This window comes from Cupriavidus sp. GW823-FHT06D04, assembly GCF_058795055.1.
Map to the genome: position 1 here is coordinate 1 of NZ_JBXAHL010000031.1, position 56666 is coordinate 56666.

The window sequence follows — 56666 nt, forward strand, 5'->3', positions numbered from 1 at the left end:
ACGTAGAGCATCACGTAGCGCCGTAGGAATCCTCGTCCTTTCCGCCGTAAGGCGGCAGCCGAAGGCTGAGGACGGGGGGATGTCAATACGCCTATTGGCTGCTGGCGCAAGGCTATGGCGCCACCGGCTATGTGCGCAGTGCGCAGGGCCCGCTCCAGGATGTGTCAGGAGAGCGGCTGGCGTGGCAAATAGAAGCCTGGCGCGCCGCCGTGCGCGATCACCTGCGCGCGGCACTGCCGGCCGATGCGCGCTTCGGTCCGGTGCTGATCGCACTGGTCATTGGCGACCAGCGTGGCATCGACGCGGACGACTGGCAACTGTTCCAGCGCACCGGCGTCAGCCACCTGGTTGCGATCTCCGGGCTGCATATCACCATGATCGCCGGCATGGCGGCGTCGCTTGCCGGGCTGCTGTGGCGGCATTCGTTCTGACTCGGCCGCTGGCTGCGCCGGCCGTTGCCGCTGTGGCTGCCGGCCCGGCAGGCCGCGCTGGTGGCGGCCGTGGCCAGTGCGCTGGCTTACGGATTGCTGGCCGGCATGCAGATCCCGGCGCTGCGCACCGTGGCCATGCTCTGCGTGGCGGCCATTGCGGTGTGGGGTGCGCGTGCGCCGCCCGCCTCGGTGGCGCTGGCCTGGGCGGCGCTGGTGGCATTGCTGCTGGATCCGTGGGCGGTGATGTTGCCCGGCTTCTGGCTGTCCTTCGGCGCGGTGGTGGTGATCTTCTTCGCGGCCCGGCCCGGGCGGGATGCTTCGACGCAAGGGCGTTGGCAACGCATGCGTTCCACGCTCGCCGCCGGGGCGCGCACGCAGTGGGCCGTGACCATCGGGCTGGTGCCGCTGACGTTGGTGCTGTTCGGCCAGGTATCGGTGGTGTCGCCGTTGGTCAATGCGGTGGCGATTCCGCTCGTCAGCCTGGTGGTGACGCCGCTGGCATTGCTCGGCGCGGCCTTGCCGATGGCACTGGCCGGGCCGGTGCTGGCGGTGGCCCACCTGGCCATGGTGGCGCTGGCCGCGGTGCTGGGCTGGCTTTCCGCGCTGCCATGGGCGATGTGGGAAGCGGCCAGCGCGGGGCCGTTGGCGCTGGTGCTGGCCGCGCTCGGGGTCGGGCTGCTGGTCGCGCCGGTCGCCACCGCGCGCGTGCGCCTGCACGGCGGGCTAGCGGTTGGCATAACCCAGCTGGAACACCGCCGCCGACGGGCGCACCGCCTCCAGCCAGGCTGCGCCGGACGAGGTGCCGCTGCCATGGTGGGCCACCACCAGCACGTCGGCACGCAGCGCCTCGGCCGGCAACCTGTCGATCAACGCACGCTTGCGCTTTACCGTGCTGCATCCGCTCGCGGAGCAGGCGCAGCAGGCCGCCATTGCCAGCAATGCGCGCAGCTGCGTTCGCCACCCGACTGGCGAAGTGTGGGAGCGCTGCGGCCGCGCGGGTGTCCTGCGCTACCGGACCGATGAAACCGGCGCGGTGACCATGGACACCGCGCCCGGGGGCTTTGCGTTGTCAATGTTCCGGCAGGCGCAGCCGCGCTACTGGCGGGCGCGACCGCCGGCGCCGCGTTAGCGAGTCAGCTGGCCTTGCGGCGGCGCGTGCGGGTGGCGGGCGTGGCTGGCTCGGCCGCAGCGGGCCTGGCGCGGCTTCGTGCCGGCGGTACTGGCCGGGCCGGCTCCGCACCGGCGATGCGCCGTTCGCGCAGATGCGCCTTGGCGCGCTGCAGGCGGGGGGCGACGGTGTCCGCGCGCGCCAGCGCCACGCCGGCGGCCAGGACGTCGCCCAGCACCAGGTGGCTGATGCGCGACGTCATCGGCGTGTAGACCTCGCTGTCTTCCTCGACGTCGGAAAACACACACACGTCGGCCAGCCGAGCCAGCGGCGAGCCGCTGTGCGTGATCGCCAGCACGCTGGCGCCGCTGCTGCGCGCCAGCGTGGCGGCGGTCAGCATGTCCCAGGTGCGGCCGCTGTTGGAGACCAGCACGGCCACGTCGCCACGGGCGAGCAGCGCGGCCGACATGCTGAACACATGCGGGTCGGAATACGCAACGGTCGGCATGCCCAGGCGGAAGAACTTGTGCTGGATATCCAGCGCGACGATGCCGGAGTTGCCGCAGCCGTAGAACTCGATGCGCCGCGCGCCGGCGAGCAGCTGGATGCCATGCTCGATCTGGTCGGCGGAGAGCGCATTGCGCACGCTCATCAGCGTGGCAATGGTGCGGTCGAAGACCTTGCCGGCGATGTCCGCGGGGCGGTCGTCGGCCGCTACGTCCTGGTGCACGAAGGGCGTGCCGCCACCGACGTTCTGCGCGAACTGCAGCTTGAATTCGCGGAAGCCGTCGTAGCCCAGCGCCGCGCAGAAGCGCGCGATGGTGGGCTGCGACACGCCGGCGCGCTCAGCCAGTTCGGGCATCGACAGCCGGATCACGGCGGCGCCATGCCGGGCGACATAGTCGGCCAGGCGGCGTTCAGAAGGGCGGAGCGTGTCGTAGACGGCTAGGATTCGGTCGCGCATGGCGGCGGGGTGGCAGTGTCGGGGGTTCGGATATGTAGAGATTCTACATCGGATGGCGCCGCATCTTGCCCGAAATGGTGCGTCGTCCGCCCTCGGGGTTTGCCCTGATTCCGGGAATTTCTGCGCAATTGTGATGCATGAGCAGGTCGACGGCGCGCTTGTGCTCGGTATAATGGCAGCGATCTGTAGAAAATCTACATGCGATGGCGCGGCATTGCCGCGCTGCCACCCAGCCCACAAGGAACGTCTCCGCCATGCCTTCTGCCGTCCATGCCGAGCTTCTTGCCGTCACCGAGCGCATCGTTGCGCGCAGCCGCGCCAGCCGTGCAGCCTACCTTGCCCGCTGCGAGCGCGCGCAGGCTGAACTGGGGCCGCTGCGCGGCATGTCCTGCGCCAACCTGGCGCACGGCTTTGCCGCACTGCCGGCCAACGACAAGCTGAAGCTGCGCGTCGACCATGCGCCCAACCTGGGCATCGTCACCGCGTACAACGACATGCTGTCGGCGCACCAGCCGTACGAGCGCTACCCCGCCGTGATCCGCGAGGCCGCGCGCGCGGTCGGTGCGGTGGCGCAGGTGGCTGGCGGCGTGCCGGCGATGTGCGACGGCATCACGCAGGGCAACCCGGGCATGGAGCTGTCGCTGTTCTCGCGCGATGCGATTGCCATGGGCACCGCGGTGGCGCTGTCGCACAACACCTTTGATGCGGCCCTGATGCTGGGCGTGTGCGACAAGATCGTGCCGGGACTGCTGATGGGCGCGCTGCAGTTCGGCCACCTGCCGATGGTGTTCGTGCCGGCGGGCCCGATGGCCAGCGGGCTGCCCAACAAGGAGAAGGCGCGCGTGCGCCAGCTATACGCCACCGGCCAGGTCGGGCGCGATGCGCTGCTCGAGGCCGAATGCCAGGCCTACCACGGCGCCGGCACCTGCACCTTCTACGGCACCGCCAACAGCAACCAGTTCCTGATGGAAATCATGGGCCTGCACCTGCCGGGCGCGGCCTTCGTGCACCCGGACAGCGGCCTGCGCGATGCGCTGACCGCGGCGGCCGCGCAACGCGCGATCGCCCTGCGCGCGCGCGGCGACGAATACCTGCCGCTGGCGCGCATCGTTGACGAACGCGCCATTGCCAACGCCATGGTCGGCCTGCTGGCGACCGGCGGCTCCACCAACCACACCATCCACCTGGTGGCGATGGCGCGCGCCGCGGGCATCGTCATCGACTGGAATGATTTCGACCTGCTGTCACGCATCACGCCGCTGCTGGCGCGCGTCTACCCGAATGGCTCGGCCGATGTGAACCACTTCCATGCCGCGGGCGGCGCCGGCTTCGTCATCCGCGAACTGCTGCAGGCCGGTCTGCTGCACGAGGACGTGCAGACCGTGGCCGGCCCCGGGCTGGCCCGCTATGCGCAGGAGCCGGTGATGACCGACGGCGTGCTGCGCTGGCGCGACGGCGCGGCGCACAGCGGCGACGCGCAGGTGCTGGCGACGGTCGCGGAGCCTTTCTCGGCCGAGGGCGGGTTGCGGCTGATGCAGGGCAACCTGGGCCGCGGCGTGATCAAGGTCTCGGCGGTGGCGCCGGAGCACCGCGTGGTCGAAGCCCCGGTGCGGGTGTTCGATGCGCAGGAGGCGCTGCAGGCGGCCTTCGATGCGGGCGAGCTGACCGGCGACCTGGTCGCGGTGGTGCGTTTCCAGGGGCCGAACGCCAACGGCATGCCCGAGCTGCACCGCCTGACTCCGGTGCTGGGCGCGCTGCAGGACGCCGGCCACAAGGTGGCGCTGGTGACCGACGGCCGCATGTCCGGCGCGTCGGGGAAGGTGCCGGCGGTGATCCACGTCGGCCCCGAGGCGCTGGCCGGCGGCGCGCTGGCGCGCGTGCGCGATGGCGACCGCATCCGTGTCGATGCCGTTGCCGGCACGCTGCAGTGGCTGGGCGACGAAGGCGAATTCGCGGCGCGCGAACTGGCCGCGGCGCCGGACGACGATTTCGCGCAATTCAGCCTGGGGCGCGGCCTGTTCGGCCTGTTCCGGCGCCACGCGCGCATCGCGGAAGAGGGCGGCAGCGCACTTGACCTGTCTGAGGCGGATGCCGAGGCCGGCGCAGGCCGGCGCCAACGTACCGCAGCGGCGCAATCCGTCGCACAATAGCCAGGCCTGAGGCCGATTTTCCCCTGAAGTTTCCTGCGGGGCGGCAGCGCCCCCGGGCGTCCTTGCGCCGCCGCAAGGACGCCCAGCTGGACCGACAAGGACAGACAAGGATGGCGACACCATCCGATACCAAGACCGACGGAGCAGACATGATCTATATCCTGATGGGCGTTTCCGGCAGCGGCAAGACCACGGTCGGCCAGTTGCTGGCGCAGCGCCTGGGCTGCGGCTTCCATGACGCCGATGCATTCCACAGCGACGCCAACAAGGCCAAGATGCACGCGGGCATCCCGCTGACCGACGAAGACCGCTGGCCGTGGCTGGCGGCCATGCGTGCCGCCATCGACGCGGCCCGGGCCGAAGGCCGCACCCATGTGTTCACCTGCTCGGCATTGCGCCAGGCCTACCGCGACCGGCTGACTCCGCCCGACGGCGGCGTGACCTTCGTCTTCATGAAGGGCGACGCATCGCTGATCGGCACGCGCCTGTCCGCGCGCACGGAACACTTCTTCAACCCCGACCTGCTGCAAAGCCAGTTCGATACGCTGGAAGAGCCCAGCGACGCGCTGGTGCTCGACATCCGCCAGTCCCCCGAGGCGCTGGTCGCCACCATCCTGCAGGCCACGGTGTCGCAGGGCGCCGGCGCGGCGCGCTGACCGCGCCGGCCGTTCCGGTCGGCTCGTTCCCGCGCAGCCCGCAAGCGGCCGCCAGCCTGGCTGGCGGCCGTTTTTGCGTGCGCTGGCAGACATCTTGCTAGTTCACTTTCCGTGCCGGCCGGCACCCGCCAGCTTGCGGGATTCGCCGGTACGGGTATGCTGAAAGGGCCAGTGACTCGACAGTATCGCCGTGGGCGCCCCGAACGGGCAGGCGCGGCGGGCTGGGGACAGGAAAGCCAGGGCAAAACCAGGGCAGCCGGTAGCGACCACGAAGTCGCAATGAAGCGGTAGCACCGGAAGCCCGCGACATGGAGGAACGGCCATCATGGCGGGGCGGTATTTCGACGAGATGCTGGACTGGCGCACGGACGGGGCGCAATTAGTCATCCAGGCGGGGCAGGCATTGCCTGAAGGCGCGGTGCGCCCGCATTACCGGCATTTCGCTGACTGGCTGGCGCGGCAGTCTGAAAGCACGATGGGCAACAAGCGCGCCGAGGCCGACCTGATCTTCCGGCGCGTGGGCATTACCTTTGCCGTCTACGGCGACAAGGATGAGGCCAACAGCGGCACTGAACGCACCATTCCGTTCGACGTGATCCCGCGCATCTTCCCGGCCAGCGAATGGGCGCTGCTGGAAAAGGGCCTGCGCCAGCGCGTGGCCGCGCTCAACCGCTTTGTCCACGATATCTACCACGGCCAGGACATCATCCGCGCCGGCGTGATCCCACCCGACCAGATCTACAACAACGCCCAGTACCGGCCCGAGATGCTCGGCGTCAACGTGCCGCACGACATCTATGCGCACGTGGCCGGCATCGATGTGGTGCGCGCCGGCGAGGGCGAGTTCTACGTGCTGGAAGACAACCTGCGCGTGCCCTCGGGCGTGTCGTACATGCTGGAAAACCGCAAGATGATGATGCGGTTGTTCCCGGATCTGTTCGCGCGCAACCGCGTGGCGCCGGTGGCCCACTATCCTGACCTGTTGCTCGACATGCTGCGCGGGGTGTCGCCGCAGGCCATTGCCGATCCTACCGTGGTGGTGCTGACACCGGGCATGTACAACTCGGCGTACTTCGAGCATGCCTTCCTGGCGCAGCAGATGGGCGTGGAGCTGGTCGAAGGCAGCGATCTCTTCGTCGAGGACGACCACCTGTTCATGCGCACCACGCAGGGCCCGCAGCGCATCGACGTGATCTACCGCCGCGTCGACGACGACTTCCTCGACCCGCTGGTGTTCCGCCACGATTCCTCGCTGGGCGCGGCCGGCCTGCTGTCGGTCTACCGCGCCGGCAACGTGACCATCTGCAATGCCATTGGCACGGGCGTGGCCGACGACAAGTCGATCTATCCGTACGTGCCCGACATGATCCGCTTCTACCTGGGCGAAGAGGCGATCCTCAGCAACGTGCCGACCTATATGTGCCGACGCCCGGACGACCTGCAGTACGTGCTGGACCATATGGAAGAACTGGTGGTCAAGGAGACCCACGGCGCCGGCGGCTACGGCATGCTGGTCGGCCCGGCCGCGACGCGGGCCGAGATCGATGCCTTCCGCGAAGTGGTGAGGGCGCGCCCGGAGCAGTACATCGCGCAGCCGACGCTGGCGCTGTCGACCTGCCCGACCTATGTGGAGTCGGGCATCGCGCCGCGCCATATCGACCTGCGCCCGTTCGTGCTGTCGGGCAAGGAGGTGCGCATGGTGCCCGGCGGCCTGACCCGCGTGGCGCTGCGCGAAGGCTCGCTGGTGGTGAATTCCTCGCAAGGGGGCGGCACCAAGGACACCTGGGTGCTGGAACGATGAACGCGAACCACGTGATGACCGCCGCAATGACCGCCATGGCGACCGCCGCCATGCCAGGAGAGCCCGCATGCTGAGCCGCACCGCCGACCACCTGTTCTGGATGGCCCGCTACACCGAGCGCGCGGAGAACACCGCGCGCATGCTCGACGTCAACTACCAGACCTCGCTCCTGCCGCAATCGGCCGAGGTGGCCGAGCAGGGCTGGTGGGCCATGCTCGATATCTCCGAGCTGACCGACGTCTTCGACCACAAGTACGGGCTGCTGTCGCGCGACGATGTGATCGACTTCATGGTGCGCGACATGACCAACGCCTCGTCCATCATGAGCTGCCTGCGCGCGGCGCGCGAGAACGCGCGCGCGGTGCGCGGGTCGCTGACCACCGAGGTCTGGGAGACCGTCAACACCACCTGGCTGGAGGTGCAGCGCCTGATCGCCGACGGCGTGCTGAAGGAAGACCCGTCGCGCTTCTTCGAATGGGTCAAGTTCCGCTCGCACCTGGCGCGCGGGGTGCAGTTCGGCACCATGCTCAAGGACGATGCCTTCCACTTCATGCGGCTGGGCACGTTCCTGGAGCGCGCCGACAACACCGCGCGGATCCTCGACGTCAAGTTCCAGGCATCGGGCAGCGACGAGAGCGATGCCAACCGCGACCAGAACGATTTCTATCACTGGGCCGCGGTGCTGCGCTCGGTATCGGGCTTCGAGGTCTACCGCAAGGTCTATCGCGCGGTCATTACGCCGCAGCGCGTGGCCGAGCTGCTGATCCTGCGGCCCGACATGCCGCGCTCGCTGGTGTCGAGCATGGACGAGGTGGTGGCCATCCTGCACACGGTGCGCAACCAGCAATCGGCGGAAACCGAGCGCCAGGCTGGTAAACTCCACGCCGACCTGAAGTACGCGCGCATCGACGACATTTTCGCTGTCGGCCTGCACGCGTACCTGACCAGCTTCCTGGAGCGCATCGGCGATCTCGGCAATGGCATCAGCCGGGACTTCCTCGTGCCGCTGCTGGCTGCCTGAGATGGGCCGCCGGCAGCCTCCATGTGCCGCCGCGCCCTGATACCGTGAAATACAAGATCCACCACCATACTGTTTACCGCTACGCCGAGCCGGTGCGCCGCAGCGTGCACGAAGTGCGGCTCGAGCCGCGTTCGGGCCCGCTGCAGACCGTGCACCGATGGCAACTGGTCGCGCCTGGCAATCCGTCAGCGGCGCATGACGGCTTCGGCAACATCGTGCACAACTTCACGGTGGCCGGACCGACCAGCACCATTTCGATCGAAGCCAGCGGGGAGGTGGAAGTGCTGCAGCCGCATGGCGACCTCGACCGGGACGGCCACCATGCGTTCTGCGACGCACCGCCCCCCGGCGAAGCGCGGGTGTCGCCGCTGTACTTCCTCGGCAGCACGCCACTGACCTCGGCTCCGCCGGAGATGCAGGCGTTTGCCGCACCGTTCCTGGCGGCCGGGCACGAGATTCCGGCGCTGCTGGCGCTGGCCCAGGGGATTGCGGAGCGGGTGCGCTACAAGCCCAACACCACTGACGTCGGCACCTCGGCGGCCGAGGCCTTCAGCCTGGGCAGCGGCGTGTGCCAGGACCAGGCGCAGGTGATGGTGGCGGCGTGCCGGGCGCTGGGTATCCCGGCACGCTATGTGAGCGGATACTTTTACGATCCGGCCGCGATCGAGATGGCCAGCCATGCCTGGGCCGACGTATGCCTGGACCCGGCGCGCGAGGTGTGGTGCAGCGTCGATATCACCCACGGCTGCCTGACCGACGAGCGTCATATACGCCTCGCGGTGGGGCGCGATTACGCGTCGGCTGCGCCGGTAAGGGGCATCCTGGAAGGGGGTTCCGGCGAGACGCTTGAAGTCGATGTGAGCATAACGCCGCTTTTTCCCTGATTAGGTGCCTGATTCCAGACAGGGCGCGGTGCCGCGGCACCGGCGCTAGAATCCGGGGTATGCAGGCCATCGGCTGGCCACTTCCGGCCGCCGCGAAGCACACCAAAACAAGACCATGACTTACTGTGTAGCCATGCGGCTGGATGCCGGCCTGGTATTCCTGTCCGATTCCCGCACCAATGCGGGGGTAGATGCCATCTCCACGTCGCGCAAGATGACGGTGTTCGAAGAACCCGGCGACCGCGTGATGGTGCTGATGACCGCCGGCAACCTGGCGATCAGCCAGTCGGTGCGCCAGATCCTGGCCGAGAACCATGACGAGAAGCGCTCGCTGTGGACCGCGCGCGACATGTTCGAGGCCGCTTCCATCGTCGGCGAGGCGGTGCGCCAGGTGCACAAGCGCGATGCGCATGCGCTGCGCGATGCCGGCATCGAATTCAATGTCAGCCTGATCTTCGGCGGCCAGGTGCGCGGCGAGCGGGTGCGCCTGTTCAACATCTACGCGGCGGGCAATTTTGTCGAGGCCACGCCCGAGAACTGCTATTTCCAGATCGGCGAGGCCAAGTACGGCAAGCCCATCGTTGACCGCGTGGTGCACCCGTCGCTGCCGCTGGCCGAGGGGGCCAAATGCGCGCTGATCTCGATGGATTCGACGCTCAAGTCGAACATCTCGGTCGGCCTGCCGCTGGACCTGCTGGTCTATGAGGCCGATACGCTGTGCGTGACGCGCTTCGTCAACATCGACGAGCGCAACGCCTACTTCCGCATGATCCGCGATACTTGGGGGCAGCGCCTGCGCCAGGTCTTCGGCGAGATCCACAACCCGGAGTGGGATCCGGCCGCGCCCGCCGAATTCTCGCTGGCGCGTCCCGGCGAGGCCGACCGCTGGGGCCAGCCGGTGCGCGCCAAGCGCAATCCGTCGCGTACCCAGGACTGAGGGCCGGGCGAGGAAGCAAGCGATGCGCGAGATCATTCATTTTTCCCATGCCAACGGCTTTCCGGTGACCACCTACCGCAAGCTGTTCGGCGAACTGGACGGCGACTTCGAATTCCGCGCCGTGGACCGCTACGGGCACAAGCCCGAATTCCCGGTGACGCGCGGCTGGCCGCACCTGGTGGAGGAGCTGCTCGGCGAGATCGACCGCCAGTACCGCGAGCCGGTGTGGCTGGTGGGCCATTCGCTGGGCGGCTTCCTGTCGCTGATGGCGGCGCTGCGGCGCCCGGCGCGCGTGCGCGGCGTGGTGATGCTGGATTCGCCGATCATTGCCGGCTGGCGTGCTTCGCTGCTGAAGACCGCCCAGATGTTCGGCATGGACGAAAAGCCCGGCCCGGCGGCGGTGACCAAAAACCGGCGCACCCACTGGCCGGATGCCGAGGCGGTCTGGGAACACTTCCGCGCCAAGCCCAACTTCGCGGTATGGGACCAGGAAGTGCTGCGCGACTACGCCATCCACGGCACCGAGCCGACCGGCAAGGACAACGAGCGGCGGCTGCGCTTTGACCGCGAGGTCGAATACTGGATCTACCGCACGCTGCCGACCAGCCTGGGGCGCAAGGTGGCGCGCGGCGCGCCGGTGCCGGTCGGCTTTGTCGCCGGCACCCGTTCCCGCGAGGTGCGCCAGTGCGGGCTGGGTGCCACCCGCAAGCTGGTCGGTCCGAACCTGCGCTTTATCGAAGGCGGCCATCTGTACCCGATGGAGCGGCCGCAGGAGACAGCGCAGCTGGTGCGCGACCTGATCGGCGCGATGCGCCGCGAGGGGCGCTGAGGCGGGTGTTGCGGCGCATGCGCCGCAACACACCGGAAAACCCTGTTGCAGCCCCGCCGAGGAGGGGTGCTGTCACAATTTCCGGGTCGGCGGGAATCGGGCTCTCATGTATAATCCCGATTTCCCCGGCAAGCTCGGTTTATGACCAAATTCGTCTTCGTCACCGGTGGCGTCGTCTCTTCTCTCGGCAAGGGCATCGCTGCTGCCTCGCTCGCGGCCATTCTTGAGTCGCGCGGCCTCAAAGTCACCCTCCTCAAGCTAGATCCCTACATCAACGTCGATCCCGGCACGATGAGCCCTTTCCAGCATGGCGAGGTGTTTGTCACGGAAGACGGTGCTGAAACCGACCTCGATCTCGGCCACTACGAGCGTTTCGTCTCGGCCAAGATGCGCAAGTCGAACAACTTCACCACGGGCCAGATCTACGAATCGGTGATCCGCAAGGAGCGCCGCGGCGAATACCTGGGCAAGACCGTGCAGGTGATCCCGCATATCACCAACGAGATCCAGGCCTTCGTCGAAAGGGGCGCCGCGGCGTCGCACGACGGCAAGGCCGACGTGGCGCTGGTGGAAATCGGCGGCACCGTGGGTGACATCGAATCGCTGCCGTTCCTGGAAGCCGCGCGCCAGATGAGCCTGCGCATGGGCCGCAACCACTGCGCCTTCGTGCACCTGACGCTGGTGCCGTTCATTGCCAGCGCCGGCGAGCTCAAGACCAAGCCGACCCAGCACTCGGTGCAGAAGCTGCGTGAAATCGGCATCTCGCCGACCGCGCTGCTGTGCCGCGCCGACCGCCCGATCCCGGACGACGAGCGCGCCAAGATTTCGCTGTTCGCCAATATCCCGCAAGACGCCGTGATTTCGGTGTGGGATGCGGACAGCATCTACAAGATCCCGCAGATGCTCAACGAGCAGGGCCTGGACCGCCTGATCTGCGAGGAGCTGCGCCTGGACCCGAAGCCCGCCGACCTGTCGATGTGGCAGAAGCTGGTCAACGCCCAGGAAAATCCCGAGCACGAGATCACCATCGGCATGGTCGGCAAGTACGTCGACCTGACCGAGTCGTACAAGTCGCTGATCGAAGCCCTGCGCCACGCCGGCATGCACACCGCCACGCGCGTCAACATCGAGTACATCGATTCCGAGGAACTGGAATCGGGCCACCTCGAAGTGCTGGCCCCGCTGGATGCCATCCTGGTGCCGGGCGGCTTCGGCAAGCGCGGCACGGAAGGCAAGATCCGCGCGATCCAGTACGCCCGCGAGAACAAGATCCCGTACTTGGGCATCTGCCTGGGCATGCAGCTGGCCGTGATCGAGTTTGCCCGCCACCTGGCCGGCATGACCGATGCCAACTCGACCGAGTTCAACCTGGAAACCGAGCACCCGGTGGTCGCGCTGATCACCGAGTGGGTGGACCGCGAAGGCAAGGTCGAGCAGCGCTCGGCCGATTCCGACCTGGGCGGCACCATGCGCCTGGGCGCCCAGCGCGTGCCGGTCAAGGAAGGCACCAAGGCAGCGACGATCTACGGCGCCGAGGTCAATGAACGCCACCGTCACCGCTACGAGGTCAACAATCACTACGTGCCGACGCTGGAAAAGGCCGGCATGGTGATCTCGGCGCGCACGCCGACCGAGAACCTGCCGGAAATGATGGAGCTGCCCGAGTCGATGCACCCCTGGTTCGTCGGCGTGCAGTTCCACCCGGAATTCACCTCGACGCCGCGCGACGGCCACCCGCTGTTCAAGGCCTACGTCGAAGCCGCGCTGGCCAGCCAGCAGCGCAAGGGCGCGTAAGCCCCGGCGGCAAGCAGGAGAGACAGTCATGAAACTCTGTGGATTCGAGGCCGGCCTCGACAAGCCGTTCTTCCTGATCGCAGGTCCGTGCGTGATCGAGTCGGAGCAGATGGCGCTGGATACGGCCGGCGAGCTCAAGGCCATCACCGCTGAACTGGGCATCCCGTTCATCTACAAGTCGTCGTTCGACAAGGCCAACCGGTCTTCGGGCAAGTCGTTCCGCGGCCTGGGGATGGAAAAGGGCCTGGAGATCCTGGCGACGGTCAAGCGCGAGATCGGCGTGCCGGTGCTGACCGACATCCACGAGATCGACGAGATCAAGCCCGTCGCCGCCGTGGTGGACGTGCTGCAAACGCCGGCCTTCCTGTGCCGCCAGACTGATTTCATTCGTGCCTGCGCTCAGAGCGGCAAGCCGGTGAACATCAAGAAGGGCCAGTTCCTGGCGCCGCATGACATGAAGAACGTGATCGACAAGGCGCGCGACGCCGCGCGCGAAGCCGGTCTGCCCGATGACGTCTTCATGGCCTGCGAGCGTGGTGTCTCGTTCGGCTACAACAACCTGGTGTCCGACATGCGCTCGCTGGCGATCATGCGCGAGACCGGTGCTCCGGTGGTGTTCGACGCCACCCACTCGGTGCAGCTGCCGGGCGGCCAGGGCACCAGCTCGGGCGGCCAGCGCGAGTTCGTGCCGGTGCTGTCGCGCGCCGCCGTCGCCACCGGCGTCGCGGGCCTCTTCATGGAAACGCACCCGGACCCGAGCAAGGCCATGTCCGATGGCCCCAACGCGGTGCCGCTGTCGCGCATGAAGGAACTGCTGGCCGTGCTCAAGGACCTGGACACGTTGGTCAAGCGTGCCGGCTTTCTGGAAGACAACTTCGGCTGGCCGGCCTGCGCCTGAGCAGGCCCGGTTTTGTCACCACCGCAATGCCGGTGGTGACAAACCATATCGAAAGACAATACAAAAAATCGGGAGATTTTCCATGGCCGCGGGCTATATCATCGCCTACGTCGACGTGACCGACCCCCAGCAGTACGAAGAGTACAAAGTGCTTTCGAGCAAGGCCATGCAGATCCATGGCGCCGAAGTGCTGGTGCGCGGCGGCAAGACCGAGCCGCTGGAGGGCGAGTGGGCGCCGACCCGCGTCGTGGTGCTGAAATTCCCCAGCTATGAAGCCGCCAAGTCGTTCCACGACGGCGAAGCCTATCGCGCCGCCCGCAAGGCGCGCGAGCACGCGGCAAAGATGAACATGATCGTGGTGGAAGGCGCTGCCTGAGGGTTGTCGGGCAGTTTGACATGCGCCTGACACGGGCACAGCTTGAAGTAATCAGCAGCAGCAAGAATCAACAGTCAGAGAGGAATTCATGAGTGCAATCGTAGATATCATCGGTCGCGAGGTTCTCGACTCGCGCGGCAACCCCACCGTCGAATGCGACGTGCTGCTGGAATCCGGCGTGATGGGCCGCGCAGCGGTGCCGTCGGGTGCGTCGACCGGCTCGCGCGAAGCCATCGAACTGCGTGACGGCGACAAGTCGCGCTACCTGGGCAAGGGCGTGCTGAAGGCCGTCGAGCACATCAACACCGAAATCTCCGAAGCCATCATGGGCCTGGATGCCTCCGAGCAGGCCTTCCTGGACCGCACCCTGATCGACCTCGACGGCACCGAGAACAAGGGCCGCCTGGGCGCCAACGCCATGCTGGCCGTGTCGATGGCCGTGGCCAAGGCCGCCGCTGAAGAAGCCGGCCTGCCGCTGTACCGCTACTTCGGCGGTTCGGGCGCGATGCAACTGCCGGTGCCGATGATGAACATCGTCAACGGCGGCGCGCACGCCAACAACAGCCTGGACATCCAGGAATTCATGATCATGCCGGTGTCGCAGACCAGCTTCCGCGAAGCCCTGCGCTGCGGCGCGGAGATCTTCCACGCGCTGAAGAAGATCCTGGCCGACAAGGGCATGTCCACCGCGGTCGGCGACGAGGGCGGCTTCGCCCCCAACTTCTCGTCCAACGAGGAATGCCTGAACACCGTGGTGCAGGCCATCGAGAAGGCCGGCTACCGCGCCGGTGAAGACGTGCTGCTGGCACTGGACTGCGCCGCCAGCGAGTTCTACCACGAAGGCGAGGGCGTGTACCAGCTGGAGGGCGAAGGCCTGAAGCTGACCTCGACGCAGTTCGCCGACTACCTGGCCAACCTGTGCGACAAGTTCCCGATCGTGTCGATCGAGGACGGCATGGCCGAAGGCGACTGGGACGGCTGGAAGACGCTGACCGAGAAGCTGGGCACGCGCGTGCAGCTGGTGGGCGACGACCTGTTCGTCACCAACACCAAAATCCTGAAGGAAGGCATCGAGAAGGGCATCGGCAACTCGATCCTGATCAAGATCAACCAGATCGGCACCCTGACCGAAACCTTCGCCGCCATCGAGATGGCCAAGCGCGCCGGCTACACCGCCGTGATCTCGCACCGCTCGGGCGAGACCGAAGACAGCACCATCGCCGACATCGCCGTGGGCACCAACGCCGGCCAGATCAAGACCGGCTCGCTGTCGCGCTCGGACCGCATGGCCAAGTACAACCAGCTGCTGCGCATCGAGGAAGACCTGGGCGATATCGCCAGCTACCCGGGCAAGGGCGCGTTCTACAATCTGCGCTGACACCTTGCCCCGTCGTTCCCGCTCGCGCGGGAGCGGCAGCAAGCGGATGGAATGGCGGCGGCCGGGATTCCCTGGCCGCCGCCGTTTTTGTATCGAAATCTGCCTGGCAATTGCCTTATAGGCTGAGTTCGCAGATCATTGTGCGGAATTTCCTGTCCGCCATCTTTCATGCGCCTGATCTCGCTGCTGTTGTTCGTGCTGCTGCTTGCCATCCAGTACCCACTCTGGCTGGGCAAGGGCGGATGGCTGCGCGTGTGGGACCTGAACCGGCAGCTGACCGAGCAGGGCACCCGCACCCAGACGCTCAAGCTGCGCAACGCCAAGCTGGAAGGCGAAGTCGCCGACCTGCAGGACGGCACCGGCGCGATCGAGGAACGTGCCCGCTATGAGCTGGGCATGGTGAAGGAAGGCGAGGTCTTCGTGCAGTTTGTCGCGCCGGCGCCCAAGGTCAGCGCCACGCCGCCGTTGCCGCCGCCGCCGAATTCGGTCGCCGGCAGAGGTGGCCACTAAGAGGCGCCTTGCTTCTCGCTGTCGTCACCACCAGCCGTACGGATAACCGCCCCAGCCCCAGCCGGGCATGCCGACGCTGACGCCGCCGCCCCAGTGGCCGCCACCCCATCCCCCGTAATACAGGTTCCAGCTGGTGTTCGGATAGCCATAAGCCGCGCGCGCGGCCGCGGCCTGCTGGTCGAGCGCGATCGCGGCCGCCTGCTCGCGCAGTATCTGCTGGTTCAGCGTGTCGAGCTTCTCCTTGTCGTCGGCCGTCAGCGGCGCTGGCGGGATGGCGTTGGGCGTGAGCCGCGCCGTGGGCGGCGAGCCGTTGACGTCGCGCGGCAGCTCTGCGCAGCCGGCGGCCAGCAGCAGTGCGCCGGTCGCGGCGCAGGCGGCAATGCCGCGCAGCACGGCCGGCACGATGGCGGGAGATTCAGGCAGGGAGGAGGTGGCTCGGGCGGACATGGCTGTTCTCAGGCTCGCTTGCGGCAGTTGGATGCTGCCATCGTACAGCCGTTGGACAGGGCGGCAGGGCGGTTGTTTCCGCCGTGCCGCCCCGCGCCCGCCGCTCAGTGGTGCTGGTGCGCGCCGGCACCGGCGCCGGTGGCGATATGGGTGGCCGAGAACAGCTGGGCGCAGTCGACCGGATCAAACTCATAGCGCAGGCCGCAGAAGTCGCAGTGGATCTCGACCTGGCCGCGCTCGGCGATGATGCCTTCGATCTCTTCCTGGCCCAGCGACTGCAGCATGCCCGCCACCTTGGGGCGCGAGCAAGAGCAATGGAAATGCGGCGTCAGCGGCTCAAACACGCGCAGGCCGGCGGCCTGCAGGTCTTCCCAGAACAGGCGGCGCAGCAGGGTGTCGGGGGTCTCGGCCAGCAGTTCGTCGGCCTTGAGCGTGGCGCCCAGCTGCACGGCGCGGTCCCAGGTGTCCAGGTCCTGCGCGCGGGCATGGCTGGCCAGCGGCGCGCCGGTCTCGCCGACTTCCGCGGTGCCGCCGTAGGCCGGCAGCTTTTGCAGCAGCATGCCGGCGGCGACGTGGTCGTCCGCCGCCAGCCAGAGGCGCGTGTCGAGCTGCTCGGACGCCTGCATGTAGTGCTCCAGCACGGCGCTGATCGAGGCCAGCGGGCCGTGCGCGTCGGCCAGCGGCACTATGCCCTGGTACGCCTGCTGGCCCGGCAGCTTGTCCTTCGGGTCAAGCGTGATGGCAAAGCGGCCGTGGCCGTGGGCGTTGACCATCTGCGCCAGCGTGGCGTCGTCGGCGATGTGCGCGTCCTCGGCCAGCTTGGCGGTGGCGCGCATCGACAGGTCGGACAGGCATTCCACCACCAGCATGCGCACCGGGCCGTCGCCGTGCAGCTGCATCACCAGCGCCCCGTTGAACTTCAGGTTGGCCGACAGCAGCGCCGCGGCGGCCATCATTTCGCCCAGCAGCCGGCGCACCGGTGCGGGGTAGCTGTGGCGGCCCAGCACTTCTTGCCAGGTGGCTTCCATGCGCACCAGCTCGCCGCGCACGGGAGCCGCGTCGAACAGGAATTTCTGCAGGGTGTCGGGGGTGGTGGTATCGGTCACAATAATCTGTCGATGATTCGGTAAGTGCCGCCGCGGTCGTCAGCCGATCCGCTTGAGCTGTTGCTTGTACATGGCCTGCCGGGTGGCGTAGGTCTCGGCGTTGCGGTACAGGTTGGCGACGTCGGCGTCGGTCAGCTGGCGCACCACCTTGGCCGGCGCGCCCAGGATCAGCGAGCGGTCCGGGAAGACCTTGCCTTCGGTCACCACGGCACCGGCGCCGACCAGGCATTCCTTGCCGATCACGGCGCGGTTCAGCACCACGGCCTGGATCCCAATCAGCGAGCCTTCGCCCACAGTGCAGCCATGCAGCATGGCCTGATGGCCGATCGAGACCTTGTCGCCCAGGGTCAGCGGGCAGCCCGGGTCGGTATGCAGCACCGAGCCTTCCTGGATGTTGGTGTCCTCGCCCACCACGATCGGTTCGTTGTCGCCCCGGATCACGACACCGGGCCAGGCGCTGGCGCGGGACTTGAGGGTCACGTTGCCGATGACGGTGGCTTCGGGGGCCACGTAGGCATCGCTGTCGATATTGGGCTTGACATCGCCGAGCTGGTAAAGCGCCATGAGGTCTCCTGCACGAAAGGCTTTTGTTGAAGTGGGGGTTGCCGCCGGACTTTAAAGGGCCAGGGTGGGGTGCGGGCGCGCGGCGCCAAGGCGACTGCGCGGCTTGCCCGGCAGTCGGGCACCGGCCAGGCCCTACAATGGCGGCAGACCCGGATTTTACGCTCATGCCAGAAAAAACACCCGCCGCCGCCTTGCCTGAACCGTCACTTTCGCCGCGCCACCAGGCGCTGGCGGTGCTGTGCATGACGGATCCCCGGCAGAAGTCCGTGGCGGCGCGGGCACTTTACCGCCATGTGACGACGTTGCCGGACGAGGCGCTTGCCGCCGGCGAGGCGATCCAGGCCGGTGCCGGCCAGGCCATTCCCGGCCGCCCCGCGCGGCCGCCGCTGGTGGCGCCGCAGGGCGTCGAGCGGCGCCGCTCGCTGCATACCCCGGCCGGGCGCGCGGCGATGATCCATGCGCTGTGCCATATCGAGTTCAATGCCATCAACCTGGCGCTGGACGCGGCCTGGCGCTTCGCCGGCATGCCGCCCGGCTACTACCGCGACTGGCTGCGCGTGGCCGATGAAGAGGCGTACCACTTCACGCTGCTGGCCGACCACCTTGGCACGCTGGGCGCGGCCTACGGCGACTTCCCTGCCCACAACAGCCTGTGGGAGATGACCGACAAGACCGCCGACGACGTGCTCGCGCGCATGGCGCTGGTGCCGCGCACGCTGGAGGCGCGCGGGCTCGATGCCTCGCCGCCGGTGCGCGCCAGGCTGGCCGGCGCCGGCGACCACGCCGCCGCGGCCATCATCGACATCATCCTGCGCGACGAGGTCGGCCACGTCGCCATCGGCAACCACTGGTACCGCTGGCTGTGCGCGCAGCGCGGCCTGGACCCCGTTGCCACCTACGCGCAGCTGGCCGGGCAGTACCGCGCGCCGAAGCTGCGCGGGCCGTTCAATCTCGAGGCGCGGCGCGCGGCGGGCTTCGATGAAGAGGAACTGGCCTGGCTGGAGGCATCGGCCGGTTAGGCCTGCCGTCCTGTACCTCAGCCGCGCGGCGGAAAGCCATGCCTGCGCGCCGACCAGACCGCCAGCCAGGTGGCGGCGAGCAGGGCAGCCAGCACGGGCGGGAATGCGCCGATCCCGAAGCCATCGAGCAGCAGCCCGCCAATGACGCCGCCGCCGGCGATGGCAATATTCCAGGCCGTGACCAGCATCGACTGGGCCACGTCCGCGGACTTTCCGGCGGTCTTTGCCAGCGCCGTCTGGAACAGCGTGGAAACGCCGCCGAAGCCCAGGCCCCAGATCGCGGCCGCGGCATAGACCACGGCCGGGTGCCCGCCCCCGGCCCCAAGCGCCAGCACCGCAAGCTCGAACAGCAGGGTGCTGGCCAGCGTCAGCGCCCGCAGCCACTGGTCGATCAGTACGCCGGTGATCCAGATGCCGGCGAGCGAGGCCACGCCGAACACGAACAGGACCAGATCAAGCCGTGCCCCGGCGTTGCCGGCTCGCAGGAACGGCGCGATATAGGTGTAGAGGATGTTGTGCGCCAGCACGAAGGCGAGCGTCACGAACAGCACGGGACGCACGCCCGGCACTGTGAACACGCGCGCGATCGGCAGCCGCTGGCCGGCGGGCTGGCCGGCAAAATCCGGCACGCTGGCCAGCACCCAGGCAACCAGGCCCAGCGTCAGCATGCTGATGATGCCGAAGCACGCGCGCCAGCCCATGAGCGCACCGAGGAAGGTCCCGGATGGCACGCCCAGCGACAAGGCCAGGGGGATGCCAACCATCGCGACAGCAATGGCCCGGCCCTTGAGGTGATCGGGAACCATGCGCGCGGCATAGCCAGCCAGCAGCGCCCACAGCAGTCCGGCCGAGACCCCCGCAAGAAAGCGCGCCGCCATCGTCAGGACATAGTTGCCGGACCAGGCCGTCGCGGCGTTGGCGACGGCAAAGCCCGCGATGGCAAGCAGCAGCAGCGGCCGTCGCCGCAGCCCTTGCGTGGCTGCCGTCAGCGGCATGGCGGCTACCAGAGAACCGAAGGCGTAGATGGTGACGAGCTGGCCGGCAAGCGGCTCGGAGATGGCAAGGCCCGCGCCGATCTGCGGCAGCAGCCCTGCCGGCAAGGCCTCGGTCAGGACGGTGATGAAGCCTGCGACGGCAAGCGCAAGCAGTGCCGGAAGCGGTAGCCGCGCAGGCTGGGTGCCCTGCTGTGCATCGTTCGCAAGCGTGTTGGTGGCTGTGGTCATGTTGGCGCCTTGATCAGGGGTGATGCGTTGCGTGGAGGGTTACGCGGCAGCGGGGGCGACACCGTAGACCGCGTCGCGCAGATCGGTGACAAAGCGGCCGGACATGCCCTCGTACAGCGTGTTGGTGAACGCCACCACGCTCAGCCCCTGGCTGCGGTCGACGAACCAGGCGTGGCCGTAGGCGCCGCCCCAGCGCCAGGTGCCGGTGGATTCCGGGGAGCCCGCCCGGCGCGGATCGCGCAGCACCGAGAAGCCCAGCCCGAAGCCGGTTCCCGGCGCATCGGGCAGGTCCAGGCCGCCGGTCTGGTCGCGCGCCATGTCTTCGACCAGGGCGGATGGCAGCAACACGCCGCCGCCCTGGCGCAAGCTTTCCAGCAGGCGCAGGAAGTCTTGCGCCGTGCCCGCCATGCCGGCGCCGCCGGACGGGAAGGCCCGCGCGTTGAAGAGGCGGGCGGGGCTGTAGGGAATGCCAACCGTGCCTTCGAGCACGGGCACGGTTTCGCCTTCGCGCAGGCGGTGCGGGTGCGGGCTGTCATTCACATACGAGGTCGGCACGCGGTGCGCATCGCGTGCCACGAAGCCGGTGTCGTCCATGCCCAGCGGGCCCGTCACCAGCTGGCGCACTGCCGTGTCGAGCGGCGTGCCATGGACGCGCTCGATCAGCGCGCCCAGCACGTCGGTCGCGAGCGAGTAGCCCCACGCGGTACCCGGTTCGTACAGCAAGGGCACGCTCGCGATGCGCCGCAGGTTTTCCGCCAGGCTGATGGTGGTGTCGTCCATGCCGTCGGAGACACCGGCGCGGGCATAGGGTCCGGCTTCGCCGGACTCGAAGAAGCGATAGCCCAGCCCCGCGGTATGGCTCAGCAGCTGCCGCGCCGTGATACGTGCCGGTCGGCCGTCGGCCAGGCGCGGGCAAAATTCGGGCAGCCAACGGTCGATACCCTGGTCAAGGTCGAGATGGCCTTGTGCCACCAGCACCAGTGCAGCCACGGAGACGATCGGCTTGCTTACCGAAGCCAGCCGGAACACCGCATCCATGCGCATCGACTGTCCGCTTTCCCGATCGGCCAGGCCTGCCGCCTGCTGGTAGACCGGTTCGCCGTCACGGCTGACCAGCACGACGGCGCCGACCAGCCGCCGTTGCTCCAGCGCCTGCCGGACCACGACGTCGATGCGCGCATTCAGGGGGGATACATGGGACACACCTGGACGCGGTGCAATCGTGGGGAGGGACACAGCGGAATCCTTGTTCAATGAGTACCCGCTCACGATAAGGACCCGGCCATTAAAGAAAAAGTGGGCTACAGTTCCTTTTTCTCCGGAACTTTGTGTCCGCAATCGGGGGGGCATCATGGATAGCCTCAGTGGCTTCGCAGTGTTTGTGCAGGTGGCCGAGACCCGCAGTTTTGTCGCGGCGGGACGCTTGCTGGGGGTGTCGGCCTCCGCCGTCGGCAAGAGCGTGGCGCGCCTGGAAGAAAGGCTCGGCGTACGGCTGTTCCACCGCAGCACGCGCAGCGTGACGCTGACCGCCGAAGGCACGCTGTTCCTGGAGCGCAGCCGCCGCGTGCTCGCCGAGATCGAAGCGGCGGAGCTGGAGCTGGCCGAAGCCACCGCGGCGCCGCGCGGGCGCCTGCGCGTGAGCCTGCCGCTGGTCAGCTCACTGGTCTTGCCCGTGCTTGGCGATTTCATGCGCGCGTATCCGGACATCGAGCTGGACCTGGATTTCACCGACCAACTGGTCGATGTCATCGAGGAGGGCTTCGATGCGGTGGTCCGCACCGGCGAGCCCGCCGACTCGCGCCTGTCGGCGCGCAGGCTGGGTGCGTTCCAGGCGATGCTGGTGGCATCGCCCGATTACCTGGCGCAGCGTGGCACGCCGAAGGTGCCTGCCGACCTGGCCGCCCATGCCTGCCTGCATTACCGCTTTCCCCACACCGGCAAGCTCGAGGCCTGGCCGCTGCAACGCGCGCCGGGCGAGCCCGAGCTGGCGCTGCCGACATCGATGATCTGCAACAACATCGAGACGCGCCTGTGTTTTGCGCTGTGCGGCCTGGGCATTGCCTGCCTGCCGGATTTCGCCATCCGCGAGCAACTGGCCGATGGCAGCCTGTGCCAGGTGCTGTCGGGCCATGTGGGGCCGGCCAAGGCCTTTCACGTGCTCTGGCCGGCGAGCAGGCATCCCTCGCCCAAGGTGAGGGCGTTGGTCGACTTTCTGTGCGCGCGGGTCTTTCCTGCAGACGAGGCGCGCTCCTAGCCCTACCTTCGCAAGCTCGGTGTTGTTCCGCGGCGGCATCGAGTCGGAATGCCGCGTAGATACTGGATTTCGCTTGATTCTTTGGCTCGGAGATGCTGCATGAAAAAATGATGCGCATCCTCGAACGGGAAGTCAACGGCCATCGCTACCGCATTGCCGCGCAGGGCCTGGCGCCCAACTGCCCCGCAGAATCCGAAGCGATGCGCATCACCAGAATTGGTTAGTGAGGCAATTTGATACATCCTTCCTTGGGGTGGTATTCGCCAGCCCGCATGGCCCCATACATTGACGTGCGCGGATGAGAAGTCAGCGGTCGTCATAGCCCAAAGAGAGAACTGCAACTTCACGCCGTTCGTGGCACTCCCGCGCAACACAGGAACCCCATAAAAGACCGGGAGGAAGTACCGCATGAAGAGCAATCGCTCCAAACTTGGCCTCGCCATGGCCGGCGCCGCACTGGTAACGCTTGCCGGTTGCGGAGGCGGTGGAGACAGCGCCAGCAGCAACACCACGACCCCGCCGCCTGCGACGACGGCGCCGGCAGCCAAAGCCGTGATGAGCGGGACCGCGGCAACCGGTGCGGCCCTGGCCAATGCCAACGTCACCATCACCAACAGCAGTGGCAACTCGCCTTGCGAGGAATCGTCGATCACGACGACAGCCCTGGGCACCTACACGTGCACCCTCAAGAGCGGAGAGACGGCGCCCTTCTTTGTCGTGGTGACCGACCCGACCGGCAACAGTGCCCCGCTGGTGAGCGTGGCCACCACCACCCCCGCCGCGGGCGCCGCGCTGACGGTCAACGCCACCCCGCTGACCACGGCCATCGTGGCACAGCTTGCTTCAGACGGTAACGCGCTTTCCGTGGTCAGCAGCAAGACCGTGGATACGGCCGCGTTGCAAAAGGTCACCGCTAACGTCTTGACGCAGCTTGCGAGCGTGTTGACGTCGATCGGCGCACCCGCGGACTACAACCCGTTCAGCACCTCTATTTCCGCGGCCACGGCTTCCAGCTCGGGCAACACCGCTGACCAGCTTCTGGATATCGTCAAGGTAACGACCGATCCCGCGAGCGGCAAACCGGCAATCGCCACCGTCGACAATCCGACGCCGGTGCCCCTGGCCACCGCAGACAGCAGCGGCACGGCGCTGCCCGCGCCGGACGCCGGCGTGGCTGATCTGCCCAAGGCCGCGCAACTCGTCGCCAAATCCCTGACTGCCTGCTTTGCGCTGCCAACGTCCCAGCGCGTGCTGGCCACCGACACCACCGTGCCGCAATCCCAGGGCGGCCCGACGGTGACGTCCGCGGCGCCGCAGTGCCAGGATATCGCGGGCGCCAGCGACAACGCGGCAGGCGTCGAGTTCCTGCACAATGGTTACGAGGCCGGCCAGTATCTGTACAACACGCTCACCAGCGATACGATGACCGGTGCGCAGTTCAGCGTTCCTGAGGTGATGGCTTTCTACGGCGCAAGCAGCACCGCGTCGGGCAAGGACGAAGCCGTGCTGAACATCAAGTACCTGGATGCGGGAGGCAATCCCGGCAACCTGATCACCGTCGCGCGCAACATCGCCGGCGGTGCCACGCAATCGCACCCGAGCCCCTGGCGGCTGGTCGGCAACCAGCAGCCGGTCGACGTCAGTGTGCGGCCGTTGGTCCGCAGGGTTGAGCAACTCAACCCTGCCAATACCCAGGCCTTCAGCCACTTCCAGACCGGCCTGCAATTCCAGGTGAACGCGAAGGGGCCGGGCAGTGTCACAGCGAACGGCAACCTGGCCTATGCCCGCATTACCGGCCCGATGCTGCCCAAGGCAGGCCTGGTCTATATTGCTCCGGTCCCTGAGGAAGTCGGCCAGAACTATATGGATGTCACCAACAAGACCGGGACGGTCGGCACTACCACGCGCTGCAGCGACAATGCCGCGAACACTGGCCCGCGGTTCTACAACTGCCCGAACTTCTGGATCGGCCGGACCGCCGGCTTGACTGGCACGGCCGCTACGACCTTCGCCAACAATCAGGGGGGGCTGGTGTGGGCGCAGAATGCCGACAATCTCGATACGACCTTCCCTGCGAAGGGCCAGCGCTACAAGATCGAGCTGTTCTACGGCAGCAACACGACGGCGACTTACACGTACCACAAGACCCTGTTGAGCGACATGATCGTCGCCACCCAGGCTGGCAACTTGCCGTGGAACACGCCGGGCAGCGCAACGTTGGCATTCCTGGATCCGAATGGCAGCCTTGCCGGCGCGCAGACGTCGACCAAGGCCGACTGGATCCAGAATATTGCTGCCGAGCAGATCGGCGGTGTTTCGGTGACTGTGGACACGAACGGCACCTATGGCGCGTCCCAGCAGGCTCCGAAGGGCTCCACGTCTCTCGTAGTGGATGCCCCGGTTCCAGCCATGACGCCGACGTCGGTTCGTGCGGTGCTGTTCGGCTACCGGATGCTGAACAACAGCAACAAGACCGCGGTGTACACCTATAACTGACCTGGTGTTATCAGCGACCCTTGCGCAAGGATCGCTGATTTCCGGACCCCGCCAGCCCCAGAGCCGGCGGGTTTTTTTTTGGAAGCAAGCCTGAAGACAAAGATGAACTGAAGCCGCGCGGTGGAATTGGTGAGGCTGGCGCTTCAAGCGCAACGGTAGGGGCTAGGCGCGCTTGCCCGCGCGCTCTTCCTCCAGCAGGCGCAGCACGCGCCGCTGGATCTTGCCGGTGGTGGTCATCGGCAACTGGTCGATGAACTCAATTGCCTTCGGGTATTCATACGGCGCCAGCTGGCCGCGCACATGCGCCTGCAGCTCTGTGACCAGCGCTGCGTCGCCGTCGAACGAGCGCGCCACCGACGGCGTCAGCACCACGAAGGCCTTGACCACGGCGCCGCGCTCGGGGTCGGGCGAGGGCACCACGGCGCAGTTGGACACTGCCGGATGCTTGAGCAGGCAGTTCTCGATCTCGCTCGGCCCGATGCGGTAGCCCGAGGACTTGAACACATCGTCGGCACGCCCCTGGTACCACAGGTAGCCATCGGCATCGACGCGCGCCAGGTCGCCGGTGCGACACCAGCGCAGGCCGTCGCGCTCGGTGTACTTGCCCGCGGTGGCGGCCTCGTTCTTCCAGTAGCCGAGGAAGAACACCGGGTCCGGATGCCCGGCGCTGTCGGTGGCGCACACCGCCACCTCGCCGTCTTCGCCGGGCGGGCAGGGGTGGCCTTCGTCGTCGATCACCTGCACGCGGTGGCCCGGATAGGGGCGCCCCATCGAGCCCGGCCGTGCCGGCCAGCCCAGCTGGTTGTCGTCGTTCTGCGCGGTGCAGTTGCCGACGATGTAGTTGATCTCGGTCTGGCCGAACATCTCGTTGACGATCACGCCCAGCGCATCGCGGCACCAGCCGAACACGGTCTCGCCCACGGCCTCGCCGGCGCTCATCAGCGCACGCAGCCTGATGTCGTAGCGCTGCCGCGGCTCGGGGCAGGCCTTCATCATCTGCTTGAGCGCGGTCGGGAACAGGAAGGTGTTGGTGACGGCGTAGCGCTCCAGCAGCTCGAAGGCGCGCTCGGCGGAGAAGCGTCCCTGGTAGCCGACGATGGGTTTGCCGAAATACAGCGCCGGCATCAGCGCATCCCACAGGCCGCCGGTCCAGGCCCAGTCAGCGGGGCTCCAGAACACGTCGTCGTCCCGCGGATACCAGTTCTGCGAGCAGACAAAGCCGGTCAGGTTGCCGATCAGCGCGCGGTGCGGGATCAGCGCGCCCTTGGGCGGACCGGTGGTGCCGCTGGTGTAGATCAGCACGGCGGCTTCGTCAGCCTTGGTCTGCTCGGCGGTAAAGACGGGCAACTGCGCGGCCAGCAGCACGTCCCAGTCGTGGTCGCCGCGGCCATGCGCGCCGCCGGCGGCAATCACGGTGGCCAGCGTCGGGCATTCCGGGCGCGCGGCCAGCACATTGTCGATGGAAGTCTCGTCGGCGATCGCCACGTTGGCTTCGCTGTGTGCGATGCGGTAGGCCAGCGCCTCGGGCCCGAACAGCATCGACAGCGGCATGGCGATGGCGCCGAGCTGGTAGATCGCCATATGCGCGATCACGGTCTCGATCCGCTGCGGCATCACGATTGCCACGCGGTCGCCGCGCGCCACGCCCAGTGCGCGCAGCGCCGCCGACAGGCGGTTGGCTTCGGCCTGGATATGGGCAAAGGCATGCGCGTTGCGGCGGCCGTCCTCGTGCTCGGTATAGACCGCGATGCGGTCCATCGTGGCCGGGTCGCGCGCCCAGCGCCCGCAGCAGGCCTCGGCGATATTGAAATGCGGGGGAATTTCCCAGCGGAAGGATTCATACAGGGCGCGATAGTCGTCGCGCCGGCTTGCCGGCAAGGCAGCTGCGGCCATCCAGGGTCTCCGGTAGGTTCGGATCGCGGCAATGGCGGCCCCCGAGATGGCGGCGGCCGCTATAATGCGCTCAAGCGAACGATCGTTCTATTTTGTGTGGGCTTCCCTCGCCAGCCCCCGTGGCGCCGCGCCCGGCGGCAGGAAGACCCACGCGCCAGGGTGGAGACAATGACAATCAAGGAAACCTCGCGGTCTGAATTTATCACGTTGCGCGGGCTGCGCTACCACGTGCGCCACTGGGGCAAGCCCGGCGCGCGCAAGCTGTTCATGCTGCATGGCTGGATGGATGTGGCCGCGTCGTTCCAGTTCCTGGTCGATCACCTGCGCGGCGACTGGCATGTGATTGCGCCCGACTGGCGCGGGTTTGGCGAGACCGACTGGCCCACGCGCTACCCGGGCACGCAGTCGTACTGGTTCGCGGACTATATCGCCGACCTGGAGGCCTTGCTCGACCATTACGAGCCCGACGGCCAGGTCGACCTGGTCGGCCACAGCATGGGCGCCAACGTGATCTGCCTGTATGCCGGCATCCGCCCGCAGCGCGTGCGCCGCGTGGTGGACCTGGAGGGCTTCGGCATGACGGCGACGCGGCCGGTGCATGCGCCGAAGCGCTATGCGCGCTGGCTCGACGAACTGCGCACCGGCTCGGAGCTGAAGACGTATGACAGCGTGGACGGCGTCGCCGCCCGGCTGCAGAAGACCAACCCGCGCCTGCCCGACGACCGCGCCGCCTTCCTGGCCGAGCACTGGTCGCGCCGCAATGCCGAGGGCCGCTGGGAGATCCTGGGAGACCCGGCGCACAAGCTGGTCAACCCGATGCTGTACCGGCTCGATGAGGTGATGGCGATCTGGGAGCAGGTCAGCGCGCCCGTGCTGCATGTGGAAGCGCGCGATTCGGAGACGCTGCGCAATATCGCCCACAAGCAGGCCATCGACGAATTCAAGGAGCGCTTCCGCGCCTTCCGTGACTTCCGTGAAGCGGTGGTCGATGATGCCGGCCACATGCTGCATCACGACCAGCCCGCCGCCGTGGCGGCGCTGGTGGAATCGTTCTGCGGCGCGGTGTGAGCGCCGGCGCCGCCGCTCAGGCGTGCGTCAGCTTTTCCTTCAGCGCGGCGTTGTTGCTGGTGTGCACATGCACCAGCGCCTTTTCCGGGAAGGCGTAGTGGTAGGCGCGGCGCAATGCCAGCGCGGCCTCGTGGAAGCCTGACAGGATCAGCTTCTGCTTGTTGGTGTAGTAGGCGATATCGCCCGCGGCAAAGATGCCGCGGCGCGAGCTTTCATAGGTGGTGGTATCGACCAGGATGCGGCCGGCGCGCATGTCCATGTCCCACTGCGCGATCGGGCCCGGCTCGGACACCAGGCCGTACAGCGCCACCAGTTCATCGGCGGGCAGCACCGTGCTGCCGTCGCGGGTGCGCACCTCGACCTCGGTCAGCGGGCCGTCCTGGCCTTCGGTGCGCAGGGCGCCGAGCATGCCGACCACGAAATCCATCTCGCCGGCCGCCGCCGCCTCGCGCATTTCCGCGACGGTGCCGTCGGCCGCGCGGAAGCCTTCGCGCCGGTGCACCAGCGTCACGCGCGCGGCCACCTTGCGCAGCGCCAGCGCCCAGTCCAGCGCCGAGTCGCCGCCGCCGGCCACCACCACGCGCTTGCCGGCAAAGCGCGACACATCGCGCACGGCGTAGTGCACGTGGCGGCCTTCCAGCGCCGGTGCTTCGGGCAGCGCCACGCGCTGCGGCGCGAATGCGCCCGCGCCGGAGCAGACCAGCACCGCGGCCACATCGAAGCGCTTGCCGCTGTCGGTGGTGACCAGCAGGCGCTCATGGGCAGCATGCCCGTCAGGTGCCGGCTGCCGCGGGATTTCGGACAAGCTTTCCGCGCGCTGGCCGAAGTGCATCGGGAAGTCGAACGGCGCGCACTGCTCCAGCAGCCGGTCGACCAGGTCCTGCGCCAGGCAGCCCGGCACGGCGGGGATGTCGTAGATCGGTTTTTCGGGGTAGAGCTCGGTGCACTGGCCGCCGGCGCGGTCGAGCACATCGATCAGCTCGCATCTGAGGCCGAGCACGCCGGCCTGGAACGCGGCAAAGAGCCCGACCGGGCCGGCGCCCACGATCAGGACATCGGTGGTGGTGACGGGGGCTGGTGTGAGGGGGGTAGCGGTGGGCATTGGGCGTGGCGGGCACGCCAGGTGCCCGCAAAAAGGACGGTGCAAGGCCCGACTATACCCCGCACATCGCCCGTTTCCGCCGACGCCAGCGTTGCCGGCAGGGCTTTCCAGGGTGCGCCGGCGTCACGCATGCAGGGGGCGACGGGAGTAGAATGGCTCCATGCAAAACGCCCACGCCATCAATGCCGACCTGCATTGCCATTCCACCGTGTCCGACGGCACGCTGGCGCCGCGCGCCATCGCCGAGATCGCCCGCGACGCGGGGGTCGCATTCTGGGCGCTGACCGACCACGACGAACTGGGCGGGCAGGCCGAGGCGCGTGCCGCGGCCGAGGAATTCGGCATGCGCTATGTGCCTGGCGTGGAGATCTCGGTGACCTGGGCCGGGCAGACCGTGCATATCGTCGGGCTGCAGATCGACCCGCACTGCCCGGAACTGATCGACGGCCTGACCGATACCCGCTCGGGCCGCGCGCGCCGCGCGCGCGATATCGCTGACGCGCTGGCAAAGGTGGGCATCACCGGCGCCTATGAAGGGGCGCTGCAGCACGTGGGCAACCCGGACCTGATCTCGCGCACGCACTTTGCGCGCTGGCTGGTCGACCAGGGCCGTTGCGCCACCGTGGGCGAGGTCTTCAGCGAGTACCTGTCGGAAGGCCGCCCCGGCTATGTCGGCCACCGCTGGGCCAGCCTGGCCGACGCAGTCGGCTGGATCCGCGCCGCCGGCGGCATCGCGGTGATGGCGCACCCGGGCCGCTACCATTACACCGATACCCAGCACGACGCGCTGTTCGATGAGTTCACTGCGCTGGGCGGTGGCGCCGTCGAGGTCGTGACCGGCAGCCACACGCCCGACCAGTACCGCCGCTATGCCGAGGTGGCCCGCCACTACGGGCTGCTGGCCTCGCGCGGCACGGACTTCCACGGCCCCGGCGAAGGGCGCGTCGAGCTGGGCAAGCTGCCGCCGCTGCCGCCGACGGTGACGCCGGTCTGGCACGACTGGTAGGCGCAAGCCCGGCCTGGCCGGGGTACCCCCCAGATTCCGCTCCGATCCGTCCGAATCCGCCTCCCTGGTCCATGTCACAGTACTTCGAGATCCATCCGCTCAATCCGCAGTCGCGCCTGGTCAAGCAGGCCGCCCAGATCCTGCAGAAGGGCGGCCTGATTGCGCTGCCGACCGATTCCAGCTATGCGCTGGCCTGCCGGCTCGACGACAAGGGCGCCGTCGAGCGCCTGCGCCGGCTGCGCGGCATCGATGACCGCCACCACCTGACGCTGATGTGCCGCGACCTGTCCGAGCTCGGCAACTTTGCCCGCGTCGACAACCGGCAGTACCGCTGGCTCAAGGGCGCCACGCCGGGCCCCTACGTGTTCATCCTGGAGGCGACCAAGGAAGTGCCGCGGCGGCTGTCGCACCCGGCGCGCAAGACCATCGGCGTGCGCGTGCCCGAACACGCGATTCCGCTGGCGCTGCTGGGCGAAACCGGCGAGCCGCTGATCTCGGCCACGCTGCAGATGCCGGGCGACGAAGCGCCGCTCAACGACCCGGCGGAAATCCGCGCGCGGCTGGAGAAGCAGCTTGACCTGGTGGTGTGCGGCGGCCCGGCGCCGGCGCAGCCGACCACGGTGATCGACCTGACCAGCGGCGAGCCCGAGCTGATCCGCGCGGGCCGCGGCGACGTCGAGCGCTTCGGGCTCTGAGTTCCCCCGGGCGCTGCCACCCCGCCTGGCGGGTGCACAAGCGTGCGCCCGGGCGGCGCCGGGCCGTTACAATAGGGACCATGGATTCCTCCCTTATCCAGACCTTCGCGGTCTATGCCCTGCCGGTGCTGTTCGCCATCACGCTGCATGAGGCCTCGCACGGCTACGTGGCCAAGCTTTTCGGCGACGACACGGCCTATGCGCTCGGGCGCGTCAGCCTGAACCCGATCCGCCATATCGATCCGATCGGCACCATCGCGGTGCCGCTGCTGCTCTACATCATGACCAGCGGCCAGTTCGTGTTCGGCTACGCCAAGCCGGTGCCGGTGGCGTTCGAGCGCCTGCGCAACCCGCGCTGGCACGGCATGTGGGTGGCGCTGGCGGGGCCGGCCAGCAATGTGGTGCAGGCCTTCGTCTGGGTGCTGCTGGCCATCGGCCTGACCTGGGGCGGCGTGCGCGAGCCGTTTTTCGGCGAGATGGCGCTGGCGGGCGTGCGCGTCAACCTGGTGGTGGCGGCCTTCAACCTGTTTCCGGTGCCGCCGCTGGACGGCGGCCGCGTGCTGACCGCGCTGCTGCCGCAGGGCATTGCCCGCGCGGTGTCGCGCATCGAGCCGTACGGCATCTTCGTGGTGCTGGCGCTGGTGGCCGCGGGGGTGATCACCACGGTCTGGATGACGCCGGTGGTCAATGTGCTGATGTCGCTGATCGAGCTGCTGCTGCGCCCGATCGTGATGCTGCTGCATTGACGTGCCGGGGAACGCCATGATGCATACTGGGATTTCTGCCCCGTCCCCCTGGGTTGCCCGCTGGGCCCACCTGCTGCGCCCCGGCGCGCGGGTGCTGGACCTGGCCTGCGGCAGCGGCCGCCATGCCGCCTGGCTGGCGGCGCGCGGCCATGCGGTGCTGGCCGTCGACCGCGACGCCGAGGCCATCGCCGGCCTGCCGGCCGGCGTGACCGGCAGGGTGGCCGACCTGGAGCAGGGCGCCTGGCCGCTGGCCGGCGAGGCGCCGTTCGACGCCATCGTCGTCACCAATTACCTGCACCGGCCGCTGTGGCCGCACTTGGCGGCGGCGCTGGCGCCCGGCGGCGTGTGGATCTACGAAACTTTTGCTGCCGGCAATGAAACCGTCGGCAAGCCGTCGCGGCCGGATTTCCTGCTGCGGCCGGGCGAATTGCTCGAAGTGGCGCGCCAGTATGGCCTGCGCGTGGTCGCCTATGAGGATGGCCTGGTCGAAGTGCCGAAAACAGCCTTCATGCAGCGGATATGTGCGGTGCGCGAGGCGGCTGCGGGCGCCGATGCGCCCGCGCCGGCACGCTACCGGCTCGACGCCTGAGCCAGCCATGGCGCTGTCGGCGAGAATGCCGCTGCACACGTTGAAACAGTTGGTATCAACCCCTGTCCGGGCGGCGGTCGAAGCGGCCTGCGGTTCCGGTACAATCCCGTTATTCGCATCCCGAATTCCTTAACGTTATGACACAGATTACCGGCAGCATCGTCGCCATCGTTACCCCGATGCATGAAGACGGCAGCCTGGACTTCCCGGCCCTGCGCGCATTGGTCGACTGGCACGTGGCCGAAGGCACCGACGGCATCGTGATCGTGGGCACCACCGGCGAGTCCCCGACGGTTTCCGTCGAGGAGCACTGCGAACTGATCCGCGTTGCCGTGGAACAGGCCGGCAAGCGCATTCCGATCATCGCGGGCACCGGCGGCAACTCCACCAAGGAGGCCATCGAGCTGACCGCCTTCGCCAAGAAGGTGGGCGCCGATGCGTCGCTGCAGGTCGTGCCGTACTACAACAAGCCGACCCAGGAAGGCATGTACCGGCATTTCCGCACCATCGCCGAAGCGGTGGAGCTGCCGGTGCTGCTGTACAACGTGCCGGGCCGTACGGTCGCGGACATGAACAACGAGACCATCCTGCGCCTGGCGCAGGTGCCGGGCATCGTCGGCGTCAAGGAAGCGACGGGCAATATCGACCGCGCCGCGCAGCTGATCAAGGACGCGCCGGAAGGCTTTGCCATCTACAGCGGCGATGACCCCACCGCGGTGGCGCTGATCCTGCTGGGCGGCCACGGTAATATCTCGGTCACCGCCAACGTGGCACCGCGCAAGATGCACGAGATGTGCGTCGCGGCGCTCAAGGGCGACGTCGTCACCGCGCGCCGCCTGCACATGGAACTGATCGGGCTGAACAAGGCCATGTTCATCGAGGCCAACCCGATCCCGGTCAAGTGGGCGCTCCAGCAGATGGGCAGGATGGAAGGCGGTATCCGCCTGCCGCTGACCCCTCTGTCCGAGGCCAACCACGACTATGTACGCAAGGCACTGGCCGCCGCCGGCCTGCTGGCCTGATCTTTCGCGGCGTCCTGCTGTCGCCTCACCTACTAGGATTGCGTGTCAATGAAACTGAAGCTTAACCGCCGCGGCGCGACGCAAGTCCGCCGCGCCGCCCTGGTTGTGCCCGTGCTCGCCGCTGGCGTGATCACCGGCTGCAGCAGCATCAACGAAGCGATGCAGCCGGACAAGATCGACTACAAGTCGTCGGCCTCGAAGCGCACGCCTACGCTGGATATCCCGCCCGACCTGACCAAGCTGGAGGGCGATCGCCGCTATTCGGTGCCCGATGCGAACGGCACCTCGACGCTGTCGACGTACAGCCAGGCCACCAAGGTGCGCGAGCAATCCCCGAGCGAGAACGTGCTGCCCTCCGCCCAGGGCATCCGCATGGAGCGTGATGGCAACCAGCGCTGGCTGGTGATCAGCAACGGCATGCGCGGCGACCAGCTGTGGCAGCAGCTGCGCGGCTTCTGGCAGGAAAGCGGATTCCTGCTGGTGCAGGACTCGCCCGAGACCGGCATCATGGAAACGGACTGGGCCGAGAACCGCGCCAAGATCCCGCAGGACATCATCCGCAACACCATCGGCAAGGTCTTCGACGGCCTGTACTCGACCTCGGAGCGCGACAAGTTCCGCACCCGCGTCGAGCGCTCGCAGAATGGCACGCTGGAGGTCTTCATCAGCCACCGCGGCGCGCAGGAGCAGCTGACCGGCATCGACAAGTCGAGCACGGTCTGGACCCCGCGTCCGGCCGATCCTGAGCTGGAAGCCGAATTCCTGTCGCGCCTGGCCCAGCGCCTGGGCGTGCAGAAGGAACAGGCCGACCGCATGGCCAAGAACCCGGCGGCGGCGGGCAATGCCGCAGCCGCTGCGGGCACGGCCGCCGCTGCCGGCACCGCAGCCGCCGCTGGTGCCGATGGCGCCGCGCCGGCCAAGTCGTACCTGTCCCAGGTCAACGGCGCCCCGGCGCTGCAGCTGCCCGAACCGTTCGACCGCGCCTGGCGCTCGGTCGGCCTGTCGCTGGACCGCGTGAACTTCACCGTGGAAGACCGCGACCGTGGCCAGGGCCTGTACTACGTGCGCTATGTCGACCCGCGCACCGTTGCCGACAGCCGTGGCTTCTTCTCCAAGCTGTTCACCAAGCCGGAAGATTCCAAGACCGCCAAGAAGTATCGCGTGGCGCTCAAGGGCACGGGCAGCGGCACGCTGGTGACGGTGCTCAACGATGCCGGCCAGCCTGAGAACGGCGAAATCGGCAAGCGCATTCTGTCGCTGATCGACGAGCAACTGCACTGAGCCGGCGCATGACTGCTGGCTTGCCAGCCGGCCTTCCTGGCCGGTGCCTGGCGGGGAGGGCGCGGCCATGATGCGCTTCGCCTTCCTCGGCAGCGGCAGCGAGGGCAACTCGCTGCTGATCGAATCCCGCGAAGACACCACCACCACGCGCGTGCTGCTGGACTGCGGCTTCGGCATCCGCGAGACCGCCCGGCGCCTGGAGCGCCTGGGCGTCGCGCCGGACCAGCTCGACGCCGTGCTGGTCACGCACGAGCATGGCGACCACGTCGGCTCGGCCTATGCCTTTGCAGCCCGCCATCGCCTGGCGGTCTACACCAGCCACGGTACCTGGCTGGCGACTTCGCACCTGCGTGGCGCCGATGCGGCCGATGTGCGCGTCTGCTGCGCCGACCATGCCTTTGCCATCGGCGGACTGCAGGTGCTGCCGTACACCGTGCCGCACGATGCGCGCGAGCCGGTGCAGTTCGTCTTGTCGGACGGGCAGGCGAGGCTGGGCGTGCTGACCGATGCGGGCATGGAGACGCCCTACGTGACGGCGCGCCTGGCAGGCGTGGATGCGCTGGTGCTGGAATGCAACCATGACCGCGAGATGCTGCGCAATTCGGTCTATCCGGCTTCGCTGAAGCGGCGCATTGGCGGGGACTTCGGCCACCTGGCCAATGAAGTGGCGGCCAGCATCCTGGCGCAAGTTGCCCATGCCGGCCTGAACCGCGTGGTCGCGGCCCACCTCAGCAAGCAGAACAATACGCGTGAGCTGGCAACCGGGGCGCTGGCGGTGGCATTGGGTGCGCTGCCGTCCGAGGTGCTGGTGGCAGACCAGGACGAGGGCCTGGACTGGCAGGCAGTGCGCGTCTGAGGGATACCTGGATGCAGCAGGGCGCAGTGCGGTAGCGGCGCCCAAATAAAAAAACCGGCCCGAAGGCCGGTTTTTTCATCGGTCAGGAACCGATTACTGCTTGGCAGCCGGAGCCGAAGCGTCAGCAGCGGCAGCAGCCGGGGCTTCAGCAGCGGGAGCCGAAGCGTCAGCAGCGGCAGCAGCCGGGGCTGCAGCAGCGGGAGCCGAAGCTTCAGCAGCCGGAGCGGCAGCAGCCGGAGCAGCCGTTTCAGCGGCCGGAGCGGCAGCTTCTTCCTTCTTGCCGCAAGCGGCGAGAGCAACAGCGGCCAGCAGCGATGCGATCAGGAGAGACTTCTTCATTGTTCGTCCTTTAACTTGTAATAACGGAAAACAGGCGATGAATAATTACCGGTAATTATCGCTCTTGAACTGCAAAATAGAGGCCCTCCCGGGTCCCGACAAATGCAATGGTCCACAGTACTAGCCAGCCAACGATTATATCCGCGTTTTCCCGGCTTGTGTAGCGCCGAAATTTACTGATTCGCAATGTTACGCATTATTACAGCCGCGGTCCCAATTGCAGCCATCCTTCCAGCGTCCAGTGATGGAAAGTTTCCATCAGATCGGGTAGATCCGCGCAAGCCGCAACATCTTCGCCACTAAGTTGCCGATAATCGGCCAACTTTTTCAGCCACTGCATCAGTTCGGCCGGCGGCTCGTAGGCTTCTCCATTGAGGAAGAAATTCGCGCGGTCGTAAAGCGCAATCGATGCCGATGGCAGGACGACGCCATGGCGGGCCGCCAGTGTCGCATAACGGCGCAACGGCATGTCAGGTATCTCTGCGAATTCCACGCCAGGCTTGGGTTCTGACAGATGGCTGCCGAGGAATTCAGACACCATCTGGCTATTCCATTGCAGCGCCTTGAGCCGCTCGGCAACTGCCTTGGCCATGCCGGCGGGCAACTGCGCGGGCCGCGTGGCGGCGCGCTCGCCGGCGTCGGCATAACGGCCGCCGAGGTCTTCGTTGTCTTCGACCGTTTCAGACAGCCAGGCCAGGAAATGCCCGGCCAGTTCGCGGTAGGCCGGCGCGCGGAAGCCGATCGAGCAGGTCATGCATTCGCCCTCGGCAATGCCATCGTGCGCATATTGCGGCGGCAGGTAGAGCATGTCGCCGGGTTCGAGCACCCATTCCTGTTCCGCGTTGAAGTCGGCGAGGATCTTCAGCGGCATGTCCGGGATCAGCTCAAGGCTGGTCTGCGACGAAATGCGCCAGCGGCGCCGGCCCGAGACTTGCAGCAGGAACACGTCGTAGGAATCGAAGTGCGGGCCCACGCCGCCGCCGTCGGTGGCGTAGCTGATCATCAGGTCGTCTAGGCGCGCATCGGGCACGAAACGGAAGCGGCCCATCAGCTCCGCCGCGGCGGCGTCGTGCAGATTTACCCCTTGCACCAGCAGGGTCCACTGGCGGGTCTTGACGCCGGGCAGGTTTTCGCGCGCAAATGGGCCATGCGCGAGTTTCCAGCGGTTGCGGAAGTGCGTCACCAGGCGCGATTCGACGTCGTCGCTGTCGGCCAGGTCGAAAAGCGCCTCGCGCGACACAGGCGGCACGATTCCGGGTACTGCCTGTCGAATCACCAGGGGCTTGCGATGCCAGACATCCCGCATGAATGCAGCAGGCGTCATGCCACCAAGCAGGTCGAGCGGAGTGTCTGGATCGACGGGGCCAGGGGGCAGGGCCTGCGCGTATAATGCGGAATCGTTCATGGAGTCAAGAATTGAAAATCGCTAAGAATACTGTGGTGTCCGTGATGTACAAGCTATCGGACACACAAGGCAATCTGATCGAGGAGTCAGATGAAGCCATGGTTTATTTGCACGGCGGGTATGATGGCACGTTCCCCAAGATCGAGGAAGCGCTCGACGGTCATGACGCGGGCTTCGAGACCCAGCTGCAGCTGGAGCCGGAAGACGCGTTCGGCGACTACGACGCCGATATGGTGAAGGTCGAGCCGCGCAACCGCTTCCCCGAGCCGCTGGAAGTCGGCATGCAGTTCGAAGGCATGCCCGAGGACGGCGACGAAGAGGACTCCGTCATCTACACCGTGACCGACGTGGCCGAGGACAAGGTCGTGCTGGATGGCAACCATCCGCTGGCCGGCATGGCGCTGCGCTTCTGGCTGAAGGTCTCCGAAGTCCGCGAGGCCACCGCCGAAGAAATCGAGCACGGCCACGCCCATGGCGCCTCGGGCGTTGAAGTCGTGGATGAGGACGAGGACGACGACACGCCGCGCACGCTGCACTGATCGCGCTGCACGGATCGTATTCCGCACCCCAAGAAAAAGCCGGCCGCAGCCGGCTTTTTCGTTTTCGGCCGGCAAGCCGCCTCAGTGCAACACCGGTGCGTCCTTGAGCATGACCGCGAACGGTGACGCCGCGCCTGGCGTGATCACCAGCTCGGCCCATTGCGCGACCGTGTCGGTGGGCAGCGACACGCGCGTGAAGTTCTGCATGACCTTGCCGGCCGCATCGCGCAGCGGCTTGTCGATGCCGAAGCCGTTGTCGGCCCCGTTGGCCCCGTTTCCGCCAGCATGCACCAGCAGCACCTGGCCGCGGAAACGACCGGCCAGCTCGCGCAGCTGGCGCTTGAATTCCAGGTAGCCATCGCGGGTGCGGTGGCGCATGAAGCCGTCGAGCAGCGTCGGGCGGCCTTTCTTCTCCCAGCCGTTGGCAAAATGCGGGTCGGCGTGGACCACCACCACGATGCCGTTCAGGTCGCGTTGCCGCGCCACCGAGAACGCGCGCGCCAGCCACTGGCGGTTGGCCTCGCGCCGGTCCTCGAACTCGCCGTTGCGCCCGCCTTCGTCGCGGTAGTGGTTGTTGTCGCCCGGCAGGTTCATGCCGACGAGCAGGATATCGCCCACCTCCATGCGCATGTTCTCGCGGAAACTGCGGAACAGCGCCTGGTCCGACTGCCGCAGCAGCGGCCGCGGATGCCGGCCGAGCGTGGCGTCTTCAGGGAAGAACAGCTCACGCAGCCGGTTCAGGCGCTCGACCGCGTCAAAGCCGCCGTTGACCGGCAGCCGGCATTCGGACCAGTCGGTCTCGCCGGGCACGTAGACCAGCGGTAGCGGCGACTGGTTCAGCAGTTGCTGGCGGCTGCCCAGCACAGCATCGCTGCACGATTCCGTATCGCCCTTGATGCCGCCGGCATGAATGACCAGGTCCAGCTTGCGCTCGCCGAAGTAGTCGAGCAGTGCTGCCGCGTTGGCCTCCGCGGCCGGCCACTGGGGCAGGTCGGCGATCAGCGCGATGCGCGTCAGCTGTGGCCTGGCCGGGGCCTTGGCGCTGCGGCCCGCGGGCGCGGCCGATGCCATGCCGGCCGTGCAAAGCAGCGGCAGCAGCATGGCAAGCAGGGCACGGCGCGCAGCGTTCATGCGGCGTCGAGCGCCTCGCCTGCCAGTGCCTTGAGCCGGTACAGCGCCTCCAGTGCGGCGCGCGGCGTCAGGGTGTCGGGGTCCAGGCCGGCCAGCGCATCGACCAGCGCGGCCTGTTCGGGTGCGAGCGCGGGCGCCAGCGGCCCGGACACGGTCGCCGGGGCGGCGCCGAAGTCGTCCTCGTCGTCCTCTGGCGTTGGCGGCGCCGCGAACAGGTCCAGCTGCGGTGTGGGCGTGGCGTCGGCCGATTGCTGCTCCAGCCAGGCCAGGTGCTTGCGCGCGGCGCGGATCACCGGCTGCGGCACGCCGGCCAGCTGCGCTACCTGCAGGCCGTAGCTCTGGCTGGCAGGGCCGTCCTGCACCGCGTGCAGGAAGACAATGCCGTCGCCATGCTCGACTGCCGACAGGTGCACGTTGGCTGCCTGCGGGAACTCTTGCGGCAGCTGTGTCAGCTCGAAGTAATGCGTGGCGAAGAGGGTATGGCTGCGGTTGTGCGACAGCAGGTGGCGCGCGATGGCCCAGGCCAGCGCCAGCCCGTCGAAGGTCGACGTGCCGCGTCCGATCTCGTCCATCAGCACCAGCGAAGCCGGGGTCGCGTGGTGCAGGATGCCGGCGGCCTCGGTCATCTCCACCATGAAGGTTGAGCGGCCGCCCGCGAGGTCATCGGCGGCGCCGATGCGGGTAAAGATGCGGTCGATCGGCCCGATCACGGCGCGCCGCGCCGGCACGTAGGCGCCGACACAGGCCAGCAGCACGATCAGTGCGGTCTGGCGCATGAAGGTCGACTTGCCGCCCATGTTCGGGCCGGTGATCAGCAAGAGCTTGCGCGCTTCATTGAGCTGGCAGTCGTTGGCGATGAACGCCACCGACTCCGCCGCGAGCTGGCCTTCGACCACCGGATGGCGGCCCTGCACGATGTCGACCACGTTCTCGGCGACGCGCTCCGGCGCGGACCAGTCCAGCGTCTGCGCGCGCTCGGCCAGTGCCGTCAGCACGTCCAGGCGCGCCAGCGCGCCCGCCACCCGCTGGAGCTCGCCGATATGCGGCAGCAGCGCCTGCAGCAGGCCGTCGTAGAGCTGCTTCTCGCGCGCGAGCGCGCGGTCCTGCGCCGACAGCGCCTTGTCTTCGAAGGCCTTCAGCTCAGGCGTGATATAGCGCTCGGCATTCTTCAGCGTCTGGCGGCGGCGGTAGTCGTCGGGCACCTTGTCGGCCTGGCCGTTGGTGACCTCGATATAGAAGCCATGCACGCGGTTGAACTCGACGCGCAGGTTGGCAATGCCGGTGCGGGCGCGTTCGCGCGTTTCCAGGTCGATCAGGAACTGGCCGCAGTTCTCGGAGATGTCGCGCAGTTCATCCAGGCCGGCATCGTAGCCGCGCGCAATCACGCCGCCGTCGCGCACCACCGTGGCCGGCTCTTCGGCCACGGCGCGCACCAGCAGGTCCAGGCAGTCCTGCGGCACGGCCAGGTCGTGCAGGGTCTGCGCCAGCAGGGTGCTGCCCTGGTCGTCGCGGATGCAGGCCTGCACCTCAGGCAGCGCGCGCAAGGTGTCGCGCAGCGAGGACAGGTCGCGCGGCCGCGCATTGAGCAGCGCCAGCCGCGAGGTGATGCGCTCAACGTCCGCCAGCCGGCGCAGCGCCGTGCGCAAGGCATCGGTGCCCAGGTCGATCAGCACGCCGATGGCCTGCTGGCGTGCCTGCGGCAGCGCCGGGTCGCGCAGCGGGTGGTGCAGCCAGTGGCGCAGCGCGCGGCTGCCCATGGCCGTGCAGCAGGTGTCCAGCAGCGAGAACAGCGTCGGCGACTCGCCGCCGCGCAGGGTCTCGGTCAGCTCCAGGTTGCGCCGGGTGGCGGAATCCAGGCCGACGTACTCTGATTCGCGCTCCACCTTCACGCCCTGCACATGGCGCAGCGACTGGCCCTGCGTGGTGGCGGCGTAGTTCAGCAGCGCGCCGGCCGCGCCCAGCGCGGCACCCAGCCCGGCACAGCCGAACGGGTCCAGGCTGGCCACGCCCAGCTGCTCGCGCAGCCGGCGCGTGCCGGCGTCTTGGTCGAAATGCCATTCGGGCAGGCGGGTACGCGCGCACGCCAGCGCGGGCAGCTCGATGCCGTCGGCATACAGCAGCTCGGCCGGGCGGATGCGCTCCAGTTCGCGGCCCAGTTGCGCCGCTTCGCATTCCATCAGGCGCAGCTCGCCGCTGGCCAGGTTCAGCCACGCCAGCCCGGTCTTGCTGACGCCGCGGCGCGTGGTCTGCTGGTGCACTGCCATCAGGAAGGTATCGGCCTTGTCCGGCAGCAGCGCGGCATCGGTCAGCGTGCCGGGGGTGACGATGCGCACCACCTTGCGCTCCACCGGCCCCTTGCTGGTGGCCGGGTCGCCGATCTGCTCGCAGATCGCCACGGATTCGCCCAGCTTCACCAGGCGCGCCAGGTACTGGTCCGCCGAATGGAAGGGGATGCCGGCCATGCGGATCGGCACTCCGTTGGATGCGCCGCGCGCGGTCAGCGTGATGTCGAGCAGGCGCGCGGCTTTTTCGGCATCGTCGTGGAAGAGTTCGTAGAAGTCACCCATGCGGTAGAACAGCAGGGTGTCGGGGTGGTCTGCCTTGATGCGGAGATACTGTTGCATCATTGGCGTGTGGCGGCTCGCGGCCGAATCTGCCTGCGCCTGTTCCGGGTCGGTTTTCTTCTGCAATCCCATTGCCATTTAGCCTGTCTGGCGGTGGGCCTGCCTGATGCTGCCCGCTCCGCTCGGATCGCCGCCTTGCGCAAGCCGGGTGGCGGCCGCGCGGGGCGTCCGGGCGGTCATCCAGCGGCCTGGGGCCGTGGCGCGAAGGGGCGTTTTCGAATATGGGCGATATGGTACAGCACGGGGCAGCGGTTGCCGCGCCGCGTGGGCCGGATCTGGCCCGGCGGCGGGGTCGGCGGCGTGCCGTCAGCGGAACACCAGCACCGGCACGTCGCTGTGGGTCAGCACCTTCTGCGTCTCGCTGCCCAGCAGCAGCCCGCTGATGCCCTTGCGGCCGTGCGAGGCCATGAAGATGACGTCGCAACCCAGGTCCCGGGCGGCGTTGATGATGCCGTGATACGGGGCGCTGGCGGCCGAGACGTGGCCCGCGCAGGGGACGCCGGCCATTGCCGCCGCGGCCTCGATCTTGGCCAGTTCCTGGCGCGCCAGTGCCTCCACGCGTTGCTGGAATACCTCGCGCCGCTCATGGGTGCTGTCGCTGCCCACCATGTAGGGGTAGGTCTCCACGCACATGTAGGGCGTCAGGCGCGCCGCGGCAGTGCGGGCAAACTGGATGGCGGCGGACACGGCCTTGTGGGAAAGCTCGGAACCGTCGACGGGCAGCAGGATGTGCTTGAACATAGGGGCCAGCTCCACCTGCAGGCGGTACTTCTGCTTTTCGTAATTGCGCCGCGACATCAGGTTCTGGTACGGGTACGCGCCTTCGCGCCAGCCCGCGGACAGCTCGTCGTCCGGATGGCGCTTGCGGCCGGCCTGCCACGCGGCGGGATCGCCTTCGAGGATCAGGCTGCGCAACTGCGCTGCTTCGTCGGGCGCCAGGCCGTCAAGCAGCGTGCGCACGGCGTCGAGCATGTCGGCGCTGTGGCCGGCGCGGCTGGCCAGGATGTCCTGCATGCTGCTGGCCACCAGCTGCACCGCGGCGTCGACGGCGCTGTCGACTTCATTGCGCTGGGCTGAAAGCGCCGAGTTGGTGGGCAGCACGTCGCCCCTGGCCGTGGCGCGGGCACGTGGCGGGGTAGCGGCTTGGGAGGGCTGGATGGTGTCGCGATCGGTCATCTGCGGTCCTCCGTCAGGCAGCGGTGTTGCGCAGGATCGCGTACAGCTGGTCCTTGAGCAGGAGCTTCTCTTTCTTCAGCCGCTCGATCTCGAAGGTGGAGGCCGGCACCAGCCCCGACTCCATGTTGTGGATTTCCTGGTCCAGCGCGTTGTGGCGGTGGAACAGGCGCGCGAAGCGGGCATCCTGCGTCTTCAGGGTGGTGATCTGGTCGCGGTATTCGGGAAACATGCTGGCTCTCCTGCTGGATCCGCGCGCACGGGGCGTGGCGCATGGTTTTATTTTGGGGAGGGCAGGGTGGGGCGACCTTGACGAGGATCATGGCCGTCTGGGGAATGAGAAAGGTCTGCAGTGCAGGGCGCGGTGGCAGGCGGGGCGCACCATGCAAAACGCCCGCCGGGGTGCGGCGGGCGTCGGTGTATGGCTGATCTGGCCGTCAGGCCAGGTGCCGGTGTCAGGCGGCGGGCTTGGCGTTGTCCAGCGAGAACGGCGACAGCAGGCGCACCATCTGGGCGAACGCCTTGGGGTTGCCGGCCAGCACTTCGCCCTGTTCCATCTGGCGCGGCTCGCCGGCGTAGTTGCCGACCAGGCCGCCTGATTCGGTGATCAGCAGCATGCCGGCAGCCATGTCCCACGGCTGCAGGCCGCGCTCGAAGAAGCCGTCCAGGCGGCCGCAGGCCACATAGGCCAGGTCCAGCGCGGCTGCGCCCGGGCGGCGCAGGCCGGCGCAGCTGCGCGTCATCAGCGCGAACAATTCCATGTATTCGTCCAGGCCTTCCAGATCGCGGAACGGGAAGCCGGTGCCGATCAGGCAGTCGGCCAGCTTGTCGCGGCGCGTGACGCGGATGCGGCGGTTGTTCAGGAAGGCGCCGGCGCCCTTGCTGGCGGTGAAGAGTTCATCGCGGGTCGGGTCGTAGACCACGGCCTGCACGGGCGTGCCGCGGTGCAGCTGGGCGATCGAGACCGCGTATTGCGGGAAGCCGTGGATGAAGTTGGTGGTGCCGTCCAGCGGGTCGATGACCCAGGTGTACTCGTGGGTGTCTTCACCCTCGGCCCAGGACTGGCCGGATTCTTCCGCTAAAATGCCGTGTTCCGGGTAGGCCGTGCGCAGGATCTCGATGACCGCGGCTTCGGCGGCGCGGTCCACTTCGGTGACAAAATCGTTGTGTTGCTTGCGCGAGACGCGCACCAGATCGACGTCGAGCGACGCGCGGTTGATGATGGATCCCGCCTTGCGGGCCGCCTTGACGGCGATATTGAGCATCGGATGCATGAATCTCTCCAGGCCGGCCATGACGACGCGGCGGGGCGCAAAAGCGCCGCACGCCCGCTCATGGGCAGCTGACAACACAACGGATTGTAGAAGAACGTCGGGCGTCGCCGGTTCTGCTGCAAATGTGCCGCGAGAGTCTCGCGAGCAAGCAAAAACCTGGCGCCGCGCCAAAGAAGAACCCCGAATTGTATATGAACCCGGCAATTGATACGAGCCAGCCCGCTGCCGATGGCAACAGCGGAGACCCCGGCGGCGACGCCTTCGGCCGCGTGCGTTTCGTGCTGGTCGAAACCAGCCACCCGGGCAACGTGGGCTCGGTGGCGCGCGCGATCAAGACCATGGGCTTCGGCAGCCTGGTGCTGGTCTCGCCACGCGAGCCGGATGTGCTGCGGCACCCCGACGCCATCGCCATGGCCAGCGGTGCCGACGATGTGCTGGCGGGCGCGCTCATCGTCGACCAGGTCGACGCGGCGCTGGCCGGCGCCGCGCTGACCGTGGCGATGACCGCGCGCCACCGCGAGTTCGGCCCGCCGCGGCTGTTGCCGCGCGCGGCCGCGGAACGTGCGCGGCAGACGCTGTCCGGCAGCGGCGGCGTTGCCTTCGTGTTCGGCAACGAGCGTTATGGCCTGCCCAATGAAGTGGTCGAGCGCTGCAACGCCGTCACCCATATCCCCGCCAATCCCGCCTATACCTCGCTGAACCTGGCGCAGGCGGTGCAGCTCATCGCCTACGAGTTGCGGCTGGCGCTGCTGGAGGCGGCCCCGGACGCCGGCGCCAATATCGGCTATGCTGGTGAGCCGGCCACGGCCGAGCAGGTCGAGGCCATGTTCGGCCATCTGCAGACGGGCCTGGAGGCGATCGGCTTTCTCGATCCGTCCAACCCGCGCAGGCTGATGACCCGGCTGCGCCGGCTGCTGGCACGCAGCGGCCTGGAGCGCGAGGAAGTGAATATCCTGCGCGGCATCGCCAAGCACATGCTGATCGCCGCGCAGAACCAGCCGGGCCCGCACCAGGACCGGTGATAGGAGCAAGGACAGTGGCAGCAAACCGGAGCGATTCGATGCAGGGCGATGCAGGCATGCGCGGCAAGCGCGCGTGCTGTCGTCCCGCGGCTGCGGGTTTGCGCAGGCCCGGGCGATGTTGATCGCAGCATCGCCGCAATGTCCCTGACGGATCAGGGGCCAAACACCGGTACCCCAAGCGGGTCCGGCAAATCACTTACACTCCCTGATCCCGTCCCCACCGGCCACTGACCTCGCCGGCGACCCTGTCCCGGGCACCAGCCCGCGTGGCGCGGCGCACGGCGCGGCAACACGACACGACCAAGATGTTCTCTCGCCTGAAGGAAGATATCGACACGATCATGCTGCGCGATCCCGCCGCGCGCAGCCGCCTGGAGGTGCTGACTTGCTACCCCGGCCTGCATGCCGTGGTGTTCCACCGCTTTGCGCATGGATGCTGGAACGCGGGCTTCCACTGGCTGGGGCGCTGGATCTCGCACTGGGCGCGGTTTTTCACCGGCATCGAAATCCATCCGGCGGTCAAGCTGGGCCGGCGCGTATTCATCGACCACGGCATGGGCGTGGTGATCGGCGAGACCGCCGAGATCGGCGATGACTGCACCATCTACCAGGGCGTGACGCTGGGCGGCACCTCGCTGTACAAGGGCCAGAAGCGGCACCCCACGCTGGGCGCCAACGTGGTGGTGAGCGCGGGCGCCAAGGTGCTGGGCGGATTCGTGGTGGGCGACGGCGCGCGCGTGGGCTCCAACGCGGTGGTGCTCAAGCCGGTGCCGCCGGGCGCGACTGCCGTGGGCATCCCGGCCCGTATCATCCTGCCGGATGCGCCATCGGCGCAGCAGGGTGCCAAGCAGGAGTTCTCGGCCTACGGCATCACGCCCAATGCGGACGATCCGGTGTCGCTGGCGCTCAAGAGCCTGATCGACAATGCGGGGCGCCAGCACGACCGCATCGAGGCGGTGCTGGCCGCACTCGACCGGCTTGGCGAACACCTGGAGAACACGCCGAACGATCCCTTCGACGCAAGCGAACTGCGCAGGCTGATGAAGTGAGCGGGGCAGGGGCCGGGCCGGCGCTGTCGCTCAGTCCGTCTGCGGCAACAGGCGGAAGCCGTCGCGATCCAGTTGCAGCACCGCGGCGCGCGGATGGGCGCCGTCCAGGTCCCAGTCAGTGAGCACCCAGCGCACGCCGGCGGCTTCTTCATGCCGTGCCGGGCGGTGCGTGTGTCCATGCACCAGCAGCGACGCACCGGCGGCGCCGAGCAACTCGGCCGCGGCGGCGGGCGCCACATCACCATAGATCACCGGCACGGGCGCACCCGCGCTCAACTGCCTGGCGCGGTTGCCTTCACTGTCTGCCCGCAGCTTGCGGGCGATCGACAGACGCGCGCTAAGCGGCAGTGCCAGGAACACGCGTTGCACCCAGCCCTTGCGGGTCCAGCGGCGGAAGCGGTTATAGCGTTCGTCGTCGATGCACAGCATGTCGCCGTGGCTCAGCACCACGCGCTGGCCGGCACAGTGGATCACGGTGGGGTCGGGCAGCAGGCTGGCACCGGCCGCGCTGGCGAAACGCTTGCCCAGCAGGAAGTCCCGGTTGCCGTGCATCAAATACACGGCCACGCCGCGCGCGGCCAGTGCGCGCAGGGCGCCGGTCACGCGCTGCGCGAAGGGCGAGTCGGTTTCTTCGTCGCCGATCCAGAATTCAAAGAAGTCGCCCAGGATGAACAGCGTGCGCGCGTGCTGCGCGGCGCGCTCGAGCGTGCGCTCGAAGGCCGCCAGCGTGCGGGGCATGCCAGGCGTCAGGTGCAGGTCTGAAATGAACCACGCCGGCGCCTGTGCCTCGAAGGGACCGGCCACCGGCGTGTGGGGGATTGCGGTCATGCGCGGTGTCGGAAGGGGAATGCCGGCACGTGGATGCGCACGGAACCGCAATCGGCAGGCATCGGCTTACTCGACGATGACGGCCTTCTCGATCACCACGTCTTCCAGCGGCACGTCCTGGTGGAAGCCCGAACTGCCGGTGCGCACGCCCTTGATCTGGTCGACCACGTCGGTGCCTTCCACCACCTTGCCGAACACGGCATAGCCGAAGCCCTGCGGCGTGGGCGAGGAGAAGTTCAGGAAGTCGTTGTCGACCACGTTGATGAAGAACTGCGCGGTGGCCGAGTGCGGGGCGTTGGTGCGCGCCATGGCCACGGTGTAGCGGTCATTCTTCAGGCCGTTGCCGGCTTCGTTCTCGATCGGGGCGTCGGTGCCCTTTTGCTTCATGCCGGGCTCGAAGCCGCCGCCCTGGACCATGAAGTTCTTGATCACGCGGTGGAAGATGGTGTTGTCGTAGTGGCCCTTGCGCACGTACGACAGGAAGTTCTCGACCGACTTCGGGGCCTTTTCGGCGTCGAGTTCAATGGTGATGACACCCTGGTTGGTGTGGAGCTGGACCTTGGACATGGGATTTCCTCTGTTCGGTAATTATTTGACGACGGTGGCCGACTCGATCACGATCGGCGCGGCCGGCACATTGCGCATGGGGCCGTAGGCCGTGGTCGGCACGCTCTTGATCTTGTCGATCGTCTCCATGCCTTCCACCACCTTGCCGAAGACGGCGTAGCCGTTGCCGTCCGGCTGCGGGTAGTCGAGATTCGAATTATCCACCACATTGACGAAGAACTGCGCGGTGGCCGAGTTGGGGTCGCTGGTGCGTGCCATGGCCACCGTGCCGGCCTTGTTCTTCAGGCCGCTACGGGCTTCCAGCGGGATAGGCGCACGGGTGGGCTTTTCCTTCATGTCGCGGTCAAAACCGCCGCCCTGCACCATGAAGCCATTGATCACGCGATGGAAGATGGTGCCACTGTAGAAGCCGCTCTTCACATATTCCAGGAAGTTCGCGACGGTCTTCGGCGCGGCCTCGGGGTAGAGCTCGATGGTGAACTTGCCGGCACTGGTGGCGAACTGGACGCGTTCGGCGGCCTTTTGCTGCGCCAGCGCGCTGAACGAGGACAGTGCCAGGGCGCCTGCGGTCAGGCCGGCCAGGACGATGCGACGGGAACGGATCATGAAGGAACTCCGGTAAGTCTGGATGCACATGGTCCGGGCGCGCCGCGCCCGGACCTTGGAATGGGTGGCCGTCAGTTGGCCGCAGGGGCGCTGGCAGGTGCCTGGCGCTGCGCTGGCGTCGCCTTGCGGCCAGTGCCGGCGGGCGCCGCCGGCGACGCGGCATCAGGGTTCAGCTGGCGCAGGCCGGTGCTGGCGCGGGCATCGCCCGGATTGCGGCGCAGCGCTTCGGTGTAGGCCTGCTCGGCCAGGCGGCGGTAGACGTCGCCTAGGTTGGTGTAGCCAATGGCGAAGCCCGGCTTGACTTCGGTGGCCAGCAGCAACTCGGCCTCGGCGCGCTTCAGGTCGCCGCGCTTGGCGTAGAGCAGCGCCAGGTTGTTGTGGGGCTCGGGCAGTTCCGGGAAGTCCTGCGCCATTTCGGTAAAGGCCTGGATGGCGGCGTCCTCGCGGCCGGACTGGGCCAGAGCCCAGGCGCGCTGGAAGCGTGCCTGCGCATTGCGCGGGTTGGCGGCCAGCACGCGGTCAAAGCCCTTGATGGCTTCGTCGTAGCGGCGCGCGTTGGCGGCCTGCTGGGCCTCGCTCATGCCAGGGTCGGTCGACTGGATGCCACCGGCCGGCGCCGTCGGCGCGGCCAGCGACAGCGGGCCGTTCTGCGCGTAGGCAGGGGCCGCCAGCGCGGCGGCCAGGGCCAGCAGGGGCAGTACGGCGCGATGGCCGCGTCGGCGCGCGGGGGCGGCGAACATGGCAGAACACGGGGAGGGCAGCGGCAGGCTCATTGAGGACAGGTCCGTTATACTCCGCGGCATTCTAGCAAAGCGGCAAGTCCGGCACGAAGGGCGATGCCATCGGGGCGGCAGGCGCGGCATCTCGCGCGGCCTGGCTGCGCGGTGCCGGAGGCAACCTGCGCACCGCCTTCCGGTAAGATATGGGGCGCGACGGAAATGCGCCAGTGACCGCGTTGCCGCCGGCGGCCTGCCAGGCGCCGGGCAACCGGCGCCACGGCCCGCGCTGCCTGCTGTGCGAACCCCGGCAGTCTCCTCTCACCACTCACTTCGTTTCATGCAGCTTCTGAACATCTACAACACGCTCGCGCGTGAGAAACAGCCATTCGTGCCAATCGAACCCGGCAAGGTCCGCATGTATGTGTGCGGCATGACGGTGTACGACTATTGCCACGTTGGCCACGCTCGCGTGATGGTGGTGTTCGACATGGTGCACCGCTGGCTGCGTGCCGCCGGCTACGAGGTGACGTATGTGCAGAACATCACCGACATCGACGACAAGATCATCCGCCGCGCGGCCGAGAACGGCGAGACCATCGGCGAGCTGACCACGCGCTTTATCCAGTACATGCATGAGGATGCCGCCGCGCTGGGCGTGATCCGCCCTGACCACGAGCCGCGCGCCACCGACTACGTGCCGCAGATGCTCGACATGATCGGCAAGCTGGAAGCCAGGGGCCTGGCCTACCAGGCCAGCGACGGCGACGTGAACTATTCGGTGCGCAAGTTCGACGGCTACGGCAAGCTCTCGGGCAAGTCGCTGGAAGACCTGCGCGCCGGCGAGCGTGTCAGCGCCAACGACGCCAAGCAGGACCCGCTCGACTTCGTGCTGTGGAAGTCCGCCAAGGCCAGCGAGCCGCCCGAGAGCAAGTGGGACTCGAAGTGGGGCGCCGGCCGCCCGGGCTGGCACATTGAATGCTCCGCCATGAGCTGCACGCTGCTGGGCGAGCATTTCGACATCCATGGCGGCGGGGCTGACCTGCAGTTCCCGCACCACGAGAACGAGATTGCGCAGTCTGAAGGCGCCAGCGGCAAGCCCTTCGTCAATATGTGGATGCACAACGGATTCGTGCGCATCAACGACGAAAAAATGTCCAAGTCGCTTGGCAATTTCTTCACCATCCGCGAGGTCCTGAAGTCGTACGACGCTGAGGTCGTGCGCTTCTTTATCTTGCGCGCGCACTACCGCAGCCCACTGAACTACAGCGACGCGCACCTGGACGATGCGCGCCACGCCCTGACACGCCTGTACACGGCACTCAAGGACAGCCAGCCGGGCGGCTGCGCGGTGGACTGGGACGAGCCGCACGCCAGGCGCTTTGCCGAGGCCATGGGCGACGACTTCAACACGCCGATCGCGATGTCGGTGCTGTTCGACCTGGCCAGCGAGATCAACCGCACCGGCTCGACCGCGGCTGCGCGCCAGCTCAAGGCGCTGGCGGGCACGCTGGGCCTGCTCGAGCGCGATCCGCATACCTTCCTGCAAGGCGGCAGGTCCGACGACGGCATCTCGCCGGAACAGATCGAGACCTTGATCGCCGCGCGCAAGACCGCCAAGCTGGAGCGCAACTTTGCCGAAGCGGACCGCATCCGCGCGCAACTGCTGGAAGCGGGCATCGTGCTGGAAGACAAGCCGGGCGGTGCCACCGAGTGGAGGCGTGCTTGAACGCTGCCGCGCGCAAGCCCGCCACCGCCACGCCGCCGGCCACGTCTCCCGCTACGAGGGGCCGGGCGAAGGCGGCCGGTCCGCGCCCGGGCAAGGCTGGCGCCAGCGAGGCGCCGCTGCCGGATGGCAAGGACGCGGCCAGGGGCACGCGCAACGCCAAGGCCGTGCTGCCCGAGGCGGATGCGGTGCCGCTGCCGGTCGAAACCGTCATCGATGCGGTGCGCCCCGCCTACTGGGACGAAGCCTGCGCCGACCTGATGAAGCGTGACCGCATACTGCGCAAGATGATCCCGACCTACGGCCCGGCGCACCTGGTGTCGCGTGGCGATCCGTTCGTCACGCTGGCGCGCGCGGTGGTGGGCCAGCAGATCTCGGTCAAGGCGGCGCAGTCGGTGTGGGAGCGGCTGCATACGCTCTGCCCCAAGCTCACCCCGGCCCAGTTCCTGCGCGCCGGTCCCGAGAAGCTGGCAGGCTGCGGCCTGTCCAAGCGCAAGGGGGAATACCTGATCGACCTGGCCGACCACTTCAAGGCGGGCATGGTGCATGTCGCCGAATGGGCGCAGATGGACGACGAAGCCGTGATCGCGGAGTTGACGCAGATCCGCGGCATCGGCCGCTGGACCGCGGAGATGTTCCTGATGTTCAACCTGATGCGGCCCAACGTGCTGCCGCTGGACGATATCGGCCTGATCAACGCAATCTCCGCCAACTATTTCAGCGGCGAACCCGTCACCCGCAGCGAGGCGCGCGAAGTCGCGGCCAACTGGGAGCCGTGGCGAACCGTGGCGACGTGGTATATGTGGCGCAGTCTCGACCCGTTGCCAGTGACGTATTAGGCATCGCAGAAAGAAAATTTAGTGGCAGGTGCAGTCCGGGCTATCTGGCAGGCGCTAAGATAGCGACCAAATTCCGGTAGAATGCGCCCCTTCACAGACAGGTACGTGTGATTTTATGAAAACCACCTTCCTGGATTTTGAGCAGCCCATTGCCGAACTTGAGGCAAAGATCGAAGAACTGCGCTTCGTGCAGGACGATTCGGCTGTTGATATTTCCGAAGAGATTTCGCGGCTGGCCGGCAAGAGCCAGCAGCTGACCAAAGACATCTACGCCAACCTGACCCCGTGGCAGGTTGCGCAAATTGCCCGCCACCCCCAGCGTCCCTATACGCTGGACTACGTGCGCGAGATCTTTACCGATTTCCACGAGCTGCACGGCGACCGCACCTTTGCCGACGATCTTTCGATCATCGGCGGCCTGGCGCGCTTCAACGGCCAGGCGTGCATGGTCATCGGCCACCAGAAGGGCCGTGACACGAAAGAGCGCGCCATGCGCAATTTCGGCATGCCCAAGCCCGAGGGCTACCGCAAGGCGAAGCGCCTGATGGAGCTGGCGGACAAGTTCGGCCTGCCGATCTTCACCTTCGTCGACACCCCGGGCGCATTCCCCGGCATCGATGCCGAAGAGCGAGGCCAGTCAGAGGCTATCGGCCACAACCTGTACGTGATGGCCGGCCTGAAGGTGCCCCTGATCGCCACCATCATCGGTGAAGGCGGTTCGGGCGGCGCGCTGGCGATTGCCGTGGGCGACGTGGTGCAGATGCTGCAGTTCGCCACCTACGCGGTGATTTCGCCCGAAGGCTGCGCCTCGATCCTGTGGAAGACGGCCGAGAAGGCACCGGAAGCCGCCGAGGCGCTGGGCCTGACCGCGCACCGCCTGAAGGCGCTGGGCCTGATCGACAAGATCGTGAGCGAGCCGCTGGGCGGCGCGCACCGTGACTACAAGGGCATGGCGGCGATGCTCAAGCGCTCGCTGGCCGAGTCGTTGCGCCAGTTCCAGGGCATGAGCGTGAAGGAGTTGCAGGCCCGCCGCTACGAGCGCCTGCTCGCCTATGGCAAGTTCAAGGAAACCGGCACCCAGGACTGAACCGTCCGCCCGGCTGACCGACAAGGTCGCACAGGCCCTACAGGCCGGTGCGGCCTTTGTTGTTTCTGGCGGCGGCACGGGCGCGGCGACGATCGCCGTGGCCCTGTCGGGCGGTCGCGATTCGGTCGCGCTGCTGCATGCCGCCCGCGCGGCCGCGGCGGAGTGGGGCGTTGGCGCGCGCGTGGTGGCGCTGCATGTCCACCACGGCCTGCAGGCGGATGCCGACGACTGGGACCGCTTCTGCGCCGCGCTGTGCGCGCAGTGGCAGGTCGGCTATTTCGTGCGGCGGGTATCGGTGCAGCCCGAAGCGGGAGAGGGCGTGGAAGCGGCTGCGCGCCGCGCGCGCTATGCCGCGCTGGCGGCGATGTGCGCCGACAGCGGCGCGCGCCTGCTGCTGTTTGCCCACCACCAGGACGACCAGGTCGAGACCGTGCTGCTGCGGCTGTTCCGCGGCGCTGGAGTGGCCGGCATGGCTGGCATGCCAGCGCTGCGCCCGCTGGACGAGCGCAGCGGCGTGATGCTGCTGCGCCCCTGGCTGGATGTGGCCCGCGCCGAGATCGAGGCCTATTGCGCGGCCAACGCACTGCAGTGGGTCGACGACCCGTCCAATGCCGATGAACGCTATGCGCGCAATGCCTTGCGCGCGCACCTGCCGGCGCTGGTGGCGGCCTTTCCGGCGTTGTCGGCCAATGTGGTGCAGGCGGCCGCGCATTTCGCCCAGGCAGGCGCACTGATCGACGAACTGGCAGCCGCCTCGCTGGCGGCGCTGGCGCGCCCCGGCCGCGATGCCGACACGCTTTCCGAACTCGACCTGGCAGGGCTGCGCGCCTTGCCCGTGGCACATGCCGATGCCGTGCTGCGCTTCTGGCTGCGCGACCTCGGCGTGCGCGCGCCGTCCACCGCTCGGCTGGCGGCTATGCGCGAGCAACTGGTCACCCACGCTGGCGGCGAGCCCGCGATCGCGCATGAGGGGCTGGTCCTGCGCCGTTTCCGCGACCGCGTGCTGGCCTGCACGCCGCCACCGATCGCTGCGCCGGCACCCGTGACGCTGGACTGGCGCGGCGAGGCCCGCATCGTCGTGTCAGCCTGGCGCGGCGAACTCCATTTCTTCCGCGATGACACCTTCGGCGTGCCCGAAGCGGTGCTGCGCCAGCCCTTGCGCCTGGCCGCCCGCAGCGGCGGCGAGCGTATCGTGCTGCGTCCGGGCGGCCCGGCCCGGGCCCTGAAGCAGGCCTGCCAGGAAGCCGGCATCCCGGCCTGGCGCCGCGCCTGGCTGCCGTTGCTGTGGTCTGGCGATACGCTGGTGCTGGCCGCCGGCCTGGGCATGCACCGCCGCTGGCCGGACGCCCCGGCAGCGCCGCGCTGGTGCGTCGAATGGCATCCGCGGCCGCCGGCAGTGGCGATGCCGACGCACTGAAGCTCCCGGATCGCCGCCGGCATCACTTCCGATCTGCAGCCCGAACCCCGCTCCCGCCTTGCCTCACGGGGCTTGTTCGTGTATTTTCAAGGGCTTTGCATAATCGCTGGCGTCGACAAGAAGATGGCTCTCATCGTTCACAAATACGGCGGCACTTCGATGGGTTCCACGGAACGCATCAAGAATGTCGCCAAGCGCGTGGCCAAGTGGCACCGCGCCGGTCACCGCGTAGTCGTGGTGCCTTCGGCCATGTCGGGCGAGACCAATCGCCTGCTGGGACTCGCCAAGGAAATTTCGCCGCAGCCCAATCCGCGTGAACTGGACATGCTCGCCTCGACTGGCGAGCAGGCCAGCGTGGCACTGCTGGCCATCGCGCTGCACGGCGAAGACATCGACGCGGTCAGCTACACCGGCTGGCAAGTGCCGGTGAAGACCGACTCGGCCTATACCAAGGCCCGTATCGAATCGATCGACGACGAGCGCATCCTGGCCGACCTCGACGCCGGCCGCGTGGTCGTGATCACCGGCTTCCAGGGCATCGACGACGACGGCAACATCACCACGCTGGGCCGTGGCGGCTCGGACACCTCGGCCGTGGCCATCGCCGCCGCCATCGAGGCCGACGAGTGCCTGATCTACACCGACGTCGATGGCGTGTACACCACCGACCCGCGCGTGGTCGAAGACGCCCGCCGCCTGGACCAGATCACCTTCGAAGAAATGCTGGAAATGGCCAGCCTCGGCTCCAAGGTGCTGCAGATCCGCTCCGTGGAGTTCGCCGGCAAGTACCGCGTGAAGACCCGCGTGCTGTCGTCGCTGACCGACCCGCTTATGCCGCTCGAGCAGGAAATGCACTCGGGCACGCTGATCACTTTTGAGGAAGACTCCACCATGGAAGCAGCCGTCATCTCCGGCATCGCCTTTGCCCGTGACGAAGCCAAGATCACCGTTCTGGGCGTGCCGGACAAGCCGGGCATCGCCTACCAGATCCTGGGCCCGGTCGCCGACGCCAACATCGACGTCGACATGATCATCCAGAACCAGTCCGTCGACGGCAAGACCGACTTCACCTTCACCGTGCCGCGCGGCGAGTACCAGCGCGCGCTGGCCATCCTGAACGACGGCGTGAAGTCGCACATCGGCGCCGGCAGCGTGTCGGGCGACCCGAAGGTGTCGAAGGTATCGGTGGTGGGCGTGGGCATGCGCTCGCACGTGGGCATCGCCAGCAAGATGTTCCGCACCCTGTCGGAAGAGGGCATCAACATCCAGATGATCTCCACCTCGGAAATCAAGATCTCGGTGCTGATCGACGAGAAGTACATGGAACTGGCCGTGCGCGCGCTGCACAAGGCCTTCGAACTGGAACAGGCGTGATCCGTTCGTGAACACTTCTGGCGGGACCGCGGTTTTTGTGTTGAGTGATCGATTTTTCGTTGACCAACACGTGCGGCGCCGCTAGAATACGCGCTTCGTTGTGTGGCTCCCTCACGCAACGCAAGTTTGGGAGACGTGGCCGAGAGGTCGAAGGCACTCCCCTGCTAAGGGAGCATCCGGGCCAAAACCTGGATCGAGGGTTCGAATCCCTCCGTCTCCGCCAGAAATGGCGGCGAACCCCGGAAGATCGCGGTCTTCCGGGGTTTTGTTTTTTGCGGGTCCGGATTCCTGCTGTGCGAGCAGACACCCGCCACTTCTCTGCTGCTGCTCGTGCCGTTGCGTAGAGCGGCGCCAACGATTCCACCCTCGAAGTCCATATCGCAATCTGGCGACGAAAGAGCGCCAGTTTCTGCAGATGCTCCCGTTAAAGCCGTTGATCTGATTTCGAAGCCCACGGCCAGCGCGTGCCTGGATAACTCGCGAACGGAGTCACTATTTGCGCTTGCGGCTAGCAAGCCAGGCCACTGTCCCCCTAAACTGCCACCCCACTTAAGTTGGGTGTTTACGCGGCGATAATCAGGGCCCGTTTTTCCCCGTTTGTTATAGATTGTTAATACATATAAGAGGCTGGATTCCGAATAGAACCCCAGCCAATAAGTGCACTATTAGCATCAGTCGTTGGTGACGGCCGCTCAGCCGCATGGCTGCCATCGACATCCGGGGGGGAACAATCTTGCGCCAGACGCTTGCGCGCGCGCTGCGCCCGCTTGGACGCCTTGGGTCGCGCACCATCACCGCGGGCACCTTGCTGCTTGGCGTGATGACGACGGCTGTCGTCTATGCGTTCTGCACCGACCTGCTGGAAAAGGACGTCCGCCTGCGATTTGAGAACGATACTGGCGATGTGATCCAGCAGATCGATACACGGATCCGCCTCTATACCGATGTACTCGTGACCATGCAGGCGCTGTTCGGCGCCAGCGACCATGTCTCGCGCGGCGAGTTTCGCGATTTCGTCAGCGGCTTGAACCTGCCGCAGCGCTATCCCGGTTTCCAGACGCTGAACTACGCGCCGTACGTGCCGGCGGCCGAGATCGACGCCTTTGTCGCCCGGCAGCGCAGCGATCCGATCCTGCGCGAGGCGGGCGTGACGTTTAACGTGCGGCCCCCCGGCCGGCGGCCGGGCCATTTCGTGCTGACCTATGTCGAGCCGCTCGACATCAACCTGGCGTCGATCGGCATCGACATGGGCGCCGAGCCACGGCGCCTGGCTGCGCTTGAACGCGCGCGCGATACCGGGGAGTCAGTCAGCAGCGGGCGCCTGATCTTCAGCGAGGCAAAGAACCCGCATGTGGGCATCGCCCTGCGCCTGCCGGTGTACCGCAAGGTGCCCGACCTGGATTCCGTGGAAGCGCGCCGACGCGCCTATGTCGGCTCGGTTGGCGCGGGGATCCGGGTGGGTGACCTGCTGAAGGACCTGGTCAGCAATGAGAACCTGCGCCGGATCCGGTTCCGCGTGCATGACGCCGGAGACTTCGCGGAGGCGGCGGTCCCGTCCTCCGCCGCCAACCTGCTCTATGACAGCCTGACCGGCCTGGCGGTCGGGGAGCGCAGCCGGGGCGCTGGCGGCAGCGCAGTCCACGCCAGTGCCGCGCGTGGCGCGACGGCACTGGCGGACGGCCAGGCGGCCCCGGCCCAGCATGATCTGGTCAAGAGCGTGGTGCGGAATTTCGGCGGACGGCGCTGGGTAATCGCGTTTGCTGCCGATGCCAAGGCCATCAGTGGTCCCCAGCGCTACCTGCCGGCGCTGGTGGTGATTTCCGGCCTGATCATCAGCGTGCTGCTG

At 67.6% G+C, this 56666-nt stretch carries 52 protein-coding genes, 1 tRNA gene and 1 pseudogene (1 of these 54 running past the window's edge); 34 read left to right on the top strand and 20 right to left on the bottom strand.

The annotated features are described in order from the left end of the window. The first annotated feature begins 260 nt into the window (after positions 1-260). A pseudogene (locus tag AC1Q7H_RS28940) lies at positions 261-1454 on the top strand (ComEC/Rec2 family competence protein). A gap of 110 nt (positions 1455-1564) precedes the next feature. On the opposite strand, the gene AC1Q7H_RS28945 reads toward AC1Q7H_RS28940, so the two are convergent. Together AC1Q7H_RS28945 and AC1Q7H_RS28950 are read right to left on the bottom strand one after the other, a co-directional pair. Next, positions 1565-2503, bottom strand: coding sequence for a MurR/RpiR family transcriptional regulator (locus AC1Q7H_RS28945; RefSeq protein WP_013956134.1), 939 nt, complete (start codon positions 2501-2503; stop codon positions 1565-1567). Between the two features lie 43 nt (positions 2504-2546). Further along, entirely contained in the window at positions 2547-2759 is a 213-nt protein-coding gene (locus AC1Q7H_RS28950; RefSeq protein WP_211980883.1) for a hypothetical protein, read from the bottom strand. On the opposite strand from AC1Q7H_RS28950, the gene edd reads away from it, so the two are divergent. The 12 genes from edd to ftsB all read left to right on the top strand — a co-directional run bounded on the left by edd (position 2758) and on the right by ftsB (position 15737). Then, the gene (gene edd, locus AC1Q7H_RS28955; protein ID WP_153954429.1) at positions 2758-4653 is read left to right on the top strand and encodes a phosphogluconate dehydratase; all 1896 of its coding nucleotides are present in this window, start codon (positions 2758-2760) and stop codon (positions 4651-4653) included. The two genes, AC1Q7H_RS28950 and edd, sit on opposite strands and share 2 nt — an antisense overlap. Positions 4654-4802: 149 nt before the next feature. Continuing rightward, positions 4803-5309 carry a gluconokinase gene (locus AC1Q7H_RS28960; RefSeq protein WP_194946826.1) on the top strand — a complete coding sequence of 169 codons (507 nt, stop codon included), beginning with the start codon at positions 4803-4805 and terminating at the stop codon, positions 5307-5309. A 325-nt stretch (positions 5310-5634) separates the two neighbouring features. After that, positions 5635-7110 (top strand): circularly permuted type 2 ATP-grasp protein, encoded by a 1476-nt coding sequence (locus AC1Q7H_RS28965; protein ID WP_153954427.1) that lies wholly within the window; start codon positions 5635-5637, stop codon positions 7108-7110. 67 nt (positions 7111-7177) lie between these two features. Next, positions 7178-8131, top strand: a complete 954-nt coding sequence (locus tag AC1Q7H_RS28970) for an alpha-E domain-containing protein (protein ID WP_013956138.1) — start codon at positions 7178-7180, stop codon at positions 8129-8131. A 44-nt stretch (positions 8132-8175) separates the two neighbouring features. Continuing rightward, positions 8176-9015 (top strand): transglutaminase family protein, encoded by an 840-nt coding sequence (locus tag AC1Q7H_RS28975; RefSeq protein ID WP_193351049.1) that lies wholly within the window; start codon positions 8176-8178, stop codon positions 9013-9015. A 115-nt stretch (positions 9016-9130) separates the two neighbouring features. After that, the gene (locus AC1Q7H_RS28980) at positions 9131-9952 is read left to right on the top strand and encodes a proteasome-type protease (protein ID WP_114134596.1); all 822 of its coding nucleotides are present in this window, start codon (positions 9131-9133) and stop codon (positions 9950-9952) included. Between the two features lie 22 nt (positions 9953-9974). Then, positions 9975-10781, top strand: a complete 807-nt coding sequence (locus tag AC1Q7H_RS28985) for an alpha/beta fold hydrolase (RefSeq protein WP_211980885.1) — start codon at positions 9975-9977, stop codon at positions 10779-10781. 141 nt (positions 10782-10922) lie between these two features. Next, the gene (gene pyrG / locus AC1Q7H_RS28990) at positions 10923-12575 is read left to right on the top strand and encodes a CTP synthase (protein WP_010808999.1); all 1653 of its coding nucleotides are present in this window, start codon (positions 10923-10925) and stop codon (positions 12573-12575) included. Between the two features lie 28 nt (positions 12576-12603). Further along, on the top strand, positions 12604-13473 hold the full coding sequence (gene kdsA, locus AC1Q7H_RS28995) for a 3-deoxy-8-phosphooctulonate synthase (RefSeq protein ID WP_010808998.1): 870 nt from the start codon (positions 12604-12606) through the stop codon (positions 13471-13473). An 82-nt stretch (positions 13474-13555) separates the two neighbouring features. Further along, a complete protein-coding gene (locus AC1Q7H_RS29000; protein WP_013956142.1) occupies positions 13556-13849 on the top strand; it encodes a DUF1330 domain-containing protein in 294 nt (97 codons plus the stop codon). An 88-nt stretch (positions 13850-13937) separates the two neighbouring features. Beyond that, the gene (eno, locus tag AC1Q7H_RS29005; protein WP_013956143.1) at positions 13938-15227 is read left to right on the top strand and encodes a phosphopyruvate hydratase; all 1290 of its coding nucleotides are present in this window, start codon (positions 13938-13940) and stop codon (positions 15225-15227) included. Positions 15228-15395: 168 nt separating this feature from the next. Continuing rightward, entirely contained in the window at positions 15396-15737 is a 342-nt protein-coding gene (gene ftsB, locus AC1Q7H_RS29010) for a cell division protein FtsB (RefSeq protein ID WP_013956144.1), read from the top strand. Positions 15738-15761: 24 nt separating this feature from the next. Here ftsB and AC1Q7H_RS29015 read toward each other — a convergent pair whose 3' ends face one another. From AC1Q7H_RS29015 to AC1Q7H_RS29025, 3 genes are all read right to left on the bottom strand, one after another. Continuing rightward, a complete protein-coding gene (locus AC1Q7H_RS29015) occupies positions 15762-16184 on the bottom strand; it encodes a hypothetical protein (protein WP_211980886.1) in 423 nt (140 codons plus the stop codon). Positions 16185-16288: 104 nt separating this feature from the next. Then, positions 16289-17290 (bottom strand): Hsp33 family molecular chaperone HslO, encoded by a 1002-nt coding sequence (gene hslO / locus AC1Q7H_RS29020; RefSeq protein WP_013956146.1) that lies wholly within the window; start codon positions 17288-17290, stop codon positions 16289-16291. A gap of 39 nt (positions 17291-17329) precedes the next feature. Further along, on the bottom strand, positions 17330-17854 hold the full coding sequence (locus tag AC1Q7H_RS29025; RefSeq protein ID WP_010808992.1) for a gamma carbonic anhydrase family protein: 525 nt from the start codon (positions 17852-17854) through the stop codon (positions 17330-17332). A 137-nt stretch (positions 17855-17991) separates the two neighbouring features. Between AC1Q7H_RS29025 and AC1Q7H_RS29030 the strand changes: the two genes are divergently transcribed. Then, positions 17992-18873 carry a ferritin-like domain-containing protein gene (locus tag AC1Q7H_RS29030; RefSeq protein ID WP_013956147.1) on the top strand — a complete coding sequence of 294 codons (882 nt, stop codon included), beginning with the start codon at positions 17992-17994 and terminating at the stop codon, positions 18871-18873. Positions 18874-18890: 17 nt separating this feature from the next. Here the strand turns inward: AC1Q7H_RS29030 and AC1Q7H_RS29035 are convergent, their stop codons facing one another. Both AC1Q7H_RS29035 and AC1Q7H_RS29040 read right to left on the bottom strand, forming a co-directional pair. Further along, positions 18891-20096 (bottom strand): MFS transporter, encoded by a 1206-nt coding sequence (locus tag AC1Q7H_RS29035; protein WP_013956148.1) that lies wholly within the window; start codon positions 20094-20096, stop codon positions 18891-18893. A gap of 39 nt (positions 20097-20135) precedes the next feature. Further along, a complete protein-coding gene (locus tag AC1Q7H_RS29040; protein ID WP_041227835.1) occupies positions 20136-21332 on the bottom strand; it encodes a serine hydrolase domain-containing protein in 1197 nt (398 codons plus the stop codon). 115 nt (positions 21333-21447) lie between these two features. On the opposite strand from AC1Q7H_RS29040, the gene AC1Q7H_RS29045 reads away from it, so the two are divergent. Continuing rightward, positions 21448-22350 (top strand): LysR family transcriptional regulator, encoded by a 903-nt coding sequence (locus AC1Q7H_RS29045; RefSeq protein ID WP_013956150.1) that lies wholly within the window; start codon positions 21448-21450, stop codon positions 22348-22350. Positions 22351-22758: 408 nt separating this feature from the next. Beyond that, on the top strand, positions 22759-24846 hold the full coding sequence (locus tag AC1Q7H_RS29050) for a hypothetical protein (RefSeq protein ID WP_492382044.1): 2088 nt from the start codon (positions 22759-22761) through the stop codon (positions 24844-24846). A gap of 162 nt (positions 24847-25008) precedes the next feature. Here AC1Q7H_RS29050 and AC1Q7H_RS29055 read toward each other — a convergent pair whose 3' ends face one another. After that, positions 25009-26739, bottom strand: coding sequence for an acetate--CoA ligase (locus tag AC1Q7H_RS29055; protein ID WP_013956153.1), 1731 nt, complete (start codon positions 26737-26739; stop codon positions 25009-25011). Between the two features lie 168 nt (positions 26740-26907). Here AC1Q7H_RS29055 and AC1Q7H_RS29060 point away from each other — a divergent pair, with 168 nt between their 5' ends. Further along, positions 26908-27807, top strand: coding sequence for an alpha/beta fold hydrolase (locus AC1Q7H_RS29060; RefSeq protein ID WP_013956154.1), 900 nt, complete (start codon positions 26908-26910; stop codon positions 27805-27807). A 16-nt stretch (positions 27808-27823) separates the two neighbouring features. On the opposite strand, the gene AC1Q7H_RS29065 is transcribed toward AC1Q7H_RS29060, so the two are convergent. Next, on the bottom strand, positions 27824-28909 hold the full coding sequence (locus AC1Q7H_RS29065; protein ID WP_013956155.1) for an NAD(P)/FAD-dependent oxidoreductase: 1086 nt from the start codon (positions 28907-28909) through the stop codon (positions 27824-27826). 160 nt (positions 28910-29069) lie between these two features. Here AC1Q7H_RS29065 and AC1Q7H_RS29070 point away from each other — a divergent pair, with 160 nt between their 5' ends. The 7 genes from AC1Q7H_RS29070 (at position 29070) to AC1Q7H_RS29100 (ending at position 35104) form a co-directional block, all read left to right on the top strand. After that, the gene (locus AC1Q7H_RS29070; RefSeq protein WP_013956156.1) at positions 29070-29915 is read left to right on the top strand and encodes a 3',5'-nucleoside bisphosphate phosphatase; all 846 of its coding nucleotides are present in this window, start codon (positions 29070-29072) and stop codon (positions 29913-29915) included. A 71-nt stretch (positions 29916-29986) separates the two neighbouring features. After that, positions 29987-30610: an L-threonylcarbamoyladenylate synthase gene (locus tag AC1Q7H_RS29075; RefSeq protein ID WP_013956157.1), complete on the top strand. Its 624-nt coding sequence runs from the start codon at positions 29987-29989 to the stop codon at positions 30608-30610. A gap of 80 nt (positions 30611-30690) precedes the next feature. After that, positions 30691-31356 carry a site-2 protease family protein gene (locus AC1Q7H_RS29080; RefSeq protein ID WP_013956158.1) on the top strand — a complete coding sequence of 222 codons (666 nt, stop codon included), beginning with the start codon at positions 30691-30693 and terminating at the stop codon, positions 31354-31356. 16 nt (positions 31357-31372) lie between these two features. Beyond that, positions 31373-31945, top strand: a complete 573-nt coding sequence (locus AC1Q7H_RS29085) for a class I SAM-dependent methyltransferase (protein WP_013956159.1) — start codon at positions 31373-31375, stop codon at positions 31943-31945. A gap of 137 nt (positions 31946-32082) precedes the next feature. Next, positions 32083-32967: a 4-hydroxy-tetrahydrodipicolinate synthase gene (dapA, locus tag AC1Q7H_RS29090; protein WP_010808980.1), complete on the top strand. Its 885-nt coding sequence runs from the start codon at positions 32083-32085 to the stop codon at positions 32965-32967. A gap of 48 nt (positions 32968-33015) precedes the next feature. Then, the gene (gene bamC, locus AC1Q7H_RS29095) at positions 33016-34248 is read left to right on the top strand and encodes an NlpB/DapX family lipoprotein (protein ID WP_013956161.1); all 1233 of its coding nucleotides are present in this window, start codon (positions 33016-33018) and stop codon (positions 34246-34248) included. Positions 34249-34315: 67 nt separating this feature from the next. Then, the gene (locus AC1Q7H_RS29100) at positions 34316-35104 is read left to right on the top strand and encodes an MBL fold metallo-hydrolase (RefSeq protein ID WP_153954421.1); all 789 of its coding nucleotides are present in this window, start codon (positions 34316-34318) and stop codon (positions 35102-35104) included. Positions 35105-35197: 93 nt separating this feature from the next. Here the strand turns inward: AC1Q7H_RS29100 and AC1Q7H_RS29105 are convergent, their stop codons facing one another. Both AC1Q7H_RS29105 and AC1Q7H_RS29110 read right to left on the bottom strand, forming a co-directional pair. After that, positions 35198-35443, bottom strand: coding sequence for a hypothetical protein (locus AC1Q7H_RS29105; RefSeq protein WP_013956163.1), 246 nt, complete (start codon positions 35441-35443; stop codon positions 35198-35200). Between the two features lie 199 nt (positions 35444-35642). After that, entirely contained in the window at positions 35643-36848 is a 1206-nt protein-coding gene (locus AC1Q7H_RS29110) for a ribosomal protein uL16 3-hydroxylase (RefSeq protein ID WP_194946823.1), read from the bottom strand. A gap of 11 nt (positions 36849-36859) precedes the next feature. Between AC1Q7H_RS29110 and AC1Q7H_RS29115 the strand changes: the two genes are divergently transcribed. Then, positions 36860-37387, top strand: coding sequence for an FKBP-type peptidyl-prolyl cis-trans isomerase (locus AC1Q7H_RS29115; protein WP_041227837.1), 528 nt, complete (start codon positions 36860-36862; stop codon positions 37385-37387). Between the two features lie 81 nt (positions 37388-37468). Here AC1Q7H_RS29115 and AC1Q7H_RS29120 read toward each other — a convergent pair whose 3' ends face one another. From AC1Q7H_RS29120 to AC1Q7H_RS29140, 5 genes are all read right to left on the bottom strand, one after another. Next, positions 37469-38518 (bottom strand): hypothetical protein, encoded by a 1050-nt coding sequence (locus AC1Q7H_RS29120; protein ID WP_013956166.1) that lies wholly within the window; start codon positions 38516-38518, stop codon positions 37469-37471. Then, a complete protein-coding gene (mutS, locus tag AC1Q7H_RS29125; protein ID WP_492382046.1) occupies positions 38515-41214 on the bottom strand; it encodes a DNA mismatch repair protein MutS in 2700 nt (899 codons plus the stop codon). Before mutS ends, AC1Q7H_RS29120 begins: the two co-directional genes overlap by 4 nt. 234 nt (positions 41215-41448) lie before the next feature. Further along, positions 41449-41883, bottom strand: a complete 435-nt coding sequence (locus tag AC1Q7H_RS29130; RefSeq protein ID WP_153954433.1) for a universal stress protein — start codon at positions 41881-41883, stop codon at positions 41449-41451. Positions 41884-42331: 448 nt separating this feature from the next. Further along, a complete protein-coding gene (locus AC1Q7H_RS29135) occupies positions 42332-42547 on the bottom strand; it encodes an HP1242/YdcH family protein (protein ID WP_010808971.1) in 216 nt (71 codons plus the stop codon). A gap of 223 nt (positions 42548-42770) precedes the next feature. Further along, the gene (locus AC1Q7H_RS29140) at positions 42771-43589 is read right to left on the bottom strand and encodes an inositol monophosphatase family protein (protein WP_013956226.1); all 819 of its coding nucleotides are present in this window, start codon (positions 43587-43589) and stop codon (positions 42771-42773) included. Between the two features lie 122 nt (positions 43590-43711). Between AC1Q7H_RS29140 and AC1Q7H_RS29145 the strand changes: the two genes are divergently transcribed. Together AC1Q7H_RS29145 and cysE are read left to right on the top strand one after the other, a co-directional pair. Beyond that, positions 43712-44611, top strand: a complete 900-nt coding sequence (locus AC1Q7H_RS29145) for an RNA methyltransferase (protein WP_013956227.1) — start codon at positions 43712-43714, stop codon at positions 44609-44611. A gap of 305 nt (positions 44612-44916) precedes the next feature. Continuing rightward, entirely contained in the window at positions 44917-45660 is a 744-nt protein-coding gene (gene cysE, locus AC1Q7H_RS29150) for a serine O-acetyltransferase (protein WP_035825307.1), read from the top strand. 30 nt (positions 45661-45690) lie between these two features. Here cysE and AC1Q7H_RS29155 read toward each other — a convergent pair whose 3' ends face one another. The 4 genes from AC1Q7H_RS29155 to AC1Q7H_RS29170 all read right to left on the bottom strand — a co-directional run bounded on the left by AC1Q7H_RS29155 (position 45691) and on the right by AC1Q7H_RS29170 (position 48434). Then, positions 45691-46488 carry a UDP-2,3-diacylglucosamine diphosphatase gene (locus tag AC1Q7H_RS29155; RefSeq protein WP_013956229.1) on the bottom strand — a complete coding sequence of 266 codons (798 nt, stop codon included), beginning with the start codon at positions 46486-46488 and terminating at the stop codon, positions 45691-45693. 66 nt (positions 46489-46554) lie between these two features. Next, positions 46555-47055, bottom strand: coding sequence for a peptidylprolyl isomerase (locus tag AC1Q7H_RS29160; protein WP_013956230.1), 501 nt, complete (start codon positions 47053-47055; stop codon positions 46555-46557). Between the two features lie 21 nt (positions 47056-47076). Beyond that, on the bottom strand, positions 47077-47661 hold the full coding sequence (locus AC1Q7H_RS29165; protein ID WP_153954365.1) for a peptidylprolyl isomerase: 585 nt from the start codon (positions 47659-47661) through the stop codon (positions 47077-47079). A gap of 71 nt (positions 47662-47732) precedes the next feature. Further along, positions 47733-48434, bottom strand: coding sequence for a tetratricopeptide repeat protein (locus AC1Q7H_RS29170; protein ID WP_153954364.1), 702 nt, complete (start codon positions 48432-48434; stop codon positions 47733-47735). Between the two features lie 283 nt (positions 48435-48717). Here AC1Q7H_RS29170 and cysS point away from each other — a divergent pair, with 283 nt between their 5' ends. The 7 genes from cysS to AC1Q7H_RS29205 form a co-directional block, all read left to right on the top strand. After that, a complete protein-coding gene (cysS, locus tag AC1Q7H_RS29175) occupies positions 48718-50106 on the top strand; it encodes a cysteine--tRNA ligase (protein ID WP_013956233.1) in 1389 nt (462 codons plus the stop codon). Next, positions 50103-50942, top strand: coding sequence for a DNA-3-methyladenine glycosylase family protein (locus AC1Q7H_RS29180; RefSeq protein WP_013956234.1), 840 nt, complete (start codon positions 50103-50105; stop codon positions 50940-50942). Before cysS ends, AC1Q7H_RS29180 begins: the two co-directional genes overlap by 4 nt. Before the next feature lie 115 nt (positions 50943-51057). Further along, the gene (locus AC1Q7H_RS29185) at positions 51058-52029 is read left to right on the top strand and encodes an acetyl-CoA carboxylase carboxyltransferase subunit alpha (RefSeq protein ID WP_010808961.1); all 972 of its coding nucleotides are present in this window, start codon (positions 51058-51060) and stop codon (positions 52027-52029) included. Further along, entirely contained in the window at positions 51995-53446 is a 1452-nt protein-coding gene (tilS, locus tag AC1Q7H_RS29190) for a tRNA lysidine(34) synthetase TilS (protein ID WP_228772438.1), read from the top strand. The genes AC1Q7H_RS29185 and tilS overlap by 35 nt, the downstream gene beginning before the upstream one ends. Positions 53447-53569: 123 nt before the next feature. Further along, positions 53570-54820: an aspartate kinase gene (locus AC1Q7H_RS29195; RefSeq protein WP_010808959.1), complete on the top strand. Its 1251-nt coding sequence runs from the start codon at positions 53570-53572 to the stop codon at positions 54818-54820. 129 nt (positions 54821-54949) lie between these two features. Then, positions 54950-55043: transfer RNA gene (locus AC1Q7H_RS29200), tRNA-Ser, on the top strand. Between the two features lie 477 nt (positions 55044-55520). Next, positions 55521-56666, top strand: partial view of a bifunctional diguanylate cyclase/phosphodiesterase gene (locus AC1Q7H_RS29205; RefSeq protein WP_153954363.1) — the start only. It continues 2262 nt past the right edge of the window; 1146 of the gene's 3408 nt are visible here — the first part of the coding sequence; its start codon is at positions 55521-55523; its stop codon lies beyond the right edge, outside the window.

Coding starts and splice junctions, on each gene's coding strand:
- AC1Q7H_RS29135 (WP_010808971.1), bottom strand. CDS start 42,547: ATGTTTCCCGAATACCGCGACCAGATCACCACCCTGAAGACGCAGGAT.
- tilS (WP_228772438.1), top strand. CDS start 51,995: ATGGCAAGTTCAAGGAAACCGGCACCCAGGACTGAACCGTCCGCCCGG.
- AC1Q7H_RS29055 (WP_013956153.1), bottom strand. CDS start 26,739: ATGGCCGCAGCTGCCTTGCCGGCAAGCCGGCGCGACGACTATCGCGCC.
- AC1Q7H_RS29170 (WP_153954364.1), bottom strand. CDS start 48,434: ATGAGCCTGCCGCTGCCCTCCCCGTGTTCTGCCATGTTCGCCGCCCCC.
- AC1Q7H_RS28965 (WP_153954427.1), top strand. CDS start 5,635: ATGGCGGGGCGGTATTTCGACGAGATGCTGGACTGGCGCACGGACGGG.
- AC1Q7H_RS29045 (WP_013956150.1), top strand. CDS start 21,448: ATGGATAGCCTCAGTGGCTTCGCAGTGTTTGTGCAGGTGGCCGAGACC.
- AC1Q7H_RS29100 (WP_153954421.1), top strand. CDS start 34,316: ATGATGCGCTTCGCCTTCCTCGGCAGCGGCAGCGAGGGCAACTCGCTG.
- AC1Q7H_RS29025 (WP_010808992.1), bottom strand. CDS start 17,854: ATGGCGCTTTACCAGCTCGGCGATGTCAAGCCCAATATCGACAGCGAT.
- dapA (WP_010808980.1), top strand. CDS start 32,083: ATGACACAGATTACCGGCAGCATCGTCGCCATCGTTACCCCGATGCAT.
- AC1Q7H_RS29065 (WP_013956155.1), bottom strand. CDS start 28,909: ATGCCCACCGCTACCCCCCTCACACCAGCCCCCGTCACCACCACCGAT.
- AC1Q7H_RS28980 (WP_114134596.1), top strand. CDS start 9,131: ATGACTTACTGTGTAGCCATGCGGCTGGATGCCGGCCTGGTATTCCTG.
- pyrG (WP_010808999.1), top strand. CDS start 10,923: ATGACCAAATTCGTCTTCGTCACCGGTGGCGTCGTCTCTTCTCTCGGC.
- AC1Q7H_RS28950 (WP_211980883.1), bottom strand. CDS start 2,759: ATGGCGGAGACGTTCCTTGTGGGCTGGGTGGCAGCGCGGCAATGCCGC.
- AC1Q7H_RS29080 (WP_013956158.1), top strand. CDS start 30,691: ATGGATTCCTCCCTTATCCAGACCTTCGCGGTCTATGCCCTGCCGGTG.
- AC1Q7H_RS29070 (WP_013956156.1), top strand. CDS start 29,070: ATGCAAAACGCCCACGCCATCAATGCCGACCTGCATTGCCATTCCACC.
- AC1Q7H_RS29000 (WP_013956142.1), top strand. CDS start 13,556: ATGGCCGCGGGCTATATCATCGCCTACGTCGACGTGACCGACCCCCAG.
- AC1Q7H_RS29195 (WP_010808959.1), top strand. CDS start 53,570: ATGGCTCTCATCGTTCACAAATACGGCGGCACTTCGATGGGTTCCACG.
- AC1Q7H_RS29120 (WP_013956166.1), bottom strand. CDS start 38,518: ATGAACGCTGCGCGCCGTGCCCTGCTTGCCATGCTGCTGCCGCTGCTT.
- AC1Q7H_RS29085 (WP_013956159.1), top strand. CDS start 31,373: ATGATGCATACTGGGATTTCTGCCCCGTCCCCCTGGGTTGCCCGCTGG.
- AC1Q7H_RS29140 (WP_013956226.1), bottom strand. CDS start 43,589: ATGCATCCGATGCTCAATATCGCCGTCAAGGCGGCCCGCAAGGCGGGA.
- mutS (WP_492382046.1), bottom strand. CDS start 41,214: ATGGGATTGCAGAAGAAAACCGACCCGGAACAGGCGCAGGCAGATTCG.
- AC1Q7H_RS29030 (WP_013956147.1), top strand. CDS start 17,992: ATGGCGGCAGACCCGGATTTTACGCTCATGCCAGAAAAAACACCCGCC.
- kdsA (WP_010808998.1), top strand. CDS start 12,604: ATGAAACTCTGTGGATTCGAGGCCGGCCTCGACAAGCCGTTCTTCCTG.
- AC1Q7H_RS28985 (WP_211980885.1), top strand. CDS start 9,975: ATGCGCGAGATCATTCATTTTTCCCATGCCAACGGCTTTCCGGTGACC.
- AC1Q7H_RS29160 (WP_013956230.1), bottom strand. CDS start 47,055: ATGTCCAAGGTCCAGCTCCACACCAACCAGGGTGTCATCACCATTGAA.
- AC1Q7H_RS29185 (WP_010808961.1), top strand. CDS start 51,058: ATGAAAACCACCTTCCTGGATTTTGAGCAGCCCATTGCCGAACTTGAG.
- AC1Q7H_RS29130 (WP_153954433.1), bottom strand. CDS start 41,883: ATGTTCAAGCACATCCTGCTGCCCGTCGACGGTTCCGAGCTTTCCCAC.
- AC1Q7H_RS29035 (WP_013956148.1), bottom strand. CDS start 20,096: ATGACCACAGCCACCAACACGCTTGCGAACGATGCACAGCAGGGCACC.
- cysS (WP_013956233.1), top strand. CDS start 48,718: ATGCAGCTTCTGAACATCTACAACACGCTCGCGCGTGAGAAACAGCCA.
- AC1Q7H_RS29015 (WP_211980886.1), bottom strand. CDS start 16,184: ATGTCCGCCCGAGCCACCTCCTCCCTGCCTGAATCTCCCGCCATCGTG.
- AC1Q7H_RS28960 (WP_194946826.1), top strand. CDS start 4,803: ATGATCTATATCCTGATGGGCGTTTCCGGCAGCGGCAAGACCACGGTC.
- AC1Q7H_RS29050 (WP_492382044.1), top strand. CDS start 22,759: ATGAAGAGCAATCGCTCCAAACTTGGCCTCGCCATGGCCGGCGCCGCA.
- AC1Q7H_RS29145 (WP_013956227.1), top strand. CDS start 43,712: ATGTGCCGCGAGAGTCTCGCGAGCAAGCAAAAACCTGGCGCCGCGCCA.
- AC1Q7H_RS29075 (WP_013956157.1), top strand. CDS start 29,987: ATGTCACAGTACTTCGAGATCCATCCGCTCAATCCGCAGTCGCGCCTG.
- edd (WP_153954429.1), top strand. CDS start 2,758: ATGCCTTCTGCCGTCCATGCCGAGCTTCTTGCCGTCACCGAGCGCATC.
- ftsB (WP_013956144.1), top strand. CDS start 15,396: ATGCGCCTGATCTCGCTGCTGTTGTTCGTGCTGCTGCTTGCCATCCAG.
- bamC (WP_013956161.1), top strand. CDS start 33,016: ATGAAACTGAAGCTTAACCGCCGCGGCGCGACGCAAGTCCGCCGCGCC.
- eno (WP_013956143.1), top strand. CDS start 13,938: ATGAGTGCAATCGTAGATATCATCGGTCGCGAGGTTCTCGACTCGCGC.
- AC1Q7H_RS29110 (WP_194946823.1), bottom strand. CDS start 36,848: ATGAACGATTCCGCATTATACGCGCAGGCCCTGCCCCCTGGCCCCGTC.
- AC1Q7H_RS28970 (WP_013956138.1), top strand. CDS start 7,178: ATGCTGAGCCGCACCGCCGACCACCTGTTCTGGATGGCCCGCTACACC.
- AC1Q7H_RS29060 (WP_013956154.1), top strand. CDS start 26,908: ATGACAATCAAGGAAACCTCGCGGTCTGAATTTATCACGTTGCGCGGG.
- AC1Q7H_RS29155 (WP_013956229.1), bottom strand. CDS start 46,488: ATGACCGCAATCCCCCACACGCCGGTGGCCGGTCCCTTCGAGGCACAG.
- AC1Q7H_RS29165 (WP_153954365.1), bottom strand. CDS start 47,661: ATGATCCGTTCCCGTCGCATCGTCCTGGCCGGCCTGACCGCAGGCGCC.
- cysE (WP_035825307.1), top strand. CDS start 44,917: ATGTTCTCTCGCCTGAAGGAAGATATCGACACGATCATGCTGCGCGAT.
- AC1Q7H_RS29105 (WP_013956163.1), bottom strand. CDS start 35,443: ATGAAGAAGTCTCTCCTGATCGCATCGCTGCTGGCCGCTGTTGCTCTC.
- AC1Q7H_RS28945 (WP_013956134.1), bottom strand. CDS start 2,503: ATGCGCGACCGAATCCTAGCCGTCTACGACACGCTCCGCCCTTCTGAA.